52 protein-coding genes, 2 tRNA genes and 1 pseudogene (2 of these 55 only partly in view) are annotated in these 55,611 nt (G+C 64.6%); 30 read left to right on the plus strand and 25 right to left on the minus strand.

Annotated elements, in window-relative coordinates:
• The 6 genes from narI to NJF35_RS04085 form a co-directional block, all read left to right on the plus strand.
• Positions 1–73, plus strand: partial view of a respiratory nitrate reductase subunit gamma gene (gene narI, locus NJF35_RS04060; RefSeq protein ID WP_253090692.1) — the 3' end only. Its footprint begins 623 nt before the window's first position; only the last 73 of its 696 coding nucleotides appear in the window; its start codon lies off the left edge, out of view; its stop codon occupies positions 71–73.
• Between the two features lie 47 nt (positions 74–120).
• On the plus strand, positions 121–966 hold the full coding sequence (locus NJF35_RS04065; RefSeq protein ID WP_225786576.1) for a peptidylprolyl isomerase: 846 nt from the start codon (positions 121–123) through the stop codon (positions 964–966).
• Positions 967–1,032: 66 nt separating this feature from the next.
• Positions 1,033–2,022 (plus strand): GTP 3',8-cyclase MoaA, encoded by a 990-nt coding sequence (gene moaA / locus NJF35_RS04070; protein ID WP_253090693.1) that lies wholly within the window; start codon positions 1,033–1,035, stop codon positions 2,020–2,022.
• A 164-nt stretch (positions 2,023–2,186) separates the two neighbouring features.
• Positions 2,187–3,137, plus strand: coding sequence for a TAXI family TRAP transporter solute-binding subunit (locus NJF35_RS04075; RefSeq protein WP_225786574.1), 951 nt, complete (start codon positions 2,187–2,189; stop codon positions 3,135–3,137).
• A 28-nt stretch (positions 3,138–3,165) separates the two neighbouring features.
• Positions 3,166–5,193, plus strand: a complete 2,028-nt coding sequence (locus NJF35_RS04080; protein ID WP_225786573.1) for a TRAP transporter permease — start codon at positions 3,166–3,168, stop codon at positions 5,191–5,193.
• Positions 5,190–5,606: a DUF1850 domain-containing protein gene (locus tag NJF35_RS04085; RefSeq protein ID WP_253090694.1), complete on the plus strand. Its 417-nt coding sequence runs from the start codon at positions 5,190–5,192 to the stop codon at positions 5,604–5,606. The genes NJF35_RS04080 and NJF35_RS04085 overlap by 4 nt, the downstream gene beginning before the upstream one ends.
• Before the next feature lie 255 nt (positions 5,607–5,861).
• On the opposite strand, the gene NJF35_RS04090 is transcribed toward NJF35_RS04085, so the two are convergent.
• The 8 genes from NJF35_RS04090 to NJF35_RS04125 all read right to left on the minus strand — a co-directional run bounded on the left by NJF35_RS04090 (position 5,862) and on the right by NJF35_RS04125 (position 12,921).
• Positions 5,862–6,860, minus strand: coding sequence for an Abi family protein (locus NJF35_RS04090; protein WP_253090695.1), 999 nt, complete (start codon positions 6,858–6,860; stop codon positions 5,862–5,864).
• A 916-nt stretch (positions 6,861–7,776) separates the two neighbouring features.
• A tRNA-Thr gene (locus tag NJF35_RS04095) sits at positions 7,777–7,852 on the minus strand.
• A gap of 97 nt (positions 7,853–7,949) precedes the next feature.
• Positions 7,950–8,192, minus strand: coding sequence for a hypothetical protein (locus NJF35_RS04100; protein ID WP_253090696.1), 243 nt, complete (start codon positions 8,190–8,192; stop codon positions 7,950–7,952).
• Positions 8,193–8,549: 357 nt separating this feature from the next.
• On the minus strand, positions 8,550–9,770 hold the full coding sequence (locus tag NJF35_RS04105; RefSeq protein WP_253090697.1) for a methyltransferase: 1,221 nt from the start codon (positions 9,768–9,770) through the stop codon (positions 8,550–8,552).
• Positions 9,771–9,946: 176 nt separating this feature from the next.
• Positions 9,947–10,636: an ABC transporter permease gene (locus NJF35_RS04110; RefSeq protein WP_253090698.1), complete on the minus strand. Its 690-nt coding sequence runs from the start codon at positions 10,634–10,636 to the stop codon at positions 9,947–9,949.
• Complete coding sequence (locus tag NJF35_RS04115; protein ID WP_225786561.1) at positions 10,633–11,328, minus strand: ABC transporter permease; 696 nt, start codon at positions 11,326–11,328, stop codon at positions 10,633–10,635. The genes NJF35_RS04110 and NJF35_RS04115 overlap by 4 nt, the downstream gene beginning before the upstream one ends.
• A gap of 55 nt (positions 11,329–11,383) precedes the next feature.
• Positions 11,384–12,136 (minus strand): ABC transporter substrate-binding protein, encoded by a 753-nt coding sequence (locus NJF35_RS04120; RefSeq protein ID WP_225786560.1) that lies wholly within the window; start codon positions 12,134–12,136, stop codon positions 11,384–11,386.
• A gap of 11 nt (positions 12,137–12,147) precedes the next feature.
• Positions 12,148–12,921, minus strand: coding sequence for an ABC transporter ATP-binding protein (locus tag NJF35_RS04125; RefSeq protein ID WP_225786559.1), 774 nt, complete (start codon positions 12,919–12,921; stop codon positions 12,148–12,150).
• Positions 12,922–13,528: 607 nt separating this feature from the next.
• Between NJF35_RS04125 and gabP the strand changes: the two genes are divergently transcribed.
• Positions 13,529–14,929: a GABA permease gene (gene gabP, locus NJF35_RS04130; protein ID WP_225786558.1), complete on the plus strand. Its 1,401-nt coding sequence runs from the start codon at positions 13,529–13,531 to the stop codon at positions 14,927–14,929.
• 167 nt (positions 14,930–15,096) lie between these two features.
• On the opposite strand, the gene NJF35_RS04135 is transcribed toward gabP, so the two are convergent.
• The 6 genes from NJF35_RS04135 to NJF35_RS04160 all read right to left on the minus strand — a co-directional run bounded on the left by NJF35_RS04135 (position 15,097) and on the right by NJF35_RS04160 (position 20,711).
• The gene (locus NJF35_RS04135; protein WP_225786557.1) at positions 15,097–15,540 is read right to left on the minus strand and encodes a hypothetical protein; all 444 of its coding nucleotides are present in this window, start codon (positions 15,538–15,540) and stop codon (positions 15,097–15,099) included.
• Between the two features lie 203 nt (positions 15,541–15,743).
• Positions 15,744–16,757, minus strand: a complete 1,014-nt coding sequence (gene ppk2, locus NJF35_RS04140) for a polyphosphate kinase 2 (RefSeq protein ID WP_253081640.1) — start codon at positions 16,755–16,757, stop codon at positions 15,744–15,746.
• Positions 16,758–16,968: 211 nt separating this feature from the next.
• Positions 16,969–17,044 (minus strand) — tRNA-Phe (locus NJF35_RS04145).
• Between the two features lie 90 nt (positions 17,045–17,134).
• The gene (locus NJF35_RS04150) at positions 17,135–17,407 is read right to left on the minus strand and encodes an oxidative damage protection protein (protein ID WP_225786555.1); all 273 of its coding nucleotides are present in this window, start codon (positions 17,405–17,407) and stop codon (positions 17,135–17,137) included.
• The gene (mutY, locus tag NJF35_RS04155) at positions 17,404–18,471 is read right to left on the minus strand and encodes an A/G-specific adenine glycosylase (protein WP_253090699.1); all 1,068 of its coding nucleotides are present in this window, start codon (positions 18,469–18,471) and stop codon (positions 17,404–17,406) included. The genes NJF35_RS04150 and mutY overlap by 4 nt, the downstream gene beginning before the upstream one ends.
• Positions 18,468–20,711, minus strand: coding sequence for an AsmA family protein (locus tag NJF35_RS04160; RefSeq protein ID WP_253090700.1), 2,244 nt, complete (start codon positions 20,709–20,711; stop codon positions 18,468–18,470). The genes mutY and NJF35_RS04160 overlap by 4 nt, the downstream gene beginning before the upstream one ends.
• A gap of 288 nt (positions 20,712–20,999) precedes the next feature.
• Between NJF35_RS04160 and hisB the strand changes: the two genes are divergently transcribed.
• From hisB to hisF, 5 genes are all read left to right on the plus strand, one after another.
• Positions 21,000–21,593, plus strand: a complete 594-nt coding sequence (gene hisB, locus NJF35_RS04165; protein WP_225786552.1) for an imidazoleglycerol-phosphate dehydratase HisB — start codon at positions 21,000–21,002, stop codon at positions 21,591–21,593.
• Entirely contained in the window at positions 21,593–22,231 is a 639-nt protein-coding gene (gene hisH, locus NJF35_RS04170) for an imidazole glycerol phosphate synthase subunit HisH (RefSeq protein ID WP_225786551.1), read from the plus strand. Before hisB ends, hisH begins: the two co-directional genes overlap by 1 nt.
• Positions 22,232–22,492 carry a DUF2164 domain-containing protein gene (locus NJF35_RS04175; RefSeq protein ID WP_225786550.1) on the plus strand — a complete coding sequence of 87 codons (261 nt, stop codon included), beginning with the start codon at positions 22,232–22,234 and terminating at the stop codon, positions 22,490–22,492.
• Between the two features lie 100 nt (positions 22,493–22,592).
• Positions 22,593–23,324 (plus strand): 1-(5-phosphoribosyl)-5-[(5-phosphoribosylamino)methylideneamino]imidazole-4-carboxamide isomerase, encoded by a 732-nt coding sequence (gene hisA, locus NJF35_RS04180; RefSeq protein WP_253081642.1) that lies wholly within the window; start codon positions 22,593–22,595, stop codon positions 23,322–23,324.
• 97 nt (positions 23,325–23,421) lie between these two features.
• Positions 23,422–24,192, plus strand: coding sequence for an imidazole glycerol phosphate synthase subunit HisF (gene hisF / locus NJF35_RS04185; RefSeq protein WP_225786548.1), 771 nt, complete (start codon positions 23,422–23,424; stop codon positions 24,190–24,192).
• Between the two features lie 54 nt (positions 24,193–24,246).
• On the opposite strand, the gene choV is transcribed toward hisF, so the two are convergent.
• From choV to NJF35_RS04200, 3 genes are all read right to left on the minus strand, one after another.
• Positions 24,247–25,425 (minus strand): choline ABC transporter ATP-binding protein, encoded by a 1,179-nt coding sequence (gene choV / locus NJF35_RS04190; RefSeq protein ID WP_225786547.1) that lies wholly within the window; start codon positions 25,423–25,425, stop codon positions 24,247–24,249.
• Positions 25,422–26,267: a choline ABC transporter permease subunit gene (gene choW / locus NJF35_RS04195; protein WP_262923779.1), complete on the minus strand. Its 846-nt coding sequence runs from the start codon at positions 26,265–26,267 to the stop codon at positions 25,422–25,424. The genes choV and choW overlap by 4 nt, the downstream gene beginning before the upstream one ends.
• Positions 26,268–26,361: 94 nt before the next feature.
• Entirely contained in the window at positions 26,362–27,309 is a 948-nt protein-coding gene (locus NJF35_RS04200) for a choline ABC transporter substrate-binding protein (protein WP_253090701.1), read from the minus strand.
• A 431-nt stretch (positions 27,310–27,740) separates the two neighbouring features.
• Here NJF35_RS04200 and NJF35_RS04205 point away from each other — a divergent pair, with 431 nt between their 5' ends.
• Positions 27,741–29,117, plus strand: coding sequence for an L-serine ammonia-lyase (locus tag NJF35_RS04205; protein WP_253090702.1), 1,377 nt, complete (start codon positions 27,741–27,743; stop codon positions 29,115–29,117).
• A 390-nt stretch (positions 29,118–29,507) separates the two neighbouring features.
• Complete coding sequence (locus NJF35_RS04210; protein WP_225786544.1) at positions 29,508–30,614, plus strand: GlxA family transcriptional regulator; 1,107 nt, start codon at positions 29,508–29,510, stop codon at positions 30,612–30,614.
• Between the two features lie 194 nt (positions 30,615–30,808).
• On the opposite strand, the gene NJF35_RS04215 is transcribed toward NJF35_RS04210, so the two are convergent.
• From NJF35_RS04215 to NJF35_RS04235, 5 genes are all read right to left on the minus strand, one after another.
• The gene (locus NJF35_RS04215) at positions 30,809–31,066 is read right to left on the minus strand and encodes a hypothetical protein (RefSeq protein ID WP_225786543.1); all 258 of its coding nucleotides are present in this window, start codon (positions 31,064–31,066) and stop codon (positions 30,809–30,811) included.
• Between the two features lie 331 nt (positions 31,067–31,397).
• Complete coding sequence (locus tag NJF35_RS04220; RefSeq protein WP_253090703.1) at positions 31,398–31,868, minus strand: thioesterase family protein; 471 nt, start codon at positions 31,866–31,868, stop codon at positions 31,398–31,400.
• A gap of 10 nt (positions 31,869–31,878) precedes the next feature.
• Positions 31,879–32,844: an L-carnitine dehydrogenase gene (locus NJF35_RS04225; protein ID WP_253081698.1), complete on the minus strand. Its 966-nt coding sequence runs from the start codon at positions 32,842–32,844 to the stop codon at positions 31,879–31,881.
• A 17-nt stretch (positions 32,845–32,861) separates the two neighbouring features.
• On the minus strand, positions 32,862–33,746 hold the full coding sequence (locus NJF35_RS04230) for a 3-keto-5-aminohexanoate cleavage protein (protein WP_225786540.1): 885 nt from the start codon (positions 33,744–33,746) through the stop codon (positions 32,862–32,864).
• A gap of 120 nt (positions 33,747–33,866) precedes the next feature.
• Entirely contained in the window at positions 33,867–34,811 is a 945-nt protein-coding gene (locus NJF35_RS04235) for a choline ABC transporter substrate-binding protein (RefSeq protein WP_225786539.1), read from the minus strand.
• Positions 34,812–34,957: 146 nt separating this feature from the next.
• On the opposite strand from NJF35_RS04235, the gene NJF35_RS04240 reads away from it, so the two are divergent.
• Positions 34,958–35,923, plus strand: a complete 966-nt coding sequence (locus tag NJF35_RS04240; RefSeq protein ID WP_253090704.1) for a GlxA family transcriptional regulator — start codon at positions 34,958–34,960, stop codon at positions 35,921–35,923.
• A gap of 21 nt (positions 35,924–35,944) precedes the next feature.
• Here NJF35_RS04240 and NJF35_RS04245 read toward each other — a convergent pair whose 3' ends face one another.
• Positions 35,945–36,346, minus strand: coding sequence for a lysozyme inhibitor LprI family protein (locus NJF35_RS04245; RefSeq protein ID WP_253081700.1), 402 nt, complete (start codon positions 36,344–36,346; stop codon positions 35,945–35,947).
• A 287-nt stretch (positions 36,347–36,633) separates the two neighbouring features.
• Between NJF35_RS04245 and NJF35_RS04250 the strand changes: the two genes are divergently transcribed.
• The 6 genes from NJF35_RS04250 to NJF35_RS04275 all read left to right on the plus strand — a co-directional run bounded on the left by NJF35_RS04250 (position 36,634) and on the right by NJF35_RS04275 (position 44,457).
• Positions 36,634–37,611 carry a dipeptidase gene (locus NJF35_RS04250; RefSeq protein WP_087501964.1) on the plus strand — a complete coding sequence of 326 codons (978 nt, stop codon included), beginning with the start codon at positions 36,634–36,636 and terminating at the stop codon, positions 37,609–37,611.
• 77 nt (positions 37,612–37,688) lie between these two features.
• Positions 37,689–38,219, plus strand: coding sequence for a DUF5943 domain-containing protein (locus NJF35_RS04255; RefSeq protein WP_225786536.1), 531 nt, complete (start codon positions 37,689–37,691; stop codon positions 38,217–38,219).
• A 15-nt stretch (positions 38,220–38,234) separates the two neighbouring features.
• Complete coding sequence (gene dgcA, locus NJF35_RS04260) at positions 38,235–40,295, plus strand: dimethylglycine demethylation protein DgcA (RefSeq protein ID WP_225786535.1); 2,061 nt, start codon at positions 38,235–38,237, stop codon at positions 40,293–40,295.
• A 199-nt stretch (positions 40,296–40,494) separates the two neighbouring features.
• Positions 40,495–42,444: a dimethylglycine demethylation protein DgcB gene (gene dgcB, locus NJF35_RS04265; protein WP_253090705.1), complete on the plus strand. Its 1,950-nt coding sequence runs from the start codon at positions 40,495–40,497 to the stop codon at positions 42,442–42,444.
• Positions 42,444–43,676 carry an electron transfer flavoprotein subunit alpha/FixB family protein gene (locus NJF35_RS04270; RefSeq protein WP_225786533.1) on the plus strand — a complete coding sequence of 411 codons (1,233 nt, stop codon included), beginning with the start codon at positions 42,444–42,446 and terminating at the stop codon, positions 43,674–43,676. The genes dgcB and NJF35_RS04270 overlap by 1 nt, the downstream gene beginning before the upstream one ends.
• Before the next feature lie 10 nt (positions 43,677–43,686).
• The gene (locus tag NJF35_RS04275) at positions 43,687–44,457 is read left to right on the plus strand and encodes an electron transfer flavoprotein subunit beta/FixA family protein (RefSeq protein WP_225786532.1); all 771 of its coding nucleotides are present in this window, start codon (positions 43,687–43,689) and stop codon (positions 44,455–44,457) included.
• Positions 44,458–45,160: 703 nt separating this feature from the next.
• Here NJF35_RS04275 and gbcA read toward each other — a convergent pair.
• Complete coding sequence (gene gbcA / locus NJF35_RS04280) at positions 45,161–46,453, minus strand: glycine-betaine demethylase subunit GbcA (RefSeq protein ID WP_225786531.1); 1,293 nt, start codon at positions 46,451–46,453, stop codon at positions 45,161–45,163.
• Positions 46,454–46,745: 292 nt separating this feature from the next.
• On the opposite strand from gbcA, the gene gbcB reads away from it, so the two are divergent.
• The 6 genes and pseudogenes from gbcB (at position 46,746) to NJF35_RS04305 (ending at position 51,271) form a co-directional block, all read left to right on the plus strand.
• Positions 46,746–47,849, plus strand: coding sequence for a glycine-betaine demethylase subunit GbcB (gene gbcB / locus NJF35_RS04285; protein WP_225786530.1), 1,104 nt, complete (start codon positions 46,746–46,748; stop codon positions 47,847–47,849).
• A 415-nt stretch (positions 47,850–48,264) separates the two neighbouring features.
• Positions 48,265–48,495: a hypothetical protein gene (locus NJF35_RS04290; protein ID WP_225786529.1), complete on the plus strand. Its 231-nt coding sequence runs from the start codon at positions 48,265–48,267 to the stop codon at positions 48,493–48,495.
• Positions 48,492–48,794 (plus strand): cell division protein ZapA, encoded by a 303-nt coding sequence (locus NJF35_RS04295; protein ID WP_225786528.1) that lies wholly within the window; start codon positions 48,492–48,494, stop codon positions 48,792–48,794. The genes NJF35_RS04290 and NJF35_RS04295 overlap by 4 nt, the downstream gene beginning before the upstream one ends.
• 279 nt (positions 48,795–49,073) lie before the next feature.
• Positions 49,074–50,102, plus strand: a pseudogene (locus NJF35_RS24790) (cache domain-containing protein); the annotation flags it as partial.
• Between the two features lie 135 nt (positions 50,103–50,237).
• Entirely contained in the window at positions 50,238–50,966 is a 729-nt protein-coding gene (locus NJF35_RS24795) for a methyl-accepting chemotaxis protein (RefSeq protein WP_410046031.1), read from the plus strand.
• Between the two features lie 116 nt (positions 50,967–51,082).
• Positions 51,083–51,271 (plus strand): hypothetical protein, encoded by a 189-nt coding sequence (locus NJF35_RS04305; RefSeq protein WP_225786526.1) that lies wholly within the window; start codon positions 51,083–51,085, stop codon positions 51,269–51,271.
• A gap of 238 nt (positions 51,272–51,509) precedes the next feature.
• On the opposite strand, the gene NJF35_RS04310 is transcribed toward NJF35_RS04305, so the two are convergent.
• Positions 51,510–52,550 (minus strand): low specificity L-threonine aldolase, encoded by a 1,041-nt coding sequence (locus NJF35_RS04310; RefSeq protein ID WP_225786525.1) that lies wholly within the window; start codon positions 52,548–52,550, stop codon positions 51,510–51,512.
• 269 nt (positions 52,551–52,819) lie between these two features.
• Between NJF35_RS04310 and NJF35_RS04315 the strand changes: the two genes are divergently transcribed.
• The 3 genes in view from NJF35_RS04315 to NJF35_RS04325 are tightly spaced (at most 15 nt apart) and all read left to right on the plus strand, a layout consistent with a single transcriptional unit that may run on beyond the window.
• Positions 52,820–54,073 (plus strand): serine hydroxymethyltransferase, encoded by a 1,254-nt coding sequence (locus NJF35_RS04315; protein ID WP_225786524.1) that lies wholly within the window; start codon positions 52,820–52,822, stop codon positions 54,071–54,073.
• Between the two features lie 15 nt (positions 54,074–54,088).
• A complete protein-coding gene (locus tag NJF35_RS04320) occupies positions 54,089–55,339 on the plus strand; it encodes a sarcosine oxidase subunit beta family protein (RefSeq protein WP_225786523.1) in 1,251 nt (416 codons plus the stop codon).
• A gap of 15 nt (positions 55,340–55,354) precedes the next feature.
• On the plus strand, positions 55,355–55,611 hold the 5' portion of the coding sequence (locus NJF35_RS04325; RefSeq protein WP_225786522.1) for a sarcosine oxidase subunit delta. Its footprint extends 79 nt past the window's final position; 257 of the gene's 336 nt are visible here — the first part of the coding sequence; it begins with the start codon at positions 55,355–55,357; its stop codon lies beyond the right edge, outside the window.

Here is a 55,611-nt window from a genome sequence, read left to right on the forward strand (position 1 = left end):
CCTGGTGCATTTCGTCAGCGCGCCGGTGTGGTACCTGGGCCGGCGCTACCAGATCGTGCGCCAGAAAGGTTGATGACCGTGGGGGCGCGAGCCCCCGCACTGGATGAAGGAGGCCCGAACATGGGCATTGCAAATACCCACGAGCAGCTGCCGGATGCCGCGACGCTGATCGCGACCAGCGAGCTGCAGTGGCCGCGTATCACGGTCAATGGCGTGGCCCTCGAAGGGGCGGCGATCGCCCGCGAGCTGCAGTACCACCCGGCGCCGAGCCGCGAGGAGGCGATCTTCCTGGCCAGCCAGGCGTTGGTGGTGCGTGAACTGCTGCGCCAGCGCATCGCGCAACTGGGCTTGCAGGCGCAGTGCGCGCAGGGCGAAAGCGAGGAAGAGGCGCTGACCCGGATGCTGATCGAGCAGGAGCTGCAACTGCCGGGTGCCGACGAAGCCATTTGCCGGCACTACTACGACAACAACCGCGAACGCTACACCAGCGCGCCGCTGCTGGCCGTGCGGCATATCCTGCTGGCCTGCGCCCCGGACGATGCCGAGGCGCGCAGCCACGCCAGGGCCTTGGGCGAACGCCTGATCGCCCAGCTGGCCGAGGATGGCGCGCGTTTCGCCGAGCTGGCGCTGGCCCACTCGGGGTGCCCGTCGAAAGAGCAGGGCGGGGCGCTGGGGCAGATCAGCCTGGGGCAGACCGTGCCTGAGTTCGAGCGGCAACTGCTGCGCCTGCCGCCAGGGCTGGCGCAGCAGCCGCTGGAAAGCCGCTATGGCGTGCACCTGGTGTGGATCGACCAGCGTGTCGAAGGCCGTGCGTTGCCGTTCGCGGTGGTGCACGAGGCGATTCGTGCCGAGCTCGATCAGCGCGTGTGGCAGGTGGCGGTGGCGCAGTACCTCAAGAACCTGGTCGGCCAGGCTGATATCCGCGGCATCTTGCTCGATGGCGCGGATTCGCCGTTGGTTCAATAGCGTTTTGCGCGCCTCTTCGTGGGCTTGCCGGCGATGGGCTGCCAGGCAGCCCCAAGGACTCTCCGAATGAACACCCTGCTGCTCGACGGCCACGGCCGGAAAATCGACTACCTGCGCATCTCGGTCACCGACCGCTGCGATTTGCGCTGCGTCTACTGCATGGCCGAACACATGCATTTCCTTCCCCGCCAGCAGGTGCTGAGCCTGGAAGAAATCGAGCGTGTGGCGCGGCTGTTCGTCAGCCAGGGCGTGCGCAAGATCCGCCTCACCGGCGGCGAGCCGTTGGTGCGCCCTGGCATCGTCGGCCTGTGCGAGCGTATCGCGACGCTGCCGGGCCTGCGCGAACTGGTGATGACCAGCAACGGCTCGCAACTGGCCAAACTGGCCCATCCGTTGGCCCAGGCTGGCGTCAAGCGCCTCAACATCAGCCTCGACACCCTCGACCCCAAACGCTTCCGTGCCATCACCCGCACCGGTGAGCTCGACCGTGTGCTGCACGGCATCGAGGCGGCACGCTCGGCAGGTTTTGCCGCCATCAAGCTCAACACCGTGGTGATGCATGGCCGCAATAGCGACGAAGTGCCCGCCTTGGTCGAGTTCGCCATCGCCCACGGCCTGGATATCAGCTTCATCGAGGAAATGCCGCTGGGGGACGTGGGCCGCTCACGCCACGAAAGCTATTGCGCCAGCACCTGGGTGCGCGAGCGCATCGCCGAACGCCATGCACTGATCGACAGCGCCGAGCAGAGCGGCGGCCCTGCCCGTTACGTGCGGGTGAGCGGGCATCCTGGTACGCGCATCGGTTTCATCTCGCCGATCAGCCAGCACTTCTGCGACACCTGCAACCGCGTGCGCATGACCGCCGAGGGGCGCCTGCTGCTGTGCCTGGGCCATGAGCACGCGCTGGACCTGCGCGGGCTGCTGCGGCGTCATCCTGGTGATGACGCGCCCGTGCTCGAGGCGATACGCCAGGCCGTGCTGCGCAAGCCTGCCCGGCACCGGTTCGACAGCGATGAGGTGCAGGTGCTGCGGTTCATGAATGCCAGCGGGGGATAGGGTTTGTACGAACTGGCCAGATGCTGGCGGGCTGCAAGACAGCCCAATTAGAGAGGCCTTTCGTGTAGGGGCGGCGAGTGTCGATCGCAAAAGCTGGGCAGGACCTGCCGATTCGTTCTAGGTTTATTGGCGCAGGAAAAAGAACAATAAGTGGAGACTTCGCCATGAACCGAGCCCTTCGACTGGCATTGGCCAGCACCGTTTTTGCCGTCTGCGCCACGGCCCAGGCCGCGCCCACCTTCATCAACATCCTCACGGGCGGCACCAGCGGTGTCTATTACCCCATCGGTGTGGGGATATCGCAGATCTACAGCCATGGCATCGAGGGCAGCAAGACCTCGGTCCAGGCCACCAAGGCCTCGGTGGAGAACCTCAATCTCCTGCAAGCCGGGCGGGGGGAGCTGGCTTTCGCGCTCGGTGACTCGGTGGCCGATGCCTGGAAAGGCGACGCCGAGGCGGGTTTCAAGACGCCGTTGAAGAAGCTGCGGGCCATCGCCGGTACCTACCCCAACTACATCCAGATCGTCGCCAGCAAGGAGTCGGGGATCGAATCCCTGGATGACCTCAAGGGCAAGCGCATCTCGGTGGGCGCGCCCAAGTCCGGCACCGAGCTCAACGCCCGCGCCATCTTCAAGGCCGCAGGGCTCAGCTACCAGGACATGGGTAAGGTCGAATACCTGCCCTATGCCGAGTCCGTCGAACTGATCAAGAACCGCCAGCTCGACGCCACGCTGCAGTCCTCCGGGCTCGGCCAGGCAGCTATCCGCGACCTGGCTGCCACCTTGCCGGTGGTGTTCGTACCCATTCCCGCCGATGTGGTGGCCAAGATCGGCAACAACGCCTACCAGCAGGCCGCTATCCCCGCCGGGACCTACGATGGGCAGGATGCCGAGGTACCTACCGCAGCCATCAACAACATCCTGGTCACCCATGAAGGCATCAGCGACGACCTGGCCTACCAGATGACCAAGCTGATCTTCGAAAACCTCCCGCGACTGGTCACGGCCCATGCCGCGGCGAAGGACATCCGCGTGGAAAATGCCGCGACGAACCTGCCGATCCCCCTGCATCCTGGCGCGGAGCGTTACTACAAGGAAAAGAACCTGCTCCCCTGAAACCATCGTCGAACCGTGGGAGCAGCGCATGAGCGATACCACCCAAGGCCTGCAGGCCAGCACCGATCGATGGCCTGCCACTCTCTTCGCCGTCGCCCTGGCGTTTTCGATCTTCCAGGTCGCCACCGCGGCCTTCCCGTTGATCTCCACCCAGGTACTGCGGGCGGTCCATGTGGGGTTCCTGCTTCTGGTCGTATACCTGAGCTACCCGCTCGCCGGCCATCGCCGGCCCTGGCAGCCCATGGCCTGGCTGCTGGGGCTCGCGGGCATGGGCACCGCGTTTTACCAGTGGTATTTCGAAGGTGAGCTGATCCAGCGCTCTGGCGAGCTGACCACAGGCGACCTGGTGATCGGGCTGGTGCTGATCGGCCTGGTGTTCGAGGCGGCGCGACGTGTCATGGGCATTGCCCTGCCGATCATCTGTGCGTTGTTCCTGGCCTATGGCGTGTTCGGCCAGTACCTGCCGGGAGAGCTGGCTCACCGGGGCTACGGCCTGGACCAGATGGTCAACCAACTGGCCTTCGGTACCGAGGGGCTCTACGGTACGCCGACCTATGTGTCGGCCACCTACATCTACCTGTTCATCCTGTTCGGTGCCTTCCTCGAGCAGGCGGGGATGATCCGTCTGTTCACCGATTTCGCGATGGGGCTGTTCGGCCACCGCAGCGGTGGCCCGGCCAAGGTCTCGGTGTTTTCCTCGGCGCTGATGGGCACCATTACCGGCTCCGGAGTCGCCAATGTGGTCACCACCGGTCAGTTCACCATCCCCCTGATGAAGCGCTTTGGGTACGCGCCAGCCTTTGCCGGTGGCGTCGAGGCGACGGCCAGCATGGGGAGCCAGCTGATGCCGCCGGTCATGGGGGCAGTGGCTTTCATCATGGCCGAGACGATCAACGTGCCTTACGCCGAGGTGGCCAAGGCGGCGCTGATCCCGGCCTTGCTGTATTTCGGCTCAGTCTACTGGATGGTCCATCTGGAGGCCCGGCGCAGCCAATTGCACGGCCTGCCACGCGAGCAGTGCCCAAGCGCCTGGGGGGCGTTGCGTGAGCGTTGGTTCCTGCTGGTGCCGCTCATCATCCTGGTGGTCTTGCTGTTCTCCGGGCGCACGCCGCTGTATTCGGGAATGGTCGGGCTGGCCCTGACAGCCATCGTCATCCTGGGTTCGGCGATCATCCTGCGCGCTGGCAAGACCTGGCTGCGGGTGGCCTTCTGGATCGCCCTGGGTGTGCTTTGCTCGGGTTTCTTCCGCATGGGCATCGGCGTCATCCTGCTGGTGATCGCCGCACTCGCTTTGGCGTGCTGCTTCGTCCAGGGCGGCCGGGCGACGCTTCGCGCTTGTGTCATGGCACTGGTCGAGGGCGCGCGCCATGCGGTACCGGTGGGCATCGCCTGCACACTGGTCGGGGTGATCATTGGCGTCATCTCGCTGACTGGCCTGGCCACTACCTTTGCCGGCTACATTCTGGACTTGGGGCGCGACAACCTGTTCTTGTCGTTGGTGCTGACCATGTTCACCTGCCTGGTGCTGGGCATGGGCATCCCGACCATTCCCAACTACATCATCACCAGCTCCATTGCCGCCCCGGCCTTGCTGGAGCTTGGGGTGCCGCTGATCGTCTCGCACATGTTCGTGTTCTACTTCGGCATCCTCGCCGACCTTACCCCGCCGGTGGCGCTGGCATGTTTCGCCGCCGCGCCCATCGCCAAGGAAAGGGGGCTGCTGATCAGCATCTGGGCAGTGCGCATCGCACTGGCCGGGTTCGTCGTGCCGTTCATGGCGGTATACGATCCGGCGCTGATGATGCAGGGCGACAGCTGGAGCGCCACCCTGTACATGCTGGTCAAGGCCATGTTCGCGGTGACGCTCTGGGGCTGTGCCTCGATCGGCCACCTGCGAGGGCCCATGCCCTGGTGGGAGCGCCTGTTGGCATTTGCCGCTGGTGTGTCGTTGATCCTTGCGCTGCCTATCAGCGACGAAGCGGGCTTCGCCCTGGGGGCGATCGTGCTGGGCTGGCATTGCTGGCGACAGCGTCCGCCTACCCAGCAGCCGGCATGACCAGCTTGTGCATTGGGCTCGCGGGGGTGGTCTGGGTCAGCCTGCCGCTGCACGACTTCACCCTGGCCTGGCAGCACAGCATCGAGAAGATCCGCTGGGAGGAGGATTACCAGGTGACGCCTGCAGGCTTGGTCCTGGGCGAGGCGCGCGTGCGCGGTAATGGCGCAGGCATGGACATCCCGGACGATGCCCGCCTGCGTGATGGTGCCTGGCATTACCATCGGCAACTGCCACCCTTGCAACCCCTGCGCGCCGGACGCACGCCCGAGGCTGGCGATTACCAGGTGTGTGCCGCTGGCCGATGCCAGTGGTTGTCGGACTGGTTGGGACCACCGAAACAGGACGTCGCCGCCGTGGACTTCTGGGCTTGCGAGCGACCTCAGTCGGACCCTCTGCGAGTTGCACAGCCCTGATGCCGGCCAGGCTGTGCAGCAGAACCGGCTTGCCATGTGTTCGCGTTCGATCGGGGGCGTTAGCGGCTCTCCTATGATCGCGACGTTCTGCCTCAGGGGGATGGGGCAGAAGGTGCCGCGCAGGGTCAGCATGTAGTTGCGCGGCTCGCCATACCAGTTGTTGCGGTCGATGGCGCCGATGGTCTGGTAGTACTTCTTGTCGAACAGGTTGTTGCCGTTCAGCGCCGCTCAGGTAGGGCCCAGCCGATATGAGCTTCAGTTGGACAATTGCCAGAATGGGTCTTGCTGCCAGTTGGGGGGAAAGCCCATCGCTCGCAGGTTGGTTTCTGGAAAGTCCGCCAGTAAATCATGCAATCGCCTATCCCAGCTGGTGTGTGGGCTGACCCGGCGCATCAACAGGTTGAGCATGCACAACACGGGAAACACCCGTGTGTGTTGCCCAGGCTCTTGCAGATGCTGCGGCCAGGGGAAGGTGACTGTCTTTGGCAGCTCAGGTCGAATGCCCAGCTCGCGGTTCCACAGCCGCGCATGGTGCGCGCAGATGTTGCGGATGGTGGTCAGGGTATGGAGCCAGGACTGCAGCAACGGGCCAGGTAGTTCCAGGCGGCGGGCAATGGCTTTCCTGTCTGCGTCTCGCGCCAGGCCTTTGAATAAGTGCGAGAGGTCCCCTAGGGTGATTTCTTCCATGGCGGCCCAAGCGGGCATCAGGCCTGGCGCGTCATAGGTCAGCGCATAGTGGCGGGCATAGCTTTCCTTGGCGCGTAGGTTTTTCAGCTGCTCTTTGCGTCCTGTGGATGCCTTAGAGGCATCGATGCGCCGACATTCGCGCTGATGATCCTGGCATGCCTTGTCCTGCTTGCTGCGAATGCTGTCCAGCAGCTCCGGATGTCGATAGCTGCTTTGAAACAATTGGCGCTGGAGATACCAGTGAGCACCGTGGGTCGGTCCCATGTGGTTGCTGATTGCGGCGCGTGCGGCGACTTCGATGCGCTCGATGGCATCGATGACGAGCAGGCGCAAGCGTCGATCGAAGTCGTACAAACGGGTGAGGTCGCGTAGTCGGGTGCCGGCTTTGAAAGCGTGGTCAGCATCTTCCGGAATCTGGAAGGGGCGCATGTAGGGCGTCAGGCGAAAGAAGCTGACTGCTTCGAGAAAGCAATGCGCCTTGGCTTCATCCTGAATGCTCAAGCCCCGTTGTTTGAGCAGAGCCAGCTGCGCAGGAATGTCGATGGCAGGTTTTTGGAAGGGCTTCATGCAAAACGGCCAGGTAAAAAAAACCCGCTCAATTTGTGCATAGCTGCCGAGGCAACCATAGGCATGGCGGGTGTGTTGTGCGCAAGGGTATGCAGTGCTGCGCAGTTTTGCAAGGTAGTTTGGCACCGTGCTGATGAGAGGGGGAGGTGAAATCGGGGCAGCAAATCACTTACTCCCTCCCGTCAAGGCCCGCTGCGGGCTCTAGCCGCTGAGGGTGCATTGCACGGTGTGTAAGGATTTGCAAAAGAAATGTCACGCGATTGTACGGCGTGACTGAGGGCACGGCGGGGTGGTTTGCGCAAGCCGCACGAGCTGCCGGATTCGAATCGTACTTGGGCTGAACCACCGCGGTTGCGGCGTGGCTTTTCAGGTTCTGGGCTACATTTTGCTGCATCGCGCCCGTGCGTTATGTGCCAAGGCCCTATAGTCGTCGATGATGTCTTGCCTGCAATCATCCCCATAGTCTTCGTGAAAATCCCTTTGGAATGGCGCCGCGTGAATCACTGCGTATCTCTCATGCCACCCCCCGGGTTGGGTGATGAGCGTGTGAGGAAGAGCTGCATCGAATTGGTCGGCGGTGATATCCAGATTGTACCCTTCGAGCCTCAGCCAGATGTGCCGTTGCTCCCTATCTTCCTTCAACTCACCCGTTACCACGTCGATGGTAATGCCCTCGTGTCCCTCGCATAGAAACCACGCCAGCAGCAAACTCGCGAATTCACAGCAGTTCGTGGGGAACATGGAGAATAGGCCGAACGCAAACCATCGCGGAGGGGTTTGCCGGAACGCCTTTGAGAACGCCATAGCTGAATGCACAACGCCTTGCGCAAGGTTGGGGGAATTCGCCATCTGAGTCACATCTCGCAGCCAAAACAAAAAAGGCCCACCTTTCGGTGAGCCTCTTGAGTACTACGTATGGTGCCGGCACCAGGAGTCGAACCCGGGACCTACTGATTACAAGTCAGTTGCTCTACCAGCTGAGCTATACCGGCATAGGGGCGTCATTATAGCGATGGATCGGCAACTGTAAACCACTTCTTGCGATCATCGAGCAACACCCTAAGTTACCGGCTAGAAAGAAGAATTTTCCTACCAGCCACGGTGGATGGTGTTGACGCCCGGCTCGGGCTTGCCAGGGTTGAAGAACAGTTTGTCGTTGTCACAGCCGCGCTTGCGGCACGGGGTGTCGACCTGCAGGGGCAGGCCGTGATCTCCACCGAGTTGCATGCCGGGCATGCTCCAGCCCAGGGAAGGGGTATTGGAGGCGTCATTGGCACAACCGGCCAGGGTCAGGGCGAGGGCGAACAGGGCGAAGGACTTGGCTTGGTTCATGGTGGTTCGTTCGTGGGTCGGTCTTCGTCGGGAGGCGCTGGAGGGGTGTCGCAGGTCATGCAATTGATGCCATACGCGCTGGGCGATGGCGAGTATCCATAGGTATGGCTCGGGCCCGGAAAACGGCATCCAGCGCGCCTGCCTGGCACGCTTATGCACAAGCGGCATGCCGGGCTTGCGCGAAAAGCATGCCGATCGACACTGCCGTCGGTCTTTGCGCAAAGGCCTGTTTTCCTTGGTTTTCGAGCGGTGGGTGGAATAAGCCGAGCGGCTGAAATAGCGTTTGGATCCAAGATTTCGTGATTTTCATCACAAGCTTGTTCACAGAGTTATCCACAGGCTGTCAAGCATGTGCGGCTATCCGCCGCGTTCGGCCAGCAACAGCAGGTTGCGTGGTGTCAGGTGGTAGTCGCAGAACACGCCCAGGCGCACGGCGTAGCCTTGTTCCTGGAGGAACAGGGCGCGATCCAGTACCAGCCAGAGCTCCAGCGGACGACGGAACAGGTTGCGCACCAGCTCCAGGTTGCGCACTTCGGCCAGGCGTCGTTGGCCTGCCGCTTCCAAAGCCGCCCAGTCCGGCTCGCCGGTGATCTCTAGCGCCTTGAGCGCGGCCAGGTCGCGGCAGTACTGGGCGAAGGGCTTCGCCAGCCAGGCGACCGGTAGCGAGGGTGTGGGCAGGTATTCGTCGCGCTGGCGCTGCTGGCGTTGCAGCAGGTCGAAACCCAGGCGTCGGGCCATGGACTCATCGCGCTGGCGGCGTACCCGGGTGCCGGCGGTGACGGTTTCGCTCAAGGGCAGGCCCAGGTCGTCCAGCGAGAGCTGCAGGTTCGAAGCCTGCGCAGCTGCGGATAACGCCTGGTAGTGCGTGCCTTGGATGCGGTTGTAGCAACAGGGGGCTACCGCCATCTGGTGGCAGCCCTGCTGGCTGGCCAGTTGCAGCAGGCGTACGTGCAGGTCTCCGCAGGCGTGCAGGGCGACCACGCTCCTGTCGCCGCCCAGGTGGCGGGCGCTGTCTTCGGCGAGCACATCCTGTCGTACGTGGGTCGCGGGTAGCCGGTGGCGATCGCTCAACGCCTGGCCGGCAGCGACCAGCTCGGCATCGTGTTCCAGGCAGGTCAGGCGCTGCCCTGCTTGCAATACACGCCGACCCAGGTGGCCTTTGCCCGAGCACCAGTCCAGCCAATGGTGCGTGTGCTCGCGAAAGCTCAGGCGGCGGCTGAAGGCTTCGATCTGTTGCCATTTGCGGCCGGGGACGTTGGCATCGAGGCGATGGCCGGCCGAGGGGAGGCCGGCGTCTGGCAATTCGCCGACCGTGGACAGTTGCCTGGCCTGCTGGGCGAGCTGTGGATAAGGGGCGGGGGCAGGGAGCTGATCGAGGTGCTGCTGGGCTGCCTCGGCTTCCTCCAGGGAGCGCTGGCGCAGCCAGGTCGAGAGCTCGGGGTGGTCCGTTTCCCAGGCCATGCGTAGCTGGGTGAACGGGCGGGGGCGCCAGAGCTGCTGGTGCTGGGCGAGAAAGCGGTCGAGTGCGTGGAAGCGCTCGGCGAGCTGGTCGCCATGGAGGAAGGGGATCTTGCTCATGGTTGCATTATGGATGGCGGTGTTGCGGCGTGTTCGGGGGCGAGGGTCGAGGGCGGTCAGTTAGCGGGCGGCGCCTTTCGGGGGCGCTGTGCGCCCCTTTCCGACCGGTCCGGCGCGCTCCCACAGCGATCTCAAGGGCAGCGCGGCCTGTGGGAGCGGGCTTGCCCGCGAAGCGTTCATCGCCCTTGGCAGGCGTCGACGCGCAACCAGCGCTCGAGCAGCTTGAAGCACTGCACCAGGACGAAGGAGATCAACAGGTAGAACACCCCGGCCGCGAAGAAGATCTCCACCGGCAGGTAGGTACGGGCGATGATGGTCCGGGCCATGCCGGTCAGTTCCAGCAGGGTCACGGTACTGGCCAGGGCACTGGCCTTGAGCATCAGGATCACTTCGTTGCTGTAGGCCGGCAGGCCGATGCGCGCGGCCCGTGGCAGCATGATGTAGAACAGTGTCTTGCTCTGCGACATGCCCAGGGCGCGCGCCGCCTCGATCTCGCCCTTGGGGATGGCCTGCAGCGCGCCGCGCAGGATCTCGGCGATGTAGGCGGCGGTGTGCAGGGTCATGGTCAGCACGGTGCACCAGAATGGGTCGCGCAGGTAGGGCCACAGGGCGCTGCTGCGTACCGCATCGAACTGGGCCAGGCCGTAGTACACCAGGAACAGCTGCACCAGCAGCGGGGTGCCGCGGAAGAAGAAGATGTAGCCGTAGGGCAGGGCGCGCACGTACCAGTGGCGCGAGGCACGGGCAACGCCCAGCGGGATGGCCAGGATCAGCCCGGCGATGACCGCGATGGCCACCAGCTCCAGGGTCAGGGTCGCGCCCTGGGCCAGGCGTGGCAGCCACTTGATGATGACTTCCCAGTTCATTGCTCGGCCCTCACGAAGCCGCGAGCGGCGCGTTTTTCCATGAAGTGCATGCCAACCATGGCGACGATGGTCAGGCTCAGGTAGATGCAGGCAGCGACCATATAGAAGGTGAACGGCTCCTTGCTCACGGTCACGGCGATCTGCGAATGACGCATGATTTCTTCCAGGCCGATCACCGAAACCAGTGCGGTGTCCTTCATCAGGATCATGAACAGGTTGCCCAGGCCAGGCAGGGCGATGCGCCACATCTGCGGCAGGATGATCCGCGACAGGATGCGCCCCTTGGACAGGCCCAAGGCCAGGCCGGCCTCACGATGGCCCTTGGGGATCGCCAGGATGGCGCCACGGAATACCTCCGTGGCATAGGCGCCGAAGCACAGGCCGAGGGCGATCACGCCGGCGGCGAAGGCATTGAGTTCCAGCCCCGGTATGTTGAGGGCTTCGCCGATGCGGTTCATCAGGCTGACGGTGCCGAAGTAGATCAGCAGGACCCAGAGCAGTTCGGGCACGCCGCGCACCAGGGTCGAGTAGGTGCTGCCGAGCCATTGCAGCGGTTTGATCGAGGAGGTCTTGGCCAAGGCGCCGAGCAGGCCCAGGACCAGCCCCAGCAGCAGGGCGCAAAGCGCCAGTTTTACGGTCATCAGGGTGCCGGCCGCCAGGGCCGGACCGAATCCGTGCAGGTCGATATTCATGGGCAGGTGCGTTCAAGGGACCGACACCGCGCGAGGCGGTGCCGGTCGGGGCGTATCATTCGATGCTGAACGGGAAGTACTTGTCGTTGATCTTCTTGTACGTACCGTCGGCTTTGATTTCTTGCAGTGCGGCATTGAGCTTCTCGCGCAGGGGGTCACCCTTGCGCACGGCGATGCCGATCTTGTCGCTGTCTACCACAGGCTCGCCCTTGAACTCGAAGTTCTGGCCGTCCTTGCTCTTGAGCCACTCGTACTGCACGTACTTGTCGGCCAGGATGCCGTCGATGCGCCCGGAAACCAGGTCCAGGTAGGCGTTTTCCTGGGTGTCGTAGAGCTTGATGTCGACGTCGTCGCCGTAGTTGTCCTCGAGCCAGGTACCGGCCAGGGTGGCGCGCTGGGTGCCGATCACCTTGCCCTTGAGCGAGGCCTTGTCGGTCTTGAAGTCGACGTTCTTCGGCGCGATGAACTGCAGTTTGTTGGAGTAGTACGGGTCGGTGAAGTCGACGGCCTGCTTGCGCTCCTCGGTGATCGACAGCGAGGACACCAGGAAGTCGAACTTCTTGGCGTTCAGGGCCGGGATGATGCCGTCCCAGTCGGAGGTGACGACCGAGCACTCGACCTTCATCTTGGCGCACAGGGCGTCGCCGATGTCCTTGTCGAAGCCGACCACGTTGCCGCTGGCGTCCTTGTTGTTGAACGGCGGGTAGGCCGCTTCGATACCCATGCGCAGTTTTTCCGCGGCCATGGCGTTGGCCGAGAAGACCAGGGTGGCGGCGGCGGCCAGGAGGAATTTCTTATAGGTTTGCATGTGTTGCTCCGTTAGCGGTGGCTGGACATGAATTGCTTGCAACGCGCCGAGTTCGGGTTTTCGAAGACCTGCTGCGGCGTTCCTTGCTCTTCGACCAGGCCCTGGTGCAGGAAGACCACTTCGCTGGACACCTGGCGGGCAAAGTTCATCTCGTGCGTCACCAGCAGCATGGTACGGCCTTCTTCGGCGAGCGCACGGATAACGTTAAGCACTTCCTGGACCATTTCCGGATCGAGGGCCGAGGTCGGCTCGTCGAACAGGATGACCTTGGGCTTCATGGCCAGGGTACGGGCAATGGCGGCGCGCTGCTGCTGGCCACCGGAAAGCTGGGCGGGGTAGGCATGACGCTTGTCGTAGATGCCGACCTTGTTGAGCAGCGCCTCGGCGTGCTCGATGGCCTCGGCCTTGCTCTGGCCGAGGACGCGGCGCGGCGCCTCGATGATGTTGTCGAGGATCGACATGTGCGGCCAGAGGTTGAAGTTCTGGAAGACGAAGCCGATCTCGCTGCGCAGGCGGTTGATCTGGCGATTGTCGGCAGCGATCAGGTCGCCGTTCCTCGTCGCCTTGAGCTTGAGCGCCTCGCCGGCGACGAAGATCTCGCCCTGGTGCGGGTTCTCCAGCAGGTTGATGCAGCGCAGCAGGGTGGACTTGCCGGAACCGGACGAGCCGAGGATCGAGATCACGTCACCGTCGCGGGCGGTCAGCGAAATGCCCTTGAGAATTTCCTGGTCGCCGTAGCGTTTGTGCAGGTTGCGGATTTCCAGCGCGGGCGTGGCCTGGGCCATGTGCGGTCCTCATGTGTTCGGGTGCGTTCCCAGCTGTTGGCGGCCTTCCTGGCGAGCGCCAAGCTAGCATAGCGGCGGAATGACAGCCAACCAGGTCGCAAGGGGCTCGGGTCGCTGGCGGGACAGTTTGTCGCATCGTTGCAGCGGACTGTCGCGAGGATGTCCGCGGGCGCCTTCGCCCAGCACCGGAGCCTTGATGAAAAAAGGCGCGATGGTGCCAGCTTTGGACGTGCCTGGGAAGCCGTTTTTGGCCGGGTGGCGCTTTCTTGCGCGTTATGCCTTGGCCAGGTTGCGCTGATGGGTTGCGCTTTTTCATGCAGCATTTTCGTGCGCAGGTGTTACCGAGGAGCACCTTTGGTGCGTTTGTAAGTGAGTATTTCAGTAATCCAGGCTTGGCATGGGGCAATGATGGCCTTTCGGTCAAGGGCTGGCTGAATGCCCCGCAAGGCGGTGCTACTTGGGGGCTGGGGAGTTTTCGGACGAGTGTCCTGGCCGGGTGGCTCGCTTATTGCCAGCAGGAGAGGGCCGAATGCAGCGGTGCCTGGATCGACCCCAGGGCGCGCTTGCTATCACGTTCGGACGGTCCACTCCTTACAAAGGTAGTTTTATGAGCGGTAAGCACAATTCCAATGACCTCGCTCAGGGGCTCAAGCAACGGCATGTGACCATGCTGTCCATCGCTGGCGTGATCGGCGCCGGCCTGTTCGTCGGCTCCGGCCACGCCATCGCCCTGGCCGGCCCGGCCGTGCTGCTCGCCTATGCCGCCGCCGGTACCCTGGTGGTGCTGGTGATGCGCATGCTCGGCGAGATGGCCATCGCCTCGCCGGACACCGGTTCCTTCTCCACCTACGCCGACCGCGCCATCGGGCGCTGGGCCGGTTTCACCATCGGCTGGCTGTACTGGTGGTTCTGGGTCCTGGTGATCCCGCTGGAGGCCAACGCCGCGGCGGCCATCCTGCACGCCTGGTTCCCTGCCGTGGACCTGTGGGCCTTCTCCTTGGTCATCACCCTGGTGCTGACCGGCACCAACCTGTTCAGCGTGAAGAACTACGGCGAGTTCGAATTCTGGTTCGCCCTGCTCAAGGTGCTGGCGATCATCGGCTTCATCGTGGTCGGTTGCGTGGCCATGTTCGGCCTGGCGCCAGGTAGCCAGGTCAGCGGCGCCAGCCACCTGTTCGATACCCAGGGCTTCATGCCCAATGGCCTGGGCGCCGTGCTGGCGGCCATGCTGACGACCATGTTCTCGTTCATGGGGACCGAGATCGTCACCATCGCGGCGGCGGAGTCGAAGGACCCGGGCAAGCAGATCACCCGCGCCACCAACTCGGTGATCTGGCGTATCTGCCTGTTCTACCTGGTGTCGATCTTCCTGGTCGTGGCCCTGGTGCCGTGGAACGATCCGGCCCTGGCCGAGACCGGCTCCTACCAGACCGTGCTGAGCCGGATCGGCGTGCCCAACGCCAAGCTGATCGTCGACATCGTCGTGCTGATCGCCGTGACCAGCTGCCTGAACTCGGCGCTGTACACCTCCTCGCGCATGCTGTTCTCCCTGAGCAAGCGCGGCGACGCCCCGGCCCTGGCCCAGCGCACCACCAAGGCCGGCACCCCGCACTGGGCGGTGCTGCTGTCCACTGCCGCGGCCTTCCTGACCGTGTTCGCCAACTTCGTCGCCCCGGCGGCGGTGTTCGAGTTCCTGCTGGCCAGCTCCGGCGCCATCGCCTTGCTGGTGTACTTGGTGATCGCCGTGTCGCAACTGCGCATGCGCAGCCAGCGTGAGGCCCGTGGCGAGACGATCGCCTTCAGGATGTGGCTGTTCCCGGGGCTGACCTGGGCGGCCATCGCCTTCATCGTCGCCGTGCTGGCGGTGATGGCCTTGCGTGAGGATCATCGCGCCGAGATCATCGCCACTGCGCTGCTGAGCATTGGCGTGGTCGCGGCTGGCTTGCTGGTGCATCGCAAGCGCAAGGCCGAAGGCCAGGCGGCCGGGCAGGTGGCCTTGGACAACTGAGGTGGGCTGCTGTGAATGAAAAGGCCGCGTCCTGTGCAGGGCGCGGCCTTTTCATTGGGACCGCTTTATGCTCCTGTCGCGACGCAAGGCCGCTCCCGCAGGGCCTCTGCAACCCCCATCGTTCTTGATCGGCCCAGACCTGCGTGGGGCTCGCCGGCGATAGGGTTTCAGCCGAACTGCTTCTGCTGTTGCTGCTGCTTGGCCACCGCTTCGGAGGCTGCCACATAGGCTTCTTGGAACTCATCGCTTTCCAGCCAGGCCATGGTGGTGTCTTCGTCGGTGCCGTCGAGCCATTTGCGGTAGGCGGTGAAGACCATGACGATGTAGTCGGTGGCGTGCTCTTCCTTGTGGCCCTTGAGTACCAGCGCCAGCAGCGGGTCGACCAGGAATACCGAGATCATCGGCACCAGGCCGTTCTCCTGGGCTTCTTTCATCTTGTCGAACAGGCTGTTGTAGCTGCCCGAGTCCATGGCCTTGGTGAACACCTGCTCGACGCTGGCGCTCTCGCCGGTGCTGGCCTTGACCGCCTGGCCGCTGCGCACCATGCGGTTCTGCTTGGCCTTGGCGGCGGCGCGCTTGGCGCGTTTCTGTTGCTTGGTGTTGGAGGCCATGGGGTAGATCCTTGGGGGTGTCTGGAAAATGCGCGTATTGAAGCGTAGTTGCCGAAGAAACCCAAGCGTTGGCCGATTGGGGCCGCTGTGCGGCCCATCGCTGGCAAGCCAGCTCCCACAGGGAGCGCGCTACTCTCAAGAGCAGCGGCGAGCCTGTGGGAGCGGCCTTGTGTCGAGAAAGGGCTGCGCAGCAGACCTGGGGTTCAACTGGCCTGCGGTGCCGGCTCATCCTCCTCGAACCCCCGCGAAGCCCGCCCCACTAGCAGTGGGTCGGGTGCATGGGCCACGCTGTGGTCCTTGCCCGGATAGTCCAGCGAATGCAGGAAGTGGCGGATGCAGTTGATCCGCGCGCGCTTCTTGTCGTCGGACTTGATCACCGTCCAGGGCGCGTCGGCGGTGTCGGTGTGGAAGAACATGGCCTCCTTGGCCGCGGTGTAGTCCTCCCACCTGTCCAGCGACTTGATGTCGATGGGCGAGAGCTTCCAGTGCTTGAGCGGGTCGTCGCGGCGGGAGATGAAGCGGCGCAGTTGCTCCTCGCGGTTCACCGAGAACCAGTACTTGAACAGCAGGATGCCGCTGTTGCACAGCATGCGCTCCAGCTCCGGGGCCTGGCGCATGAACTCCAGGTACTGCAGCGGCGTGCAGAAGTCCATCACCCGCTCGACGCCGGCGCGGTTGTACCAGGAGCGGTCGAAGAACACCATTTCGCCAGCCGTGGGCAGGTGCTGGATGTAGCGCTGGAAGTACCACTGGCCCTTTTCCTGCTCGGAGGGCTTTTCCAGGGCGACGATCCGCGCGCCACGCGGGTTCAGGTGTTCCATGAAGCGCTTGATCGTGCCGCCCTTGCCCGCCGCGTCGCGGCCTTCGAAGAGGATGACCACGCGCTGGCCGGTTTCCTTCACCCAGCTCTGCACCTTGAGCAGCTCGATCTGCAGGTTGTGCTTGGCCTTCTCGTAGTCCTGGCGGCGCAGGCGGGTGCGGTATGGGTAGTTGGCCGGCAGGCGCGCCGAGGTGCTGTCCTCGCTGCTGCCGTGGCGGGCGGTGGCCACTTCCAGGGCGGCGGGTTGCTGGCTGATGGCGCTGATGGTCGGCTCGGGCTTGATCCTGGCGGCGGGCTTGCGCGGGCGTGAGGGGCGGCGGCGAGGGATCGAGGCGATGCCTGGGCTGGCGTCCTGGGCGGGCGTGGGGGAGAGCAGGGGCGTGGAGTCGTCGCTCATGGAAGTCCCTTCGGGTCGATTCGAGTGTCCACCCGATATGCTAGGACTCGCTGATTGATGGCTTTTTGATGTCGGTCAATGCTGGGCTGATCGTCCGGGCCAGGGGCCGCTTCGCGCCCCATCGCTGGCAAGCCAGCTCCCACAGAGGGCGCTTGCGCCGACTGACAGGCACAAAAAAACCCTGGATCTTTCGATCCAGGGTTTCGGTATTTGGTGCCCAGAGACGGAATCGAACCGCCGACACGGGGATTTTCAATCCCCTGCTCTACCGACTGAGCTATCTGGGCAACGGGGCGCATTAAAAGGGTTTTTCAGGATCACGTCAACGACTTTTTGAAAATTTTTTAAATTAATTCCGTCGCTTACGTTTCCGAGGCTCATTCGCTGGGGGGAACGTAGCCTTCGGCCTTGGCGTAGTCTTCGCCGGAGAAGAACTTGTCCATCTCCGCCTGGAGGAACTTGCGGTCCTCGGCGTTCATCATGTTCAGGCGCTTTTCGTTGATCAGCATGGTCTGGTGCTTCTGCCATTCGTCCCAGGCCTGCCTTGAGATGTTGTCGAAGATGTCCTGGCCCTTGGCGCCGGGGTAGGGCGGGCGCTCAAGGCCGGGCAGTTCTTCTTTGTACTTGCGGCACATCACGGTGCGGGTCATCGGGGCTCTCCTGCAATCAATTCGTCGGCCGCGCGTTTGAGCAGTTTCTTGACCGGGGCAGCCAGGCCCAGGCGCGGCGGGGTGGCCAGGTTATACCAGAGCCAGTCGGGCTCGGCCACGTGCGAGCCGGCCGGGTCGACGCGCACCAGCCAGGGCTCGATGGCCAGCTGGAAATGGCTGAAGGTGTGGGTCAGGCCTTCCAGGGCGTGGCTGGCGGTCATGCGCAGGCCATGCTGGTAGGCCAGGTCGTCGAGCTGCTCCAGGCTGTCCAGCTCCGGCAGGCTCCACAGGCCACCCCACAGGCCGCTGGAGGGGCGGCGGTAGAGCAGGATGGCGCCTTGCTGGTTGGCCAGGATCGGCATCAGCGTGCGGCGCTGGGGCAGGGCCTTGCGCGGCTTGGGCTCGGGGTAGTGGGTTTCCTGGCCGAGCAGGTGCGCCTGGCAACCTTGCTGCAGCGGGCAGATCAGGCAACTGGGCTTGCTGCGGGTGCACAGCGTCGCCCCCAGGTCCATCATCGCCTGGGTGTAGTGGTTGACCCGGGTCATCGGCGTGAAGCGCTCGGCATTGGCCCACAGGGCATTGGCCACCTTCGGCTCGCCCGGGTAGCCGGCCTGGGCGGTATAGCGGGCCAGCACGCGCTTGACGTTGCCGTCGAGGATCGGTGCACGAATGCCCATGCTGATGCTGGCGATGGCGCCAGCGGTGGAGCGGCCGATGCCGGGCAGCTCGGTGAGCTGCTCGACGCTGCGTGGGAATTCGCCGCCGTGCTTTTCGACCACGATCTTCGCCGCCTTCTGCAGGTTGCGTGCGCGGGTGTAGTAGCCCAGGCCCGTCCACAGGTGCAGTACCTCGTCCTCTGGTGCCTCGGCCAGGGCCCGTACTGTGGGCAGGGCCTGCATGAAACGGTCGAAATAGTTGAGCACGGTGCTGACCTGGGTCTGCTGCAGCATGATTTCCGAGACCCAGACACGGTAGGGGGTGATGCCCTGTTGCCAGGGCAGGTCGTGGCGGCCGTGCTGGTCGTACCAGTCCAGCACGGCGCTGGAGAACTGCTCGGGACTCATCGTTTGAACAGCCCCTTGAGTGCCTCTTTGACTTCCGGGCTCACCTTGTCACCGAGCTTTTCGTCGAGCTTGTCATCCAGTTTCTCCTTCAGGCGATTGCCGGCCAGCTTGGCGGCGACCTTGCCCAGGCCGTCCTGGTCCAGGCGGCAGGCCTTGGCACCCAGCTCCAGCGGGCCGCGACAGCGCAGCGGCAGTTCGACGCCAACGTAGCGCTCGTTGACCTGGCAGGCCGGGTCAGGCATGGCGCGCTGGTCGCCTTCGACGATCACGCCGATGTTGTAGTCCATGCCCAGCACGCGCAGGTCGACGTCACCATGGCCGTTGACGGCCAGGCCGGGGATGCGCGCCTTCAGGTCCGGGTTGCTGGCCACGCCGTTGCGTATCACCAGGCTGCCGCGCAGTTCCTGGAAGGGCGTGTCCTTGCCGCGCGGCTCGCCGCTGAGCGTCTTGCGGTTGAGGGTGGCGATGGCCTGGCACAGTTGCTGTTCCAGGTTGGCGTTGACCAGCACGCCATCGTTGATGGTGAAGCTGGCTTTGCCGTTGAGGGTATCGACCAGGGCCTTCTGGCTGTTGCCGGTGGCGGTCAGGTCGCTGGAGAGGGTCAGCAGGCCCTTGACCGGCGGGGCCTGGTCCGGGCTTTCGCGCTTGATGAAGTGCTCCACCGGCACGCGAGTGATCTTCGTGTTGACGCCGATCTGTGGTACGGCCGGGCGTACATCGACGGTGCCCTTGGCCTCGAAGCTGCCGTTGTACAGGCTGCCGCGCAGGGTCTGGAGGGTCACCAGGCCGCCCTGGCCGCTGGCCTTGAGCTGGGCGTCGGCGATCGGCAGCTTGTCCAGCGTCAGGGCGCCGAACGACAGGTCGGCCTGCAGGTCGAGTGCGCGCAGGCGGTCCACCGGCAGCAGCTTGTCGTTGCTCCAGGCCACCTGGGTCGGGGCGTTGGGTAGCGGGGTGGTGCCAGTCACCGCGCGGGCTTCCTGCTGCTTGACCTCGGCCTGGCGGGCGGCCGTGGCGCCCTTGGCCTCCTCGCTCTTGGCCGGGAAGTAGCGATCGGCGTCGAACTTGTCGGCTTTCAGGCGCAGGCGCAAGGCCTGCTTGGCGACGTCTTCGACGGCCACGCGGCCGCTGAAGGTGCTGTCGTCCAGTTTCACCGCCAGGTCTTCCAGGGCCAGGCTGTTCGGGTTGCCCTGCAGGCGGCTGACCAGCTCCAGCTTGCCGAACGCGGCCGGGTCGGCGGTGGCCGGCAGCGGGTGGCCGATGCTGTCGAGGAAGGTGCGCAGGTCGAACTGGGCCACGGACAGGCCACCGCTCAGTTGCGGGGTCTTGTCCAGGTCGCGCAGGTTCAGTTCGCCCAGGGCGCGCAGCTGGTTGGCCGACAGCTTCAGGCCGTTCCACGAGGCGACGTTGGCTGCCAGGTCGACCAGCAACTGGCCCTGGGCGGCGAAGGTCATGGTCTTGCCGGCCAGCGGCTCGCCCGAGGTCTCGCCGGAAAGGCGCATGTCCTCGAAGTTGTAGCGCTTGAGCCGACGGTCGAAGCGCAGTTCGCCGGTCAGCTCGGTGCGGGCCTTGAGGTTCGGTTGGCTGGCGCTCAGGAAGGCGCTGGCCTTGAGCGGGATGTTCACGCCCTCGCGCACCGCGCCGGTGCTCAGCTGGATGCTTTCGGCGCTGAAGCTCTGGCCGCTGCGGGCATCGGTGTACTGCACCCGGGCGTTGTTCACGGTCAGGCTGTCGATGTCCAACTTGACCTGGCGCTCGTTGGCACCTTGCTGGCTGGCCGGGGGCTCGCTGGCGGTGGGCTCGGCGGGCTTGGCGCCGCTGCTGGCGCTCTGCTCGGGCAGGGGCTTGCCGATGTCTTCCCAGTTGCCGTGGCCCTGTTCGTCGCGGGTCAACGTCAGGTTCAGGCCCTCGACGCGCACGTCGCTCATCTGCACTTCGCGGCGCAGCAGGGGCAGTACGCGCACCGACAGGCCGAGCATCTGCAGGTCGGCGAACGGCGCCTTGGGGTTGTTCAGCGTGGCGACGCTGACGTCATGCAGCTCCAGGCCCAGCCACGGGAACAGGCTCCAGCCGATTTCACCGTTGAGGGTCAGCTCGACGTGGGCCTTGTCGCGGGCCAGCTGGCGAATCTCGTCTTTATAGTCGTTGGGATCGAAGAGGTGGGTCAGGGCGAAGCCCAGCGCCACGATGATCAGCAGCAACCCGAGAAGCCCCAGCCCCAGGATTTTGCCGAACGCTTTCATGGGCGAGTCCTTGTAGTCCGATTTTGAAATTCAAGCGGCAAAGTATAGCGCCGCGGCGATGGCTCCTGCGTATCAGACAAGCGATACAGGGCATTTCTTACGAATGTTGAAGAAGGCGCCGATGGTTTGGCCAGTACAGGTTTGACCTCATCCACTACCGCAGTTCCTTGGACGGGGCGGCGGGCGCAAAAATGGCCTGGCGCTGCCATATGTCATCCGCGTTCCAAGCCGGCGCGTTCTGGGCCTATAATGGCAGCCTTTTCGCCCAATGATTTTGCGGAGCTGGTGATGGTCGAACGTAAGGCTTCCGTCGAGCGCAATACCCTGGAAACCCAGGTAAAGGCCTCGATCAACCTCGATGGCAGTGGCAAGGCCCGATTCGATATCGGTGTGCCTTTCCTTGAACACATGCTCGACCAGATCGCCCGGCATGGGCTGATCGACCTGGACATCGAGTGCAAGGGCGACCTGCATATCGACGACCACCACACCGTGGAAGACGTCGGCATCACCCTCGGCCAGGCCTTCGCCAAGGCCATCGGCGACAAGAAGGGCATCCGCCGCTACGGCCATGCCTACGTGCCGCTGGACGAAGCGCTGTCGCGCGTGGTCATCGACTTCTCCGGCCGCCCGGGGCTGCAGATGCATGTGCCGTACACCCGTGCCAGCGTCGGTGGCTTCGACGTCGACCTGTTCCAGGAGTTCTTCCAGGGCTTTGTCAACCACGCCCTGGTGACCCTGCACATCGACAACCTGCGTGGCCACAACACCCACCACCAGATCGAGACGGTGTTCAAGGCCTTCGGCCGCGCCCTGCGCATGGCCGTCGAGCTGGACGAGCGCATGGCCGGGCAGATGCCTTCGACCAAGGGATGCCTGTAATGCAGACAGTCGCCGTTATCGACTATGGCATGGGCAACCTGCACTCGGTGGCCAAGGCCCTGGAGCATGTCGGCGCCGGCAAGGTGCTGATCACCAGCGACGCCGCGGTGATCCGCGAGGCCGACCGGGTGGTGTTCCCCGGCGTCGGCGCGATCCGTGACTGCATGGCCGAAATCCGTCGCCTGGGCTTCGATGGTCTGGTCCGCGAGGTCAGCCAGGACCGTCCATTCCTCGGCATCTGCGTCGGCATGCAGGCGCTGCTCGAGCACAGCGAGGAGAACGACGGCGTCGATTGCATCGGCCTGTTCCCCGGCCAGGTGCGCTTCTTCGGCAAAGGCCTGCAGGAAGACGGCGAGCACCTGAAGGTGCCGCACATGGGCTGGAACGAGGTCAGCCAGGCCATCGACCACCCCCTGTGGCACGATATCCCCGACCGGGCCCGTTTCTACTTCGTGCACAGCTACTACATCAATGCCGGCAAGCCGGGCCAGGTGGTCGGCCGCGGCCACTACGGCGTCGACTTCGCGGCGGCGCTGGCCGATGGCCCGCGCTTCGCCGTGCAGTTCCACCCGGAGAAGAGCCATACCCATGGCCTGCAGTTGCTGCAGAACTTCATCGCCTGGGACGGGCGCTGGTAGATGAGCAGGTCGCGGACCAAGGCGCCGGTCCTCACCCTGGCCCCCGAGCAGGAGCGCGAGGCCCTCGACACCTTGAAGCGGTTCCTGGAGGACCGCTTCGAGCTGCAACTGGGCTCATTCGAAGTGGCCGAGGTTCTCGAACTGTTCAGCAAGGAAATTGCACCCCATTACTACAACAGGGCGATTGCCGATGTTCAGCTGCACCTCAAGGAGCGGTTCGAGAGCATCGAAAGCGACCTATGGGCGTTGGAAAAAAGCTGAAAGCCGCAAGCTAAAGCCTGATCGCCTATCGAACAACCACCGCGCATTGCTTGCAGCTTGTGGCTTGCCGCTTGCCGCTTGAATTGATGAAGGAAAGAGCATGCTGATTATCCCCGCTATCGATCTCAAGGATGGTGCCTGCGTACGCTTGCGCCAAGGTCGCATGGAAGACTCCACCGTATTCTCCGACGACCCGGTGAGCATGGCCGCCAAATGGGTCGAGGGGGGCTGCCGTCGCCTGCACCTGGTCGACCTCAATGGCGCCTTCGAAGGCCAGCCGGTCAATGGCGAGGTGGTCACCGCCATCGCCAAGCGCTACCCACAGCTGCCGATCCAGATCGGCGGCGGCATCCGCTCGCTGGAAACCATCGAGCACTACGTCAAGGCCGGCGTCAGCTACGTGATCATCGGTACCAAGGCGGTCAAGCAGCCAGCGTTCGTCGCCGAAGCGTGCAAGGCCTTCCCGGGCAAGGTCATCGTCGGCCTGGACGCCAAGGACGGTTTCGTCGCCACCGACGGCTGGGCCGAGGTCAGCTCGGTGCAGGTCATCGACCTGGCCAAGCGTTTCGAGGCCGATGGCGTTTCGGCGATCGTCTACACCGACATCGCCAAGGACGGCATGATGCAGGGCTGCAACGTGCCCTTCACCAAGGCCCTGGCCGAAGCCACGTCGATCCCGGTGATCGCCTCGGGCGGCATCCACAACCTGGGCGACATCAAGGCCCTGCTGGACGCCAAGGCGCCGGGCATCATCGGCGCTATCACCGGCCGTGCCATCTACGAAGGCACCCTCGACGTCGCCGAGGCCCAGGCCTTCTGCGACAACTATTGACAGGAGCGGCAAGCTGCAAGCGGCAAGATAAAGGCAGTACGCGGTCCGGCCTTTCTCTTGCCGCTTGAAGCTTGCAGCTGCTCCCCAGGAGTCCCCCATGGCTTTAGCTAAACGCATCATCCCTTGCCTGGACGTGGACAACGGCCGGGTGGTCAAGGGCGTCAAGTTCGAGAACATCCGCGATGCCGGCGACCCGGTGGAGATCGCCCGGCGCTACGACGAGCAGGGTGCCGACGAGATCACCTTCCTCGACATCACCGCCAGCGTCGATGGCCGAGACACCACGCTGCATACCGTCGAGCGCATGGCCAGCCAGGTGTTCATCCCGCTGACCGTGGGCGGTGGCGTGCGTACCGTGCAGGACATCCGCAACCTGCTCAACGCCGGTGCCGACAAGGTCTCGATCAATACCGCCGCGGTGTTCAACCCCGAGTTCGTCGGCGAGGCGGCCGAGCGCTTCGGCTCCCAGTGCATCGTCGTCGCCATCGACGCCAAGAAGGTCAGCGGCCCCGACGAGACGCCGCGCTGGGAGATCTTCACCCACGGCGGGCGCAAGCCGACCGGCCTGGATGCGGTGGCCTGGGCGAAGAAGATGGAAGGCCTGGGGGCGGGCGAGATCCTGCTCACCAGCATGGATCAGGATGGCATGAAGAGCGGCTTCGACCTGGGCGTGACCCGCGCCATCAGCGATGCCGTGGGCATCCCGGTGATCGCCTCGGGCGGCGTGGGCAATCTGCAGCACCTGGCTGACGGGATCCTGGAAGGGCATGCCAGCGCGGTGCTGGCGGCGAGCATCTTCCACTTCGGCGAGTACACCGTGCCCGAGGCCAAGGCCTACATGGCGGCGCGGGGAATCGTCGTTCGCTGATTCTGCGCGTGGGGCTTTGAACCCTGGGGCTGCAAAGCAGCCCCCGATTCACGATCAGCCGAGATTCTTGCCCAGCAACGCGTGATACAGCTCGCTGTCGCCAAGAATCCCCACCACCTTGTCGTTCTCTTGCAGCACCAGCTTGTTACCGGTCTGGTAGCGGATCTGCAGGGCTTCGCGCATGCCGATGTCGGCACTCACCAGGGTCGGCTTGCGCGCCAGCGTCTCCACATCCTGCCCTGGCGCCCAGTTCTGCAGGTCCAGGCCATTCTGGCCCTGGCGGGCACGTTTGATCGAACCGCCTTCGCCCAGGTCGAGCCAGGAGTCCACGCCCGGGTCCAGGCACACCGAACCGTTGATCCGCTTGCACTTGTCCAGGGTGCGCATCAGGCTGCGCCCGCACAGCACGTTGAGCGGGTTGGTGTGGGCAACGAAGGTGCGCACGTAGTCGTCCGCCGGGTTCAGGACGATGTCTTCGGGCTTGCTGTACTGGATGATGCGGCCGTCCTTCATGATGGCGATGCGGCTGCCCAGCTTGAGTGCCTCGTCCAGGTCGTGGCTGACGAACACGATGGTCTTGCTCAGCTTGCGCTGCAGCTCCAGCAGCTCGTCCTGCAGACCCTGACGGATCAGCGGGTCGAGGGCCGAGAAGGGTTCGTCCATCAGCAGGATGTCGGCATCCATGGCCAGCGCCCGGGCCAGGCCCACGCGCTGCTGCATGCCGCCGGAGAGCTCGTCGGGCTTCTTGTTGCGCCACTGGGTCAGGCCCACCAGCTCGAGCTTCTCGTCCACCAGCTTGCGCCGTTCCTTTTCCGGGCGCCCCTGCATCTCCAGGCCAAAGCTGATGTTCTCGCGCACGGTCAGCCAGGGCATCAGGGCGAACTTCTGAAACACCATGGCGATGCGCTTGGTGCGCATCATCTTCAGCTCGGCCGGGGTGCAGTGGGCGATGTCGATATGGTTGCCTTCATGCTCGACGAACAACTTGCCACGGCTGACGGTGTTCAGGCCGTTGATGCAACGCAGCAGGCTCGACTTGCCCGAGCCGGACAGGCCCATGAGCACGCAGATCTCGCCCTTGTCGATGTCCAGGTTGGCCTTTTCCACACCGACCACCAGGCCGGTCTTCTTGAGGATCTGCTCGCGGGTCTGGCCTTGGTCGAGCAGGGCGAGGGCCTCGCGAGGCTTGTTGGAGAAGATGACGTCGACGTCTTCGAAACGAATGATGCTCATGCTTCACCCCTTGCCGGCAGCTCCGGTTGCTTGCAGATACGGTCGAGCATGATCGCCAGCAGTACGATCGCCAGGCCCGCTTCGAAGCCCAGCGAGATATCGGCGGTGTTCAATGCGTTGACCACGGGTTTGCCCAGGCCGTCCGCGCCCACCAGGGCGGCGATCACCACCATCGACAGCGACAGCATGATGCACTGGGTGACGCCAGCGGCGATGCTCGGCATCGCGTGTGGCAGTTCGATGCGGGTCAGCAACTGGCGCCGGGAGCAGCCGAAGGCCTTGCCGGCGTCCATCAGCTCCTGGGGTACGTCGCAGATCCCCAGGTAGGTCAGGCGGATCGGCGCGGCGATGGCGAACACCACCGTGGAGATCAGCCCCGGTACCACGCCCAGGCCGAACAGGGTCAGGGTCGGGATCAGGTAGACGAAGGTGGGCACCGTCTGCATCAGGTCGAGGATCGGCCGCATGCCGGTGTAGAACCACGGCTTGTGCGCCGCGAGGATGCCCAGCGGCACGCCGATGGCCACGCAGACCACGGTGGCGAAGGTCACCTGCGCCAGGGTCTCCATGGTTTCCTGCCAGTAGCCCAGGTTGAAGATCAGCAGGAACGAGAAGGCAACGAACGCGGTGAGGGCCCATTTGCGCTGGATCAGGTGCGCCAGAGCGGCGAACAGGGCGATGAGAACGTAGGGGTTGAACCAGGTCAGGGCACTGGTGACGCCATGGATCATGAACTCCAGGCCTTGGGCGATGGCGTCGAAGTAATCTGCGCCGTTCTGGGTCAGCCATTCGACGAACGACGCGATGTACTGTCCCAGGGGTATTTTCTGTTCGATAAGCATGATAGCGAGCTTCCACCTGCAAAGATTGAAATCAGTCCGGGGCGGGCACGGTCCTGCCCCGAGGTAGTGCCTACTGCTATTGCATCCATTACTGCTACTGCGTCAGCTTGGCCTTTACCGCCTCCAGCCCCGGTTCGCCGTCCACGGTCGTCACCCCGGCCAGCCAGGTGTCGAGCACTTGCGGGTTGTTCTTCAGCCACGCCTTGGCGGCCGCCTCGGGTTTCATCTTGTCGTCCAGGACGTTGCCCATCAGCGTGCTTTCCATGTCCAAGGTGAACGACAGGTTCTTCAGCAACTGGCCAACGTTGCTGCATTCTTGCGCGTAGCCCTTGCGGGTATTGGTCAGCACCGTCGCCTTGCCGTACTCGGGGCCGAAGAAATCGTCGCCGCCGGAGAGGTACTGCATCTTGAAGCGCTTGTTCATCGGGTGCGGTTCCCAGCCGAGGAACACCACGGCATCACCGCGCTTCTGCGCCCGGTCGACCTGCGACAGCATGCCGGCCTCGCTGGACTGCACCAGCTTGAAACCGGCGTCCTTCAGGCCGAAGGCGTTCTGGTCGATCATGTTCTGGATGGTGCGGTTGCCGTCGTTGCCCGGCTCGATGCCATAGATCTTGCCGCCCAGTTCGCGCTTGAACTTGACGATGTCGGCGAAATCCTTGAGGCCTTTGTCGTACAGCGCCTGGGGCACCGCCAGGGTGTACTTGGCGTTCTCCAGGTTGGCGCGCAGCGTCTCGACGGTGCCGGCGTCGCGGTACTGCTTGATGTCGTTCTCCATGGTCGGCATCCAGTTGCCGAGGAACACGTCGAGGTCCTTGCCGGCGGCCAGCGACTTGTAGGTCACCGGTACCGAGATCATCGTGGTGTGGGTCTTGTAGCCCAGGGCTTCGAGCACGACGCTGGTCACCGCGGTGGTCACGGTGATGTCGGTCCAGCCGACATCGGAGAACCTTACCGTTCGGCACTGCTCGGGTTCGGCGGCCTGGGCCAGCAGCGGAGCGGACAGCAACGCGGCCAGCAACAGCGAGGGTGAAGCTTTCATGAATGGACTCCTGTGATTTTATCTTCGGGTTCGCGCGGGGCGCCGGACGTTCTCGGGGTCCGGTCGACCAGGCCTGCAGAGGGCAGGTTGCGAGGCCGTGCAATACGAGTCGCTTTCGATAATCCCCCAGTGCTCGGCAATCGCCTACTGGTGGGGTCGTAACCAGTACAGGACGGGTCGCATCCAGTAAGGGCGATGTCGCATATGGGGTCTTCCACCCGTTCCCCCGTCTTTTTGCGTCATCCGAGCGCCTGGAAGCGTCGGTCGGTGACCGGGCCAGGGCGGCGCTGCCGGACAAAATGGCGTCGGTTGCAGACGCCGGGAGGTGGGGCAAAAGCCCGATGATGCGAGCATTCACGGCGTTCAGCCTAGCAGCTGTGCGACCTCACGCCTGGCGTGGGGAGACAAGCCCATCAAGAGGTGATTCGACAATGGCCATCAGCGTGTTCGACCTGTTCAAGATCGGTGTCGGGCCTTCCAGCTCCCACACCGTCGGCCCCATGCGCGCCGCCGCCCTGTTCGTCCAGGGCCTGCGCGAGCGCGGCGAGCTGGAGCGGGTAAGGCGGGTCGAGGTGCGGCTGTACGGCTCGCTGTCGGCCACCGGCATCGGCCACGGCACCGACAACGCCACTATCATGGGCCTGATGGGCGAATGGCCCGACGCCATCGACCCCACGGTGATCGCCCCGCGTATCGCCGAGCTGCGCGAAACCAGCACGCTGCTGCTGGATGGCCGCCTGCCCATCGCGTTCGTCTGGGCCCGCGACATGCTGCTGCTCGACGAGAACCTGCCCTATCACCCGAACGCCATGACCCTGGTCGCCGAAGGCGAGCAGGGCGAGCTGCACCGTGACACTTACTACTCGGTCGGCGGCGGCTTCGTGGTCGATGCCGCCCAGGCCGCCAGCGGCGTGCTGGATGCCGACCAGACGGTGCTGCCCTACGATTTCAACAGCGCCGCCGAGCTGCTGCGGCTGTGCAAGCAAAACGACATGCGCGTGTCGCAATTGATGATGGAGAACGAAAAGGCCTGGCGCAGCGAGCAAGAGATCCGCGCCGGCCTGCTCAAGCTCTGGCACGCCATGCAGGAATGCGTGAACAACGGCCTCAAGTACGAGGGTACGCTGCCCGGCGGGCTCAATGTGCGCCGGCGCGCGGCCAAGCTGCACCGCAGCCTGCAGGAGCTGGGCAAGCCCAACGTGATCGGCTCGACCATGAGTGCCATGGAGTGGGTCAACCTGTTCGCCCTGGCGGTCAACGAAGAGAACGCCGCCGGCGGGCGCATGGTCACCGCGCCCACCAATGGCGCGGCCGGCATCATCCCGGCGGTGTTGCACTACTACATGCGCTTCTCCGATGCGGTGGACGAATCCAACGTGGTGGAGTTCTTCCTCGGCGCGGCGGCGGTGGGCATCCTGTGCAAGAAGAACGCCTCGATCTCCGGCGCCGAAGTCGGTTGCCAGGGCGAGGTCGGTTCGGCCTGCGCCATGGCCGCCGCGGGCCTGGCCGAGGTGCTCGGGGCGACCCCGGCGCAGTTGGAGAACGCCGCCGAGATCGCCCTGGAACACAACCTGGGGCTGACCTGCGACCCGGTCGGCGGCCTGGTCCAGGTGCCGTGCATCGAGCGCAACGCCATCGCCGCGGTCAAGGCGATCAATGCGGTGCAGATGGCCCTGCGCGGCGACGGCGAGCACTTCATCTCCCTCGACCAGGTGATTCGCACCATGCGCGACACCGGTGCCGACATGCACGACAAGTACAAGGAAACCTCGCGCGGTGGCCTGGCGGTCAGCGCCATCGAGTGCTGATGCGCCGTTTTCGCCCGTTCCAGGCCGCTGTGCCACCTGTTGGCGCAGCGGCCGACACCCACCGGCCGTCGGCTGTCGCTACCAGAGGTGTCGTTGTCGGTGACACTCAAGTATGTCGCTTCTGGGCATCTTTCCCACAAGTGCTACCGAATTGCTCAGCAGTTACACGCAAAGGCGCTGGCGCGCCTGTTTGCGTTTACCTACCACCTCGCCAGAAAAGCTCTACACGTCGCATGACGACGTCGTTTTTGAGTTTTTTTGGATAGCCGTTCAATTTCAGGCACGGCGTTTGCGTCGAGATTGGCAAAGCCCCTGCATCCGAATCGGGGCCATTACAAGAAACAGTGCCCGCCTGAGGCACACCCTGCATTTGTGTGAGGAGAAATCGCGATGACGTCGTACACCTCCGGGAATCCAACCCAGAACCGCACAGCCCCCCAGTCCATCGGCTTTCTCCTGCTGGACAACTTCACCCTCATTTCCCTGGCGTCCGCGGTCGAGCCCCTGCGCATGGCCAACCAGTTGTCCGGTCGCGAGCTGTACCGCTGGCACACCCTGACGGTCGATGGCGGCCAGGTCTGGGCCAGCGATGGCCTGCAGATCACCCCCGATGCGGCCATGCACAGCGCGCCGCCGATGGATACCGTGATCGTCTGCGGTGGCGTCGGTATCCAGCGCTCGGTGACCCGTGAGCACGTCACCTGGCTGCAGGCCCAGGCCCGCCAGTCGCGCCGCCTGGGTGCGGTGTGCACCGGCAGCTGGGCGCTGGCCTGTGCAGGCCTGCTCGACGGTTTCGACTGCAGCGTGCACTGGGAATGCCTGGCGGCCATGCAGGAGGCCTTCCCGCGGGTCAACATGAGCACCCGTCTGTTCACCCTCGACCGCAACCGCTTCACCAGTTCCGGCGGTACCGCGCCGCTGGACATGATGCTGCACCTGATCAGCCGCGACCATGGCCGCGAACTGTCGGCGGCGATCTCCGAGATGTTCGTCTACGAGCGCATCCGCAACGAACAGGATCATCAGCGCGTACCGCTCAAGCACATGCTCGGCACCAACCAGCCGAAGCTGCAGGAGATCGTTGCGCTGATGGAGGCCAACCTGGAGGAGCCGATCGACCTGGACGAGCTGGCCGTGTACGTCTCGGTGTCGCGGCGCCAGCTCGAGCGCCTGTTCCAGAAGTACCTGCACTGCTCGCCGTCGCGCTACTACCTGAAGCTGCGGCTGATCCGTGCGCGTCAGTTGCTCAAGCAGACGCCCATGTCGATCATCGAGGTGGCGTCGGTGTGTGGGTTCGTGTCCACGCCGCACTTCTCCAAGTGCTACCGCGAATACTTCGGCATTCCGCCGCGTGACGAGCGTGTCGGCTCCAATACCGCGCAACAGGTGGCGATGATGCCGATCCCGCAGGCCATGGCCCTGTCGCCCCATGGTGGGCCGCTGGGGGCACTGAGCCAGGCGCGCAACGAGTCGACGTTTGCCAGTGTGAGGCTCTGAGCTGTTGGGGCCGCCAATCAGGCTAATGCTGTTCACTTAAGCAATTGGGGCCGCCTTGCGGCCCTTCGCGGGCAAGCCCGCTCCCACAAGTACGCTGCAAATGCACGACCCTGTGGGAGCGGGCTTGCCCGCGAAGGGCTGCAAGGCAGCCCCAATCGATGTCACATCGGACTTAAGTGAACAGCATTAGCCAATCAGGCGCGTTTGTTGAACTGCGCCAACGCCGGCAACAGCTGCTTGTCGATGGCCTGGCGCACGGCCGGGAGGATGGTGGCGCTGCCGGTGTACATCTGCTCGACCATGCCGCGCAGGGCCCGGGCATTGGGTTCGGTCAGGCCGCGCACGGCGACCTCGCAGGCCTGTTCGGCACTGGCCCCGGCCGGCATCTCGAAGCCCAGGGCGCGCAGTTGGCCCAGCAGGTCGTCCTGATCGATCAAATCCGCATGCATCATGGCTGTTGTCCCTTTTATCGCTAAGAGAGTGCTGCTGTGATTCACGACCGATTCTGTGTCCACGGCGACATGCCCGCAAGGGCAGTGTGTCGCAATGGCTGCTTTGGCTAAGAACAGGTCGTTCCCGGCTAAATCGACGGCCCGCAGAGGCCGCACACTGGCGTCATTCACGGCAACGGAGGGTTTGGTCACCCTCGCTCATGCAAAGTGGATGTTGCTCGCTCTTGGCCCCGGATGCTCACGGCTTTCCGGGGTTATTTTTTTCTGCGGTACATACCTTCGGGGCCGCTGTGCGCGCCTTTCGCGACACAGCGGCCCCAACTGGCATCGGTCAACCAGGCAATCGCATCACGCGCCCGACGAACTCGGCAGGCGGCAGGTCTCGTTGTGCCTCCCGCAACCCTTGCAGCAACGCCACGCTGCGCTCGCCAAACGGCGCCGACTTCGGCCCCGCCAGGTCCACATGCAGCAGCATCTGCTCGCTGGCCGCCAACGCCTCGTCGAACCCTACCCGGTGCAGGCTGTGGTACACATGCAGGCGCTTCTTGTCGAAGCCGACGATCTGCGTCTGCACCCACACCTCGGTGCCGAGCTTCACCTCATGCAGGTAGTTGATGTGCGCCTCCAGGGTGAACAGCGAATGGCCGCTCTGCCCACGGCTGTCGGCATCCAGGCCGATGCGCTCCATCAGCGCATCGGTGGCGTAGCTGAAGATCAGCAGGTAATAGGCATCGCGCAGATGGCCGTTGTAGTCGACCCAGCCCTCCTGGACTGGAGTGCGGTAGGTGGTCAGTGCTGGCATCAGGTGCTCCTCAATCGCCGAAGGCCATGCCGTGCTGGGCCTTGCTGTGCTTCACCGCCTCCAGTACCGCCAGCAGGGTGTCGTCACGGTAGCGCTCCAGCGCGGCGATGCTGTGCTCGCCCAACTGCTCGGCGGTGCCCTCGACCACATCGTCGATCAGCTTGTCGGTCAGTTCCGGGGCCGGCAGGTAGGTCCAGGGCAGCTTGAGCGCCGGGCCGAACTGCGACATGAAGTGACGCATGCCGGCATCGCCACCGGCGAGGGTGTAGGTCAGGAAGGTGCCCATGAACGACCAGCGCAGGCCGGCGCCGAAGCGGATCGCGTCGTCGATCTCGCCCGTGCTGGCCACACCATCGTTGACCAGGTGCAGGGCCTCGCGCCACAGCGCTTCGAGCAGGCGGTCGGCGATGAAGCCGGGAACCTCCTTGCGCACGTGCAGCGGGCGCATGCCCAGCGCGGTGTAGATGGTCTTCGCGGCTTCGATGGCCTCGGGGGCGGTGCGCTGGCCGCCGACGATCTCCACCAGCGGCAGCAGGTACACCGGGTTGAACGGGTGGCCTACCACGCAGCGCTCGGGGTGGGTGGACGACTCGTAGAACTCGCTCGGCAGCAGCCCCGAGGTGCTGGAACCGATGATCGCGTTGGGTTTGGCCGCGGCACTGATCCTGGCATGCAGGTCGAGCTTGAGGTCCAGGCGCTCCGGGGCGCTTTCCTGGATGAAGTCGGCGTCGCGCACGCACGCCTCGATGGTGCTGACGAACGTCAGCCGGTCCTGCGCCGCGCCGGGCGCCAGGCCTTGTTTCTCAAGGGCTGGCCAGGCATTGGCGATGCGCTTGCGCAGGGCCTGCTCGGCGCCGGGGGCCGGGTCCCAGGCGACCACGTCCAGGCCGTGGGCCAGGGCGCGGGCGACCCAGCCGCTGCCGATGACGCCGCTACCCAGGGCGGCGAAGGTCTTGATCTCGGTGATGTAAGGCATGTCGAACGGCTCCTGAATTAGCGGCGCTTGAGGTTCATCTTTTCCCGGCCTTCTGCCGGGCTGAGGACACGGCCGCCCATGCGGGTGATGATTTCCGCCGCGCGTTCGACCAACTGGCCGTTGCTGGCCAGCACGCCACGGTCCAGGTACAGGTTGTCTTCCAGCCCCACCCGTACGTTGCCGCCGAGCAGCACGGCCTGGGCCGCCATGGGCATCTGCATGCGGCCGATGCCGAAGCCGGCCCAGGTCACACCGGCGGGCAGGTTGTCGACCATGGCCTTCATGGTGGTGGTGTCCGCCGGCGCGCCCCACGGGATGCCCAGGCACAGCTGGAACAGCGGGTCGTCCAGCAGGCCTTCCTTCATCATCTGCTTGGCGAACCACAGGTGGCCGGTGTCGAAGATTTCCAGCTCGGCCTTCACGCCCAGCTCGGTGATGCGCTTGGCGCCGGCACGCAGTTGGCTCGGGGTGGAGACGTAGATGGCGTTGCCGTCGCCGAAGTTGAGGGTGCCGCAGTCGAGGGTGCAGATCTCTGGCAGCAGCGCCTCCACGTGGGCCAGGCGCTCCAGTGGGCCGATCAGGTCGGTGCCCGGGCCGAAGGCCATGGGTGTTTCGCCAGGGCCGATCTCCAGATCGCCGCCCATGCCGGCGGTGAGGTTGACGATCACGTCCACGTCGGCCTCGCGGATGCGCTCCATCACTTCGCGGTACAGCGCCACGTCGCGGCTGAAACGGCCGGTCTCGGGGTCGCGGACGTGGCAATGGACCACGGTGGCGCCGGCCTTGGCGGCTTCCACGGCGGATTCGGCGATCTGCTTGGGCGTGACAGGGACGAGGTGGCTCTTGGCGACCGTGTCGCCGGCGCCGGTGAGGGCACAGGTGATGATGACGTCGTGGTTCATGGTGTGTTCCTTGTGGTGTCGGTGGTGGCCCAATCGCCGGCAAGCCGGCTCCCACAGGGCGTGGTGAGCCCTGGTGCGTGAAGCGCCTGGGGGAGCTGGCTTGCCGGCGATGAGGCCGGGTCAGTTGGCGGTGAGCTTGAGGTTCTCGGCCGCGGGCTTGCCATCGAAGGTGGTCACGCCTTGCAGCCAGCGCGCCTTGTCCTCGGGGTGGTCCTTGAGCCACTGGCGGGCCGACTCCAGCGGGTCCTTGTGGTCGAGCAGCGGCTGCATCATGCGGCTCTCGTCCTCGGCGCTGAAGCTCAGGTTGGCCAGCAGGCGGTGGGCGTTGGGGCAACGTTCGGCATAGTCCGGCGCGGTGACGGTCCACACCGTGGCACGGCCTTCGTCGGGGCCCAGGGCATCCTGGCTGCCATCGAGGTAGGTCATGTCGATGTTGACGTTCATCGGGTGCGGCGCCCAACCGAAGAACACCACCGCCTGCTTGCGCCGTACGGCCCGGTCGACCGCGGCGAGCATGCCGGCCTCGCTGGACTCGACCAGCTGGAACTTGCCCAGGCCGAACTGGTTCTTGGCGATCATGGCCTTGATCTGGGTGTTGGCCCCGGAGCCAGGCTCGATGCCGTAGATCTTGCGGCCCAGTTCCTTCTCGAACTTGTGGATGTCGGCGAAGCTCTTCAGGCCCTTGTCGGCGAGGTACTTCGGCACCGCCAGGGTGGCCCGGGCGTCGTCCAGGCTGGGTTTGTCGAGGACCTTGACCTGCCCGGCCTGGATGAACGGGGTGATGGTCTGGGTCATGATCGGGTTCCAGTAGCCCAGGAACATGTCCAGGCGCTTGTCGCGGATCCCGGCGAAGATGATCTGCTGCGAGGCGCTGGTCTGCTTGGTCTGGTAACCCAGGCCATCGAGCAGGACCTGGGCCATGGCGCTGGTGGCGATGACATCGGTCCAGTTGACCACGCCCAGGCGTACGTTCTTGCAAACGGCGGGCTCGGCGGCGAACAGGGGCGTGGCAAGGGTGCTGCTCAGGGCGAGGGACAACAGGCTGCGGCGGATCAAGCTGTGCATGGTGGCTCTCCAACGGCAGTGCATATTGTTATGGGATCGGCCTCTGTGGGCCGTGTGAACACGCTACGCTGCTGGCAGGGTGGAAAATCGCACCCTGACGACCAACAATTGCACACAAGCGACCACTTCTGCCGTGGAACATATCGATGCCGCAAACCATCCACTTCCTGCTGTTGCCGGGCTTCTCGGCCATGGGCTTCATTTCGGCGCTGGAGCCCTTGCGCGTGGCCAACCGTTTTCGCGGGCCGCTGTACCGCTGGCGCGTGCTGAGCCTGGAGGGTGACGCGGTGCAGGCGAGCAATGGCATGTCGGTGAACGTCGACGGCGCCCTGGGCGAGGGCGAGCGGGGCAGTATGCTGCTGGTGGTGGCCGGCTTCGAGCCGTTGGCCTGCTACGGCCCTGTGCTGCAACAGGCGCTGCGCCGTCTCGACCATGAGGGGGTGATCCTTGGCGGTATCGATACCGGCGCGGTGGTGCTGGCCGAGGCCGGCCTGCTCGACGGGTATCGGGCGACCCTGCACTGGGAGGCGCTGGAGGCTTTCAAGGAGCGCTACCCGCGCCTGCAGGCGACCCAGGAGCTGTTCGAGATCGACCGCCGGCGCATCACCTGCGCCGGCGGCACCGCCTCCATCGACCTGATGCTCGACCTGATCGCCCAGGGCCATGGCAGCGAACTGGCGGTGCAAGTGTCGGAGCAGTTCGTGCTCGGGCGCATCCGCCCGCGCCAGGACCACCAGCGCATGCAAATCGCCTCGCGCTACGGCATCAGCAACAAGAAGCTGGTGCGGGTGATCGGCGAGATGGAGCGCAACACCGAGCAGCCGCTCAATACCCAGGTGCTGGCCGAGGCCGTGCAGGTCACCCGGCGGCAACTGGAGCGGCTGTTCCGCCTGTATCTGGACGACACGCCCAGCGGCTTCTATCTGCGCCTGCGGTTGGACAAGGCGCGGCAGTTGCTGCGCCAGACCGACATGAGCGTGCTGGAGGTGGGGGTGGCCTGTGGGTTCGAGTCGGCGTCGTATTTCACCCGTTGCTACCGGGCACGCTTCGAGCGCTGTCCCAGGGAGGATCGGCGGCAAGCCGGCGATGGGGCGCGAAGCGGCCCCAAATGACAGTTGGGCGCGCCGTCGAGATCATGGCTGGCCAATGGACTGCAGGTACTCCGATCGCTCATCGCTACGCTGGGCGATACAGGTGTTCCAGGCCGCCTCGAACGCCTGGCTGCCAGGCTTCCCTGCAAAGGTCTCGACTTTGCAGTCGGCATCACGCAGCTGCACCCAGAGTTTTTCGGCAGCGTCCATTCGCTCGATCAGCGCCGTGGCCTGGCCGACTTCGTCCGCATACTGGTCGCGGATGCGCTGGACCAGTTCGTCATAGGCCGCCTTCAGCTCCCGCTCGGCGGTGTGCTTGTTGAAGGCGGCGCAGGCATAGCCCTGCTGATCGGTCTCGACGTTGTCGCAGGGCGTGCTTTCCTCCTCGCCGGCCTGGGCACCCAGGGCCACGCTCAGCAACACCAGCCATGCCATTGATTTCATCCGTTTTCTCCTTAAACAGGCTGACGAATCGCAGGCGATTCTCGCTCAGCCTGCGACGCTGCGGTAGCTCCCGACGCAAATGTTCATGAATGGCCAAAAACGACGGTTGTCGAGAGTCGCTCTCATCGCCACACGCCGTGCCAGAGCGCGCCCTGTCGCCCATTGACGCTTTCGGCAAACCCCCTGTCGTTTTTGCACCGGGGCGCCTCGGGCGGCAGGCATATGCTGGCCCCAAAGCGCCGGCACAAGGTTCGGCGTGGCCCAAGTCAATAAAAGGGGACAGCCTGATGAGCCCAGCCGAACTTCACGCCGACAGCATCGTCATCGATGGCCTGATCATCGCCAAATGGAACCGCGAGCTGTTCGAGGACATGCGCAAGGGTGGCCTGACCGCGGCCAACTGCACGGTATCGGTCTGGGAGGGCTTCAAGGCCACCGTCGACAACATCGCCGCCAGCCAGAAGCTGATCCGCGAGAACAGCGACCTGGTCATGCCGGTGCGCACCACCGCCGACATCCGCAAGGCCAAGGAGCTGGGCAAGACCGGCATCCTCTTCGGCTTCCAGAACGCCCACGCCTTCGAAGACCAGATCGGCTACGTCGACGTGTTCAAGCAGCTGGGCGTGGGCATCGTGCAGATGTGCTACAACACCCAGAACCTGGTGGGCACCGGCTGCTACGAGCGCGACGGCGGCCTGTCGGGCTTCGGTCGCGAGATCGTCGCCGAGATGAATCGCGTCGGCATCATGTGCGACCTGTCCCACGTCGGCTCCAAGACCAGCGAGGAAGTCATCCTCGAGTCGAAGAAGCCGGTCTGCTATTCCCATTGCCTGCCCTCGGGCCTGAAGGAGCACCCGCGCAACAAGTCGGACGAAGAGCTGAAGTTCATCGCCGACCACGGCGGCTTCGTCGGCGTGACCATGTTCGCGCCGTTCCTGGCCAAGGGCATCGACTCGACCATCGACGACTACGCCGAGGCCATCGAGTACACCATGAACATCGTCGGTGAGGACGCCATCGGCATCGGCACCGACTTCACCCAGGGCCACGGCCAGGACTTCTTCGAGTACCTGACCCACGACAAGGGTTACGCCCGTCGCCTGACCAATTTCGGGAAGATCATCAACCCGCTGGGGATCCGCACTGTCGGCGAGTTCCCCAACCTCACCGAGACCCTGCTCAAGCGCGGCCACTCCGAACGGGTGGTGCGCAAGATCATGGGTGAGAACTGGGTGAATGTCCTCAAGGACGTCTGGGGCGAGTAAGCCGCTCTCCAAGCCTGAAAAGCCCCGGCCAGCAACGCCGGGGCATCCAACAAAAATTTTTATGGAGTTGAGTTTCCATGGCCAAGATCGCCCCGCAATTGCCAATCGAAGTCGACAGCGAGACCGGTGTCTGGACCACCGATGCCCTGCCGATGCTCTACGTGCCACGGCATTTCTTCGTCAACAACCACATGGGCATCGAGGAAGTGCTGGGCGCTGACGCCTACGCCGAGATCCTCTACAAGGCCGGCTACAAGTCGGCCTGGCACTGGTGCGAAAAAGAAGCCGAATGCCATGGCCTGGAAGGCGTGGCGGTGTTCGAGCACTACATGAAGCGCCTGTCCCAGCGCGGCTGGGGCCTGTTCGAGATCCAGGACATCGACCTGGACAAGGGCACCGCCAGCGTCAAGCTCAAGCATTCGGCGTTCGTCTACGTCTACGGCAAGGTCGGCCGCAAGGTCGACTACATGTTCACCGGCTGGTTCGCCGGTGCCATGGACCAGATCCTGGCTGCCCGTGGCAGTTCCATCCGCACCGTGGCCGAACAGGTCTACGGCGGGTCGGAAGAAGGCCACGACGACGGCCTGTTCATCGTCAAGCCGCTGTAAGCCGGAGAGAGCGTCATGGCATTCGAAGCAATGTTCCAGCCGATCCAGATCGGCAAGCTGACCATCCGCAACCGCGTGCTCAGCACCGCGCACGCCGAGGTCTACGCCACCGACGGCGGCATGACCACCGAGCGCTACGTCAAGTACTACGAAGAGAAGGCCAAGGGCGGCATCGGCCTGGCCATCTGCGGCGGTTCGTCGGTGGTGGCCATCGACAGCCCGCAGGAGTGGTGGTCGTCGGTGAACCTGTCGACCGACCGGATCATCCCGCACTTCCAGAACCTGGCCGACGCCATGCACAAGCATGGCGCCAAGATCATGATCCAGATTACCCACATGGGCCGGCGCTCGCGCTGGGACGGCTTCAACTGGCCGACCCTGATGTCGCCGTCGGGCATCCGCGAACCCGTGCACCGTGCCACCTGCAAGACCATCGAGGTGGAGGAGATCTGGCGGGTCATCGGCAACTACGCCCAGGCCGCGCGCCGGGCGAAGGAAGGCGGCCTGGACGGCGTCGAGCTGTCGGCGGTGCACCAGCACATGATCGACCAGTTCTGGAGCCCACGGGTCAACAAGCGTACCGACGAATGGGGCGGCAGCTTCGAAGGCCGCATGAAGTTCGGCCTGGAAGTGCTCAAGGCGGTGCGCGCCGAGGTCGGTGACGACTTCTGCGTGGGCATGCGCATCTGCGGCGACGAATTCCACCCCGATGGCCTGAGCCACGAGGACATGAAGGAGATCGCCAAGTACTACGACGCCACCGGCATGCTCGACTTCATCGGCGTGGTCGGCTCGGGCTGCGATACCCACAACACCCTGGCCAACGTCATCCCCAACATGAGCTACCCGCCGGAGCCGTTCCTGCACCTGGCTGCCGGCATCAAGGAAGTGGTCAAGGTCCCGGTGCTGCACGCGCAGAACATCAAGGACCCGAACCAGGCCACGCGCATCCTCGAAGGCGGCTACGTGGACATGGTCGGCATGACCCGCGCGCACATGGCCGACCCGCACCTGATCGCCAAGATCAAGATGGGCCAGGTCGACCAGATCAAGCAATGCGTCGGTGCCAACTACTGCATCGACCGCCAGTACCAGGGCCTGGATGTGCTGTGCATCCAGAACGCCGCGACCTCCCGTGAATACATGGGCGTGCCGCACATCATCGAGAAGTCCACCGGGCCCAAGCGCAAGGTGGTGGTGGTCGGCGCCGGCCCTGCCGGCATGGAGGCGGCCCGCGTGGCGGCCGAGCGCGGCCACGACGTCACCGTGTTCGAGAAGAAGGAGCAGATCGGCGGGCAGATCACCATCGCCGCCAAGGCACCGCAGCGTGACCAGATCGCCGGCATCACCCGCTGGTACCAGCTGGAGTTCGCCCGCCTGAAGGTCGACCTGCGCCTGGGCACCGCGGCGGATGCGCAGACCATCATGGACCTGCGCCCGGACATCGTCGTGCTGGCGGTGGGCGGCCATCCGTTCGTCGAGCAGAACGAGCACTGGGGCGCCGCCGAAGGGCTGGTGGTCAGCAGCTGGGACATCCTCGACGGCAAGGTCGCGCCGGGCAAGAACGTGCTGGTGTACGACACCATCTGCGAGTTCACCGGCATGTCCACGGCGGACTTTCTGGCCGACAAGGGCTGCCAGGTGGAGATCGTCACCGACGACATCAAGCCGGGTGTGGCCATGGGCGGCACCACCTTCCCGACCTACTACCGCAGCCTCTATCCGAAAGAGGTGATCATGACCGGCGACATGATGCTGGAAAAGGTCTACCGCGAGGGCGACAAGGTGATCGCGGTGCTGGAGAACGAGTACACCGGCGCCAAGGAAGAGCGCGTGCTCGACCAGGTGGTGGTGGAAAACGGCGTGCGGCCGGACGAGGAACTCTACTACGCGCTCAAGGACGGCTCGCGCAACAAGGGCCAGATCGACATCGAGGCGTTGTTCGCCATCCAGCCGCAGCCGATCCTCAGCCAGCCGGGCGAGGGCTACCTGCTGTACCGCATCGGCGACTGCGTGGCCCAGCGTAACGTGCATGCGGCGATCTATGACGCCTTGCGCCTGTGCAAGGATTTCTAGGCTAGCTGCAAGTTTCGAGCGGCAAGCGGCAAGCAGAAGCAGTCCTCATCGCTTCTGCTTGCGGCCATCGCTCCGAGAGTTGCTTGGAAACGATTCTGCGTAACAGCGATGAGCCAGCCGTTGTAAGCAGCCAGCAAGAGCGACTCGGCTTTTTCTTGCGGCTTGCAGCTTGCAGCTCGCAGCTCAAAGGTGCCTAGCGATGTTGAACACCCTTCTACCCATCCTGCTGTTCGCCGCCCTTGGCCTGGCGGTGCTCGGCGCCCTGCGCCGGGTGCGCATGTGGCGGCGTGGCCGGCCGTCCAAGGTCAACCTGATCGGCGGCCTGCTGGCCATGCCGCGACGCTACCTGGTGGACCTGCACCATGTGGTCGAGCGCGACAAGTACATGTCCAAGACCCACGTGGCCACGGCGGGCGGCTTTGTCCTGTCGGCGGTGCTGGCGATCCTGGTGCACGGCTTCGGCCTGCAGAGCAAGATCCTCGGTTACGCCCTGCTGGTGGCCACGGTGATCATGTTCAGTGGCGCCATCTTCGTCTTCAAGCGGCGCCTGGACCCGCCTTCGCGGCTGTCCAAGGGCCCCTGGATGCGCCTGCCCAAGAGCCTGCTGGTGTTCGCCGCGAGCTTCTTCGTCGCCACCTTGCCGGTGGCCGGCATCCTGCCCGAGGGCACGGGCGGCTGGCTGCTGGTGGCGCTGCTCGGCGTGGGCGTGCTGTGGGGCGGGTCGGAGCTGTTCTTCGGCATGACCTGGGGTGGGCCGATGAAGCACGCCTTCGCCGGCGCCCTGCACCTGGCCTGGCACCGCCGCGCCGAGCGCTTCGGCGGTGGCCGCTCCACCGGCCTCAAACCGCTGGACCTGGAAGACCCGAATGCGCCCCTGGGCGTGGAAAAACCGGTGGACTTCACCTGGAACCAGCTGCTGGGCTTCGACGCCTGCGTGCAGTGCGGCAAGTGCGAGGCCATGTGCCCGGCGTTCGCCGCCGGCCAGCCGCTGAACCCGAAGAAGCTGATCCAGGACATGGTCATCGGCCTGGCCGGTGGCACCGACGCCACCTTCGCCGGCAGCCCCTACCCGGGCAAGCCGATCGGCGAGCATGGCGGCCATCCGCACCAGCCGATCGTCAATGGCCTGGTCGATGCCGAGACCCTGTGGTCGTGCACCACCTGCCGCGCCTGCGTCGAGGAGTGCCCGATGATGATCGAGCACGTCGATGCCATCGTCGACATGCGCCGCCACCTCACCCTGGAGAAGGGCGCGACCCCGAACAAGGGCGCCGAGGTGCTGGACAACCTGATCGCCACCGACAACCCCGGCGGTTTCAACCCTGGCGGGCGGATGAACTGGGCGGCCGACCTCAACCTCCAGCTGCTGTCCGAGGTGAAGAACACCGAGGTACTGTTCTGGGTCGGCGATGGTGCCTTCGACATGCGCAACCAGCGCACCCTGCGCGCCTTCGTCAAGGTGCTCAAGGCCTCTGGCGTGGACTTCGCCGTGCTCGGCCTGGAGGAGCGCGACAGCGGTGACGTGGCGCGCCGTCTGGGCGATGAGGCGACCTTCCAGCAATTGGCCCGGCGCAACATCCAGACGCTGAGCAAGTACCGCTTCCAGCGCATCGTCACCTGCGACCCGCACAGCTTCCATGTGCTGAAGAACGAATACGGCGCCCTGGGCGGCGAGTACCAGGTGCAGCACCACAGCACCTACATCGCCGAGCTGATCGCCGCCAACAAGCTCAACCTGGGCCAGCACAAGGGGGGCAGCGTCACCTACCACGACCCGTGCTACCTGGGCCGCTACAACGGCGAATACGAAGCCCCGCGCGAGGTGCTCAAGGCCTTGGGCATCGAGGTCCGCGAGATGCAGCGCTCGGGCTTGCGCTCCCGCTGCTGCGGCGGTGGCGGCGGTGCGCCGATCACCGACATACCGGGCAAGCAGCGTATCCCCGACATGCGCATGGACGACATCCGCGAGACCGAGGCAGAGCTGGTGGCGGTGGGTTGCCCGCAATGCACGGCGATGCTCGAAGGCGTGGTCGAACCCCGCCCGCAGATCAAGGACCTGGCCGAGTTGGTGGCCGACGTGCTGATCGAAGACGACACCCCGGCGACCAAGCCCCAGGTGGCCAAACGTGAACCTGCGGAGGTGCACTGATGAGCGACATCATCCGCCGCGACCCTCGTGCCGAGTGGATCGCACGTAACCGCCTGCACCCGCTGCATGCGGCGATGCAGACCCAGCAGACTAGCTGGATGGGGCCCAACGGCCTCATCCGCAAGAACCCTCATGCGATCGCCGCTGGCTTCATCGGCCCCAACGGCATCAAGCGCATCGACCGCAGCGGCGCCCAGCAGGGCACCAGCGGTGGGGCGCGGCGCAGTGCTGGTGCCCAGGTGCAACTGCCATTGCATCAGGTCGTGGAGCCGGCGTTCTACATCGCCGTGGTGCCGGACATGGTCGGCGGCCGCCTGGGCAGCCACGACCGCGACCTGCTCGGGCTTGCCCACAGCCTGGCGGGCAGCGACGGCGCGGTGCTGGCCATCGTCTTCGGCGAGCACAAGGAGAGCAACTTTTCCACAGCCGGTGTCGATCGCCTGCTGGTCATCGAGGGCGAGGCGTTCGAAGGTTATGCACCGGAGCAACTGGTGCAGGGCCTGCGCGCTGTGGATAACCAGTTCTCGCCACGTCACTGGCTGTTGCCCGACAGCCGCACCGGCGGTGGCGAACTCGGTCGGCGCCTGGCCGCCGCGCTCGGCGAGCGCCCGGCGACGCGGGTCTGGCAGGTCAAGGACGGCCAGTGCATCGGCCGCGCCGGGGCCGGCCAGCAAGACCTGCAACGTGGCTTGGCGCGGTTGATCCTGGCCGCCGCCGAGTGCGCCGAGCCGGTCAGCGAAACCCGCCACGAGGCACTGCCGGTGGAGTTGTCCACAAGCGTGGCCCGCAGCCTGTCGCGCATCGAGGACCTTGGCCCGGTGGCCGTGGACCCGGCAGCCATCGCCATGGCCGAGGCCGAGTTCATCGTCTCCGGCGGCAACGGGGTCAAGGACTGGGCGCTTTTTCACAAGGCAACCGCTGCGCTCGGCGCCACCGAGGGGGCGTCGCGGGTGGCGGTGGACGACGGTTTCATGCCGCGTAACCGCCAGGTCGGCGCCACGGGTACCTGGGTGACCGCACGGGTCTACGTGGCTGTGGGTATCTCTGGCGCGATCCAGCACCTGCAAGGCATCGGCGCCTGCGACAAGGTGGTGGCAGTGAACATGGACCCAGGCTGCGACATGATCAAACGGGCCGACCTGTCGGTGATTGGCGACAGCTCGGCGATTCTCCAGGCGCTGATCGAGGCTGTGGACAACTACCGCAGCGCCAGCCAGCGCGACGCGGCATAAGGGCACGAGCATGAGTACGAAAGTCATCAGCCTGGTCTCCATCGGCGCCCACCCCAGCTCCGGCCGCACCCGCCGTGCCGAGCAGGATGCCCGTGCGGTGGAGCTGGGCCTGCAACTGGCTGGGGATAACCTGCAGGTGGTACATGCCGGCGATCCCCGGGAAGAGGCCCTGCGTGCCTACCTGGGCATGGGGCTGGATCACCTGGACGTGCTGGAGCAGCCAGCGGGCGCCGATGTGCTGGGCGTGCTCGGTGATTACCTGCGCGAGGCGGGCGCCCAGTTGGTACTGACCGGCAGCCAGGCGGAAACTGGCGAAGGGTCGGGCATGCTGCCGTTCCTCCTGGCCGAGAAGCTGGGTTGGCCACTGGTGGTCGGGCTGGCTGAGGTGGAATCCATCGACAACGGCACTGCGCAGGTATTGCAGGCGCTGCCCCGTGGCCAGCGGCGCCGGTTGAAGGTACGCCTGCCCTTGCTGGCGACTGTGGATAACGCCGCGCCCAAGCCGCGCCAGAGCGCCTTCGGCCCAGCCCGGCGCGGCGTGCTGGCGGCGCGCAATGTCGAGGTGGTGGAGGACGAGCTGCTGGCTGACGCCGAGCTGCAACCGGCCCGGCCACGGCCCAAGCGGCTCAAGGTGATCAAGGCCAAGAGCGGTGCCGACCGCATGAAGGCTGCCACGGCCAAGGCCAGTGGCGGGGGCGGCAAGGTGCTCAAGGACGTTTCTCCACAGGAGGGCGCCGAGGCCATCCTGAAGTTGCTGGTGGAGGAGGGGGTGTTGCGCTAGCCATCCATCCGAACGACCCGAAGCCCGCCCTGCAGGTTATGCAGGGCGGGCTTTTTTACACACCGAATCTGTTCGCCAACCTGTTGATAAAATGTTTGCGCTTCGCTGTAGGCCGCGTGGTTACTGGATTTCAGAGGTTTGTTCAAAATATGATCAGGCCTTGGCTGGGGCGCTCCGTGTCGTTTTGATGTCGACCCGGGGAATATTCCAGGATGTTGCCCACAATCGCTGTTGGTCGCTCTGTGGATAATCTGTTTGGTATACGCTGTAGCCCGCGAATTCATTGGTCTGTATGAAAATGATCAATAAATGATCAATTGACCCTGGAATACCCTTCGGGTGGCCTGCGACAAGGCCTTTGGAGGATTATCCACAAGTCTCGGCGAAGGCTGCCTTATCTTGCTCACAAAGTCTGTTGGTCGGTCTGTGGACAAGATGTTCGGTAATCGCTGTAGGCCAAGTAATCAAAGGCTTACAGCGTTTTGGTCAAAAAGTGATCGACACTTGGCAGTGGCAAGCTGGAGGGTTTTTCACAAATACTGTGCGTCAGCTTGTGGATAAAATGTTGGCCCTTGCCTGCAGGCCTTGGCAGCTCTGGGCTGTATTGAACCTGATCAATAAATGATCGGCCTGGTGAGGCCATGATGCCCGAGGCAAAAAAAAAGAGCAGCCTCCCGACTGCCCTCTTTCACTATCCGGCGCCTTACTGCGTCTTCACTTCCTTCAGGTACGGTGCCGGCTCCGCGCCGAGGTTGTTGAGCATCTGCTGGCTGTACCAGTCGATGAAGTTGATCACCCCGAACTCATAGGTCTTGGAGTACGGCCCCGGCTGGTAGGCGGTGGAATTGATGCCACGCTGGTTTTCCTCGGCCAGGCGACGGTCCTGGTCGTTGGTGGCGTCCCACACCTGGCGCATGCGCTCGGGGTCGTAGTCGACACCTTCGACCGCATCCTTGTGCACCAGCCACTTGGTGGTGACCATCGACTCCTGGGCACTGATCGGCCACACGGTGAAGACGATCATGTGGTCGCCCATGCAGTGGTTCCACGAGTGCGGCAGGTGCAGGATGCGCATCGAGCCCAGGTCCGGGTTCTTGATGCGGCCCATCAGCTTCTGGCAGGCCTGCTTGCCGTCCATGGTCATCGACACCGTGCCCTTGAGCAGCGGCATGCGTACGATGCGGTTGCGCAGACCATGGCTCTTGTGCAGGTACGGGATCTTCTCGGCTTCCCAGGCAGCGGCGCAGGCGGCGACGTGGTCCTTGAACGCCTGGTCGGCGCGGGGGTCGTTGGTGTCGTCCCACTCCAGCAGGGTCTTGAGCAGCTCAGGGTGCGAGCCGTTGCAGTGGTAGCACTCGCGGTTGTTCTCCAGCACCAGCTTCCAGTTGGCTTTTTCCATCAAGGTGGTCTGCACCGCCACCTTGGCGTTCTCCATGTCGTACGGCTCCATGTAGTGCTCGAGGGTGGCGAGGAAGTCGTCGATGGGTGGCGGGTTCTCCGACAGGCTGATGAAGATGTAGCCGCCGGCAGTCTTCACGTTGACCGGCTTGAGGCCGTACTGGGACATGTCGAAGTCGACACCCATCTCGGTGCCGGCGAACAGCAGGCGGCCGTCGAGCTCGTAGGTCCACTGGTGGTACGGGCAGACCAGTTTGGCCACCTTGCCCTTGTCGCTGACGCACAGGCGCGAGCCCCGGTGGCGGCAGACGTTGTGGAAGGCATGCACTTTGCCCTCGGCACCCCGCACCACGATGATCGGGTTCTTGCCGATCTGCAGGGTCAGGTAATTGCCCTTGGCGGGAATCTCGCAGGTCATGCCGGCGATCAGCCACTCCTTGTGGAAGATCTCCTGCATGTCGATCTGGAACAGACGCTCGTCGGTGTAGAAAGGCTGGGGGAGCGAGAAGGTGCGCTCGCGGGTCTGCAGCATCTCGGCGGTGGCCTTGCGTGCTGCTTCCAGTGGATCGCCCAGGCTCAGGGTTGCGGTGACGTCCATCGTTTGGTCCTCAGGGCCGAGTACGGCCGGCGAAAGGTGGCTAATCGTTGTTGTTGTGCCGCAAGGCTGTCGTGCAAGAACAGCAGGTTCATTTGCGGTGGAGTGTGCGTTCGAAGCGGTGGGCAACCATATCCATGGGCGACATGGCCGAATCGAATTCCGACGCGCCAGCCCTTGTATCGCGGGGCTGGTCGCGATAAGCACGCCGATGTCGCTGATGGGAATGTACTTCGTCACCGGCTTGCGCATTATCGGAGCCATGAAGGCCGGTAGTCGGCCGCTGGAGATGAACATGTCCGATACCTTCCTCAATCCGGTCACCACCCAGACCTGGGCCAATGGCCGCCACGTCGTGCGCTGCGTCAAGGTCATCCAGGAGACCTGGGACGTGCGCACCTTCTGCTTCATGGCCGACCAGCCGATCATGTTCTTCTTCAAGCCGGGGCAGTTCGTCACTCTGGAGCTGGAGATCGATGGCCGGCAGGTGATGCGCTCCTACACCATCTCCAGTGCGCCCTCGGTGCCCTACAGCTTCTCCATCACGGTCAAGCGCGTGCCGGGCGGCCAGGTCTCCAACTGGCTGCACGAAAACATGCACGAAGGTTTCGAACTGGCGGTGCACGGGCCGGTGGGCCTGTTCAACGCCATCGACTTCCCGGCGCCGAAGGTGCTGTACCTGTCCGGCGGTGTCGGCATCACCCCGGTGATGTCGATGGCCCGCTGGTTCTACGACACCAACGGCAACGTCGACATGGTCTTCGTGCATAGCGCCCGTTCGCCGAAAGACATCATCTATCACCGCGAGCTGGAGCAGATGGCGTCGCGGATCCCCAATTTCAGCCTGCACATCATCTGCGAGAAGCACGGCCTGGGCGAGCCTTGGGCGGGCTACCGTGGCTACCTCAACCAGCGGCTGATGGAACTGATCGCCCCGGACTACCTGGAGCGCGAGATCTTCTGCTGTGGCCCGACGCCCTACATGAATGCCGTCAAGCGCATGCTCGAGGGCGTGGGCTTCGACATGCGCAACTACCACGAGGAGTCGTTCGGCGCGACCCCGCCAGAAGCCAAGGCCGACGCGGTGGAGCATGCCGAGCAGGCCGCCGAGGCGGCCGAGGAGATGGATGTCGCCGACCTCAACCTGGTGGAGTTCATCGGCAGCGAGAAGAGCATCCGCGTCGCGCCGGGCGAGACGGTGCATGCGGCGGCGGCGAAGGTCGGGTTGATGATTCCCAAGGCATGCGGCATGGGCATCTGCGGTACCTGCAAGGTGCTCAAGCTCGGCGGCGAGGTGGAGATGGAGCACAACGGCGGCATCACCGAGGAGGACGAAGCCGAAGGCTACATCCTGTCGTGCTGCAGTGTGCCTAAGGGGGATGTGCGGATCGACTATTGAGCGGCAAGCTACAAGCTGCAAGAGAAAAGCAGGCCGGTGCAGGGCCTAATGCTGTTCACTTAAGTCTGATGTGGCATCGATTGGGGCCGCCTTGCGGCCCTTCGCGGGCAAGCCCGCTCCCACAGGATCGTGCATTCCTTGAGGTTTGCAGCGTACTTGTGGGAGCGGGCTTGCCCGCGAAGGGCTGCAAGGCAGCCCCAATTGCTTAAGTGAACGGCATTAGGCGCAGGGCCTGCTTTTTTCTTGCAGCTTGCCGCTGCTTTTCCTGACGGGCGGTTGACTCAGGTCGGAACAAGGCGGGGCAGGACCTGTCAATCTGCCCAGGCTAAAGCCTTTCATTTCCGATATTTAATGGCGGGGGTGCGCAGTTTTCTTTATCGTGTGCGCCCTTTGCAACAACCTGAGACAAACCCCCATGTTGGAAGCCTCCCTGAATCAACTCGAGCAACTGGTCAACGACCTGGTGCACAAGAACGCCCAACTGGCCGAGCAGAACGCCGCGCTCAGCCAGGAACTGGCCCAGGCCAAGGAAGAGAACGACAGCCTGCAGCTGTCGCTGATGGAGCAGGAAGAGAAGCACGGCGCCACCGCCGCGCGTATCCAGGCCCTGGTGGAGCGCGCCAGCGCAGGTGTCGTCAACGCATGAGACTGCAAGCGCAGCCGATCAATGTCGTGTCGATCCTCGGCAATGACTATTCGATCAAGGCGCCAGAAGGCCAGGAAGAGACCCTGGCGCAAGCCGTGCGGATGCTCAACGTTTCGCTGGCCGAAACCAAGCGTCAATACCCCACCCTGATCGGTGACAAGCTGCTGGTGCTGGCAGCCCTGAACCTGTGCTCCCGGCAGATCGAACTGCAGCGCGAGCACCAGCAGACCCTCGAACGCACCCAGGCGCAGATCGACGCCACGGTCGATGCCATCGCCCGAACCATCGGCGACCAATAAGCCTTTTGGGGCTGCTTTGCAGCCCATTGCCGGCAAGCCGGCTCCCAGACCGCGCCGCTCTTGAGATCGGCGCCGATACCCTGTGGGAGCGGCCTTGCGTGGCGAAAGGGGCGCGCAGCGCCCCCAATAGGTTTCAAGGCATTGTCCAGGATCACTGGAATAATTGAATACGTAAGTGTATACACTTTTCCCCAGGCGTATTGCGCCACGCTTATTTTCCTGGGGAGGAAGGGCATGCGGATCTGGCGGCGGAGTATCCAGTGGCAGTTGATTGCGAGCATGGGCGCGGCCTTGCTGGCGAGCATCCTGGTGGTAGTGGCGGTGTATACCGCGGCGGTGAATCGCCTGACCGAGCGTTACCTGGTCGATACGGCCCTGCCGGCCAGCATCGAGGCGATTCGCAACGACATCGAGCGCATGCTCGGCCAGCCACTGGTGGCGGCGGCGGACATCGCCGGCAACACCTTGCTGCGCGACTGGCTGGCCGCTGGCGAGAACCCGGCCGAGCTACCCCGCTTCATCGAGTACCTCGAGGCCGCCAGGCAGCGTAACCAGGCTTTCACCGCGCTGTTCGCCGCCACCGGCACTGGTCACTACTACAGCGAGAAGGGCCTGGACCGTACCCTGAGCCGCGACAACCCCAAGGACAGCTGGTTCTACGGCTACATCGACAGTGGCGCCGAGCGGCTGATCAACATCGATGTCGATGGCGCCACGGGTGAAGTGGCGCTGTTCATCGACTACCGCGTGGAAAAGGACGGCCAACTGGTCGGTGTGGCCGGCATGGGGCTGCGCCTGACCGAGCTGTCGCAACTGATCCGCGACTTCAGTTTCGGCGAACACGGCCGGGTGCTCCTGGTGCGCAACGATGGTCTGATCCAGGTCCATCCCCAGCATGAATTCAGCGGCAAGCGCCAGTTGCGCGAACAGCTTGGCGCGGAAGCGGCCAAGGCCGTCCTTGCGGGCGGCGAGGGCCTGCGCAGTGCCCGGTTCAGCCGCGATGGCGAAGACTACCTGGCCCTGGCCCTGCCCCTGCGCGACCTGAACTGGACTTTGGTGGCCGAGGTGCCAGAGGCGCAGATCTACGCCCAGATGCGCGAAGCGGTGTGGTTGACCAGCCTGATCGGCGGGGCCGTGGCCCTGGTCTCGCTGCTGCTGGTGGTGCTGCTGGCGCGCGGGTTGGTGCGGCCGATCCGCCAGGTGACGGCGGCACTGGTGCAGATCGGTAGCGGGGCGGGTGACCTCAGCCACCGCCTGGACGATTCGCGCCAGGATGAACTGGGCGACCTGGCCCGTGGTTTCAACCGTTTCCTCGACAGCCAGCGGGCCTTGATCGGCGAGGTGCTGCGCACCACCGAACGCCTGCACCGCTCGGTGGAGCAGGTGACCTTGGTGGTGGACAACACCGCCGAGCGCTCCGGTCGCCAGCAGGCAATGACCGAGATGGTCGCCACCGCCGTGCACGAGATGGGCCTGACCGTGCAGGACATCGCGCAGAACGCCGGCAATGCCGCCCAGGCCTCGCAGGCGGCGCGCGACGAGGCGTTGCAGGCCCGTGAGGTGGTGAGCCGCTCGATCGACAACATCGAGGGTATGTCCGGGGAGATCGGTCGGGCAGCGGCGGCGGTTGGCCAGTTGGCCGACGAAGTCGCCTCGATCGATGAGGTCTTGGCGGTGATCCGCAGTATTTCAGAGCAAACCAACCTGCTGGCGCTCAACGCTGCCATCGAGGCGGCGCGGGCCGGGGAGATGGGGCGCGGTTTCGCGGTGGTGGCCGATGAGGTGCGCACCTTGGCGCGGCGTACCCAGGTGTCTACCGATGAAGTGCAGCAGATGATCCAGCGCCTCAAGCAGGGCGCCGGCAGCGCGGTGGCCTCGATGCAGGCCGGGCAGCAGGCCACCGGCAGTGGCGTGGAGGCCAGCCAGCGTACCGGAGCCTCGCTCGGGGCGATCACCGATCAGGTCGAGCACATCAGCGACATGAACGACCAGGTGGCCACGGCGACCGAGGAGCAGTCGGCGGTGACCGAGGAGATCAACCGTACCGTGCAGGGGATTTCCGACCTGGCCCGGGAGACGGCGGCCGAAGTGCAAGCGTGCCGGGAACAGTGCCAGGCGTTGCGCGGACTGGCCGATGACCTGGCGCGGCAGATGGGTGGGTTCAGGCTCTGAGGCCCGAAGGGCGAAGCCCTGATGCCAGTTAGTTAAGCGGCGCTTTGTCATTTTTGGGGCTGCCTTGCAGCCCATCGCCGGCAAGCCGGCTCCCACAGGGACCGCGGCGACCACACATGATGCGGTTTGCAGGGGCCATGTGGGAGCAGTCGGCGGTGACCGAGGAGATCAACCGTACCGTGCAGGGGATTTCCGACCTGGCCCGGGAGCCGGCGGCCGAAGTGCAAGCGTGCCGGGAACAGTGCCAGGCGTTGCGCGGGCTGGCCGATGACCTGGCGCGGCAGATGGGTGGGTTCAGGCTCTGAGGCCCGAAGGGCGAAGCCCCGATGCCAGTTAGTTAAGCGGCGCTTTGTCATTTTTGGGGCTGCCTTGCAGCCCATCGCCGGCAAGCCGGCTCCCACAGGGACCGCGGCGACCCCACATGATGCGTTTTGCACGGACAGTGTGGGAGCCGGCTTGCCGGCGATGGGGCGCGAAGCGGCCCCAAATGACAACTGAAAGTCTTAACTGGCCGGCATTGAGCGAAGCCCTCCCGGCCATCGATCAGGCGCCGAAGATCGCGCGGATATCCGCCGCCAGCTCCCGCACCCGCGCCTCCTGGGTATCCCACGAGCACATGAACCGCGCCCCACCGCTGCCGATGAAGGTATAGAAGCGCCAGCCCTTGGCCCGCAGGGCCTCCAGCGCCGGCTCCGGCATCTGCAGGAACACCCCGTTGGCTTCCACCGGGAACATCAGCTCCACATCCGGCAGGTCACTCACCAGCGCGGCGAGCAACTGCGCGCAATGATTGGCATGCACGCCATGGCGCAACCAGGCGCCATCCTCCAGCAGCCCGACCCAGGGCGCGGAGAGGAAACGCATCTTCGACGCCAGTTGCCCCGCCTGCTTGCAGCGGTAGTCGAAATCGTCGGCCAGGGCACGGTTGAAGAACAGGATCGCCTCGCCCACCGCCATGCCGTTCTTGGTGCCGCCGAAGCACAGCACGTCGACGCCGGCCTTCCAGGTCAGCTCCGCCGGCGAGCAGCCCAGGAAGGCGCAGGCATTGGAGAAGCGCGCACCGTCCATGTGCAGGTTCAGGCCCAGCGCCTTGCAGGTGCTGCTGATCGCCTTGAGCTCGTCGGGGCGGTAGACCGTGCCCACCTCGGTGGCCTGGGTGATGGTCACCACGCGCGGCTTGGGGTAGTGGATGTCCTGGCGCTTGAGCGCCACCTCGCGAATCGAGTCCGGGGTCAGCTTGCCCTCGACGCTGCGCGCGGTGAGCAGCTTGGAGCCGTTGGAGAAGAACTCCGGCGCGCCGCATTCGTCGGTCTCGACGTGTGCCGTCTCGGAGCAGATCACGCTGTGGTAGCTCTGGCACAGGGAGGCCAGGGCCAGGGAGTTGGCTGCCGTGCCGTTGAAGGCGAAGAACACCTCGCAGTCGGTTTCGAACAGTTGGCGGAAATGGTCGGCGGCGCGCTCGGTCCATTGGTCGTCGCCATAGGCGCGCTCGTGGCCGCGGTTGGCCTTTTCCATCGCGGCCCAGGCTTCGGGGCAGATGCCGGAATAGTTGTCGCTGGCGAATTGTTGGCTGTTGTCTGTCATGACACCTGTCCTGTGAACGACGCAGACCAGCACTCTAAACCATCGCTTCGGAAGATGCCTATACAAGCTGGCCCCTGGTGGTGCCAGGCCTGCCCGCGAAGAAGATTGCACGGGGCGGGGCCATCGCACAGGCCGGTGGCGAATGTCGTAAACGCGCCATTGCAAGGCGTGCGCAGGCATCTGGGTCCCCCGTCCCGGTCATAACATCGCCGCAAAGGGTGAGAAGACCCTCATCAGACAAGAAACGATCGCTGCCAGGAGACAACAAGATGTTCAGCAAGCAAGACCAGATCCAGGGTTACGACGACGCACTGCTGGCGGCGATGAATGCCGAAGAACAGCGCCAGGAAGATCACATCGAGCTGATCGCCTCGGAGAACTACACCAGCAAGCGCGTGATGCAGGCCCAGGGCAGCGGCCTGACCAACAAGTACGCCGAAGGCTACCCGGGCAAGCGCTACTACGGTGGCTGCGAGCACGTCGACAAGGTCGAGCAACTGGCCATCGACCGCGCCAAGCAACTGTTCGGTGCCGACTACGCCAACGTCCAGCCGCACTCCGGCTCCTCGGCCAACGCCGCGGTGTACCTGGCCCTGCTGCAGGCCGGCGACACCATCCTGGGCATGAGCCTGGCCCACGGCGGCCACCTCACCCACGGCGCCAAGGTGTCCTCCTCGGGCAAGCTGTACAACGCCGTGCAGTACGGCATCGACACCAACACCGGCCTGATCGACTACGACGAAGTCGAGCGCCTGGCCGTCGAGCACAAGCCGAAGATGATCGTCGCCGGCTTCTCCGCCTACTCCAAGACCCTCGACTTCCCGCGCTTCCGTGAAATCGCCGACAAGGTCGGGGCGCTGCTGTTCGTCGACATGGCCCACGTCGCCGGCCTGGTCGCCGCTGGCCTGTACCCCAACCCGATCCCGTTCGCCGACGTGGTCACCACCACCACCCACAAGACCCTGCGTGGCCCGCGAGGCGGCCTGATCCTGGCCAAGTCCAACGAAGAGATCGAGAAGAAGCTCAACGCTGCCGTGTTCCCGGGCGCCCAGGGCGGCCCGCTGATGCACGTCATCGCCGCCAAGGCCGTGTGCTTCAAGGAAGCCCTGGAGCCTGAATTCAAGGCCTACCAGCAGCAGGTCATCGACAACGCCCAGGCCATGGCCCAGGTCTTCGTCGAGCGCGGCTACGACGTGGTCTCCGGCGGCACCGACAACCACCTGTTCCTGGTCAGCCTGATCCGCCAGGGCCTGACCGGCAAGGACGCCGACGCCGCCCTCGGCCGCGCCCACATCACCGTCAACAAGAACGCCGTGCCCAACGACCCGCAGTCGCCGTTCGTCACCTCGGGCCTGCGCATCGGCACCCCGGCCGTCACCACCCGTGGCTTCAAGGTCGCCCAGTGCGTGGCCCTGGCCGGCTGGATCTGCGACGTGCTGGACAACCTGGGCGACGCCGACGTCGAAGCCGATGTCGCCAAGAACGTCGCGGCCCTGTGCGCCGACTTCCCGGTCTACCGCTGAGTGGAGTAACCAACCATGCAACGTTATTCAGGCTTCGGCCTCTTCAAGCACTCCCTCAGCCACCACGAGAACTGGCAGCGCATGTGGCGCACGCCAACGCCTAAGAAGGTCTACGACGTGGTCATCGTCGGCGGTGGCGGCCATGGCCTGGCCACGGCCTACTACCTGGCCAAGGAGCACGGCATCACCAACGTGGCCGTGGTCGAGAAAGGCTGGCTGGGCGGCGGCAACACCGCCCGCAACACCACCATCGTGCGTTCCAACTACCTGTGGGACGAGTCGGCGCACCTGTACGAGCACGCCATGAAGCTGTGGGAGGGCCTGTCCCAGGACCTCAACTACAACGTGATGTTCTCCCAGCGTGGGGTCTACAACCTGTGCCACACCCTGCAGGACATGCGTGACTCCGAGCGCCGGGTCAGTGCCAACCGCCTCAACGGCGTGGACGGCGAACTGCTGAACACCGCCCAGGTGGCGGCAGAGATCCCGTACCTGGATTGCTCGAAGAACACCCGCTACCCGATCCTCGGCGCCACCGTGCAGCGCCGTGGCGGCGTGGCCCGCCACGACGCCGTGGCCTGGGGCTTCGCCCGTGCCGCCGACGCCCTGGGCGTGGACCTGATCCAGCAGACCGAGGTCATTGGTTTCCGTAAGGAAAACGGCGCGGTGATCGGCGTGGAAACCAACAAGGGCTTCATCGGCGCCAAGCGCGTCGGTGTGGTCACCGCCGGTAACTCCGGGCACATGGCGCGCCTGGCAGGCTTTCGCCTGCCGCTCGAATCGCACCCGCTGCAGGCGCTGGTGTCCGAGCCGATCAAGCCGATCATCGACAGCGTGATCATGTCCAACGCCGTCCACGGCTACATCAGCCAGTCGGACAAGGGCGACCTGGTCATCGGCGCCGGTATCGACGGCTGGGTCGGCTACGGCCAGCGCGGCTCCTACCCGATCATCGAGCACACCCTGCAGGCGATCGTCGAGATGTTCCCGAACCTCTCGCGCGTACGCATGAACCGGCAGTGGGGCGGCATCGTCGACACCACCCCGGACGCCTGCCCAATCATCTCCAAGACCCCGGTCAAGAACATGTTCTTCAACTGCGGTTGGGGCACGGGCGGCTTCAAGGCCACCCCGGGCTCGGGCAACGTCTTCGCCGCGAGCCTGGCCAAGGGCGAGATGCACCCGCTGGCCGCACCTTTCTCCATCGACCGTTTCTACAACGGCGCGCTGATCGACGAACACGGCGCTGCGGCCGTCGCCCACTAATCGGAGACAATCGTCATGTTGCAAATCTTCTGTCCCCACTGCGGCGAGCTGCGCTCCGAAGAAGAGTTCCACGCCTCTGGCCAGGCACACATCGCCCGCCCGCTGGACCCGGCCGCCTGCTCCGACGAGGAGTGGGGCACCTACATGTTCTTCCGTGACAACCCGCGCGGCATCCACCACGAGCTGTGGGACCACGTCGCCGGTTGCCGCCAGTACTTCAACGTCACCCGTGACACCGTGACCTACGAGATCCTGGAAACCTACAAGATCGG

This window comes from Pseudomonas guariconensis, assembly GCF_024127895.1.
Taxonomy (GTDB): Bacteria; Pseudomonadota; Gammaproteobacteria; order Pseudomonadales; family Pseudomonadaceae; genus Aquipseudomonas; species Aquipseudomonas guariconensis_B.

Bases quoted from the DNA above. Each gene is read 5' to 3' on its own strand.
- NJF35_RS04065 (WP_225786576.1), top strand. From the start codon at position 121: ATGGGCATTGCAAATACCCACGAGCAGCTGCCGGATGCCGCGACGCTG.
- moaA (WP_253090693.1), top strand. From the start codon at position 1,033: ATGAACACCCTGCTGCTCGACGGCCACGGCCGGAAAATCGACTACCTG.
- NJF35_RS04075 (WP_225786574.1), top strand. From the start codon at position 2,187: ATGAACCGAGCCCTTCGACTGGCATTGGCCAGCACCGTTTTTGCCGTC.
- NJF35_RS04080 (WP_225786573.1), top strand. From the start codon at position 3,166: ATGAGCGATACCACCCAAGGCCTGCAGGCCAGCACCGATCGATGGCCT.
- NJF35_RS04085 (WP_253090694.1), top strand. From the start codon at position 5,190: ATGACCAGCTTGTGCATTGGGCTCGCGGGGGTGGTCTGGGTCAGCCTG.
- NJF35_RS04090 (WP_253090695.1), bottom strand. From the start codon at position 6,860: ATGAAGCCCTTCCAAAAACCTGCCATCGACATTCCTGCGCAGCTGGCT.
- NJF35_RS04100 (WP_253090696.1), bottom strand. From the start codon at position 8,192: ATGAACCAAGCCAAGTCCTTCGCCCTGTTCGCCCTCGCCCTGACCCTG.
- NJF35_RS04105 (WP_253090697.1), bottom strand. From the start codon at position 9,770: ATGAGCAAGATCCCCTTCCTCCATGGCGACCAGCTCGCCGAGCGCTTC.
- NJF35_RS04110 (WP_253090698.1), bottom strand. From the start codon at position 10,636: ATGAACTGGGAAGTCATCATCAAGTGGCTGCCACGCCTGGCCCAGGGC.
- NJF35_RS04115 (WP_225786561.1), bottom strand. From the start codon at position 11,328: ATGAATATCGACCTGCACGGATTCGGTCCGGCCCTGGCGGCCGGCACC.
- NJF35_RS04120 (WP_225786560.1), bottom strand. From the start codon at position 12,136: ATGCAAACCTATAAGAAATTCCTCCTGGCCGCCGCCGCCACCCTGGTC.
- NJF35_RS04125 (WP_225786559.1), bottom strand. From the start codon at position 12,921: ATGGCCCAGGCCACGCCCGCGCTGGAAATCCGCAACCTGCACAAACGC.
- gabP (WP_225786558.1), top strand. From the start codon at position 13,529: ATGAGCGGTAAGCACAATTCCAATGACCTCGCTCAGGGGCTCAAGCAA.
- NJF35_RS04135 (WP_225786557.1), bottom strand. From the start codon at position 15,540: ATGGCCTCCAACACCAAGCAACAGAAACGCGCCAAGCGCGCCGCCGCC.
- ppk2 (WP_253081640.1), bottom strand. From the start codon at position 16,757: ATGAGCGACGACTCCACGCCCCTGCTCTCCCCCACGCCCGCCCAGGAC.
- NJF35_RS04150 (WP_225786555.1), bottom strand. From the start codon at position 17,407: ATGACCCGCACCGTGATGTGCCGCAAGTACAAAGAAGAACTGCCCGGC.
- mutY (WP_253090699.1), bottom strand. From the start codon at position 18,471: ATGAGTCCCGAGCAGTTCTCCAGCGCCGTGCTGGACTGGTACGACCAG.
- NJF35_RS04160 (WP_253090700.1), bottom strand. From the start codon at position 20,711: ATGAAAGCGTTCGGCAAAATCCTGGGGCTGGGGCTTCTCGGGTTGCTG.
- hisB (WP_225786552.1), top strand. From the start codon at position 21,000: ATGGTCGAACGTAAGGCTTCCGTCGAGCGCAATACCCTGGAAACCCAG.
- hisH (WP_225786551.1), top strand. From the start codon at position 21,593: ATGCAGACAGTCGCCGTTATCGACTATGGCATGGGCAACCTGCACTCG.
- NJF35_RS04175 (WP_225786550.1), top strand. From the start codon at position 22,232: ATGAGCAGGTCGCGGACCAAGGCGCCGGTCCTCACCCTGGCCCCCGAG.
- hisA (WP_253081642.1), top strand. From the start codon at position 22,593: ATGCTGATTATCCCCGCTATCGATCTCAAGGATGGTGCCTGCGTACGC.
- hisF (WP_225786548.1), top strand. From the start codon at position 23,422: ATGGCTTTAGCTAAACGCATCATCCCTTGCCTGGACGTGGACAACGGC.
- choV (WP_225786547.1), bottom strand. From the start codon at position 25,425: ATGAGCATCATTCGTTTCGAAGACGTCGACGTCATCTTCTCCAACAAG.
- choW (WP_262923779.1), bottom strand. From the start codon at position 26,267: ATGCTTATCGAACAGAAAATACCCCTGGGACAGTACATCGCGTCGTTC.
- NJF35_RS04200 (WP_253090701.1), bottom strand. From the start codon at position 27,309: ATGAAAGCTTCACCCTCGCTGTTGCTGGCCGCGTTGCTGTCCGCTCCG.
- NJF35_RS04205 (WP_253090702.1), top strand. From the start codon at position 27,741: ATGGCCATCAGCGTGTTCGACCTGTTCAAGATCGGTGTCGGGCCTTCC.
- NJF35_RS04210 (WP_225786544.1), top strand. From the start codon at position 29,508: ATGACGTCGTACACCTCCGGGAATCCAACCCAGAACCGCACAGCCCCC.
- NJF35_RS04215 (WP_225786543.1), bottom strand. From the start codon at position 31,066: ATGATGCATGCGGATTTGATCGATCAGGACGACCTGCTGGGCCAACTG.
- NJF35_RS04220 (WP_253090703.1), bottom strand. From the start codon at position 31,868: ATGCCAGCACTGACCACCTACCGCACTCCAGTCCAGGAGGGCTGGGTC.
- NJF35_RS04225 (WP_253081698.1), bottom strand. From the start codon at position 32,844: ATGCCTTACATCACCGAGATCAAGACCTTCGCCGCCCTGGGTAGCGGC.
- NJF35_RS04230 (WP_225786540.1), bottom strand. From the start codon at position 33,746: ATGAACCACGACGTCATCATCACCTGTGCCCTCACCGGCGCCGGCGAC.
- NJF35_RS04235 (WP_225786539.1), bottom strand. From the start codon at position 34,811: ATGCACAGCTTGATCCGCCGCAGCCTGTTGTCCCTCGCCCTGAGCAGC.
- NJF35_RS04240 (WP_253090704.1), top strand. From the start codon at position 34,958: ATGCCGCAAACCATCCACTTCCTGCTGTTGCCGGGCTTCTCGGCCATG.
- NJF35_RS04245 (WP_253081700.1), bottom strand. From the start codon at position 36,346: ATGAAATCAATGGCATGGCTGGTGTTGCTGAGCGTGGCCCTGGGTGCC.
- NJF35_RS04250 (WP_087501964.1), top strand. From the start codon at position 36,634: ATGAGCCCAGCCGAACTTCACGCCGACAGCATCGTCATCGATGGCCTG.
- NJF35_RS04255 (WP_225786536.1), top strand. From the start codon at position 37,689: ATGGCCAAGATCGCCCCGCAATTGCCAATCGAAGTCGACAGCGAGACC.
- dgcA (WP_225786535.1), top strand. From the start codon at position 38,235: ATGGCATTCGAAGCAATGTTCCAGCCGATCCAGATCGGCAAGCTGACC.
- dgcB (WP_253090705.1), top strand. From the start codon at position 40,495: ATGTTGAACACCCTTCTACCCATCCTGCTGTTCGCCGCCCTTGGCCTG.
- NJF35_RS04270 (WP_225786533.1), top strand. From the start codon at position 42,444: ATGAGCGACATCATCCGCCGCGACCCTCGTGCCGAGTGGATCGCACGT.
- NJF35_RS04275 (WP_225786532.1), top strand. From the start codon at position 43,687: ATGAGTACGAAAGTCATCAGCCTGGTCTCCATCGGCGCCCACCCCAGC.
- gbcA (WP_225786531.1), bottom strand. From the start codon at position 46,453: ATGGACGTCACCGCAACCCTGAGCCTGGGCGATCCACTGGAAGCAGCA.
- gbcB (WP_225786530.1), top strand. From the start codon at position 46,746: ATGTCCGATACCTTCCTCAATCCGGTCACCACCCAGACCTGGGCCAAT.
- NJF35_RS04290 (WP_225786529.1), top strand. From the start codon at position 48,265: ATGTTGGAAGCCTCCCTGAATCAACTCGAGCAACTGGTCAACGACCTG.
- NJF35_RS04295 (WP_225786528.1), top strand. From the start codon at position 48,492: ATGAGACTGCAAGCGCAGCCGATCAATGTCGTGTCGATCCTCGGCAAT.
- NJF35_RS24795 (WP_410046031.1), top strand. From the start codon at position 50,238: ATGGTCGCCACCGCCGTGCACGAGATGGGCCTGACCGTGCAGGACATC.
- NJF35_RS04305 (WP_225786526.1), top strand. From the start codon at position 51,083: ATGATGCGGTTTGCAGGGGCCATGTGGGAGCAGTCGGCGGTGACCGAG.
- NJF35_RS04310 (WP_225786525.1), bottom strand. From the start codon at position 52,550: ATGACAGACAACAGCCAACAATTCGCCAGCGACAACTATTCCGGCATC.
- NJF35_RS04315 (WP_225786524.1), top strand. From the start codon at position 52,820: ATGTTCAGCAAGCAAGACCAGATCCAGGGTTACGACGACGCACTGCTG.
- NJF35_RS04320 (WP_225786523.1), top strand. From the start codon at position 54,089: ATGCAACGTTATTCAGGCTTCGGCCTCTTCAAGCACTCCCTCAGCCAC.